Consider the following 57,671-nt stretch of genomic DNA (forward strand, 5'->3'; position numbering starts at 1 on the left):
CTGGAGCGCCTATTTCTTCTTGAGTTTCTATCATTGACTCCCTCGTATCAACGGATTCCGATGCTAAGCATGCTACTCTAAAAATCCTTTCCCATCAATTCCTTATGGATTCAAAAAGTGAGGTGAAATCTCCCATACTATTTTTAAAGAATTTCCTAAAATTTGGGAACTTTTGAGAACGAGGGGAATCGCCGACTCCAAAAGATTTCCCAACACTCCGACGAAAGGTTTCTTCTGATTACCAAGAATCATGGGTCCAGAGTAAAGAATCACAGAATTAACAAGTTTTTCTTTTAATAAAGAGGTATGTAGAGTGGCTCCTCCTTCTACAAGAATCTGTAGTATTTTTTTTTTGGAAAGATAGTCATAGACCATCTGAAGATCGACTCCTGATGGAGTAGATTCTGTTAATAAAACTGGAATATCTAAAGAATCTAAAACTTTTATATAATTTTTAGGACATCGTTCTGTCGTTACATAGAGAGTACGGCTTCTCTTATCAAAGACTTGGGATGTAAGGGGGACCTTCCCAGAACTATCTAAGACAACACGTAAGGGTTGCTGAGGGTAGAGTGCTCCCTGAGGTTGTCGTGCTGTGAGCGATGGATCGTCAAGAAGAACAGTACGAGAACCGATAAGAATGGCTTGAGACTCTGCACGCAACTTTCCCACATCATACCGAGCCTCTGGACAAGTAATCCATTGAGACTTTCCTTGAGAATCGGCAACTTGGCCATCAATACTTGCTGCACTTTTAAGTATTGTCCACGGACGATTATAGGTCCGTTGGTATAAATAAGGCTGTAGCGAGGCGTATGCCTCACTCTCTCCAATACCAACATAGACCTGAATCCCTGCCTGACGTAATAGTGCTACTCCCTGACCCGCAACTTTAGAATCGGGGTCAATGAGAGCAACAAAGACTCTGGCTACCTTATGTTTAATCAGTAAGTGAGTACACGGAGGACGTGATCCAGAGTGAGAGCAGGGCTCGAGAGAAACATACATATCTGATCCACAGATAGGTTGAGAGGCATTTTGTATAGCAACCTCTTCAGCATGACGCCCTCCAGCATAAGCATGGAATCCCTCCCCAATGATGCGATTTCCTTGAACGATAACACACCCTACCCAGGGATTTGGCGGGGCAGTCATTTTACCTTTTTCTCCGATTTCTATAGCACGCCGCATAAAAAAGAGTTGTTGCTCAGAGAAATCTTCCATATACTCTCGCTTTTGCACACTTCTACTTTAATAATGAGACAAGCATGTTGGATATAAAAATTATACGCAAGACTCCCGAAAAATGCGAAACTCGGCTTCGTAAAAAAGATCCAAAAATTTCTTTAGAGCTCATACTCTCTTTGGATAAAGAGGTCCGTCAATTCAAGACCGATTCAGAAACTCTACAAGCACATAGACGAGTGTTGTCTCAAGAGATATATAAAGCCAAAACTCAAGGGATAGACGCCAAGAACTTGATGCAAGAGGTAGAAACCCTCGCTGCTAATCTTGAAAAAATTGAAGAACAGCTCAATAAAAAAAATATGCAATTACATGAATTGCTTTGTCATCTTCCGAATTACCCTGCTGATGACATTCCTGTATCTGAGGATAAATCAGGAAACCAAGTAATCAAAAGTGTTGGAGACCTTCCCGCATTTTCCTTTCCTCCGAAGCATCACTTAGAGCTAAATCAGAAATTAGATATTTTAGACTTTCAAGCAGCAGCAAAAACGACAGGATCAGGATGGCCTGCTTATAAAAATCGTGGTGTTCTTTTGGAATGGGCTCTTCTTACCTATATGCTACAGAAGCAAGCAGCTCATGGATTTCAGCTTTGGCTCCCTCCTTTATTAGTAAAAAAAGAAATTTTATTTGGTTCTGGGCAGATTCCGAAATTTGACGGACAATACTACCGCGTTGAAGATGGAGATCAGTACCTCTATCTCATCCCAACTGCTGAAGTAGTGCTGAACGGTTTTCATTCGCAAGACATCCTAACAGAAAAAGAACTTCCTCTTTACTATGCTGCATTCACTCCGTGCTTCCGCAGAGAAGCGGGTGCTGCAGGAGCTCATGAGAGAGGGCTTGTACGAGTACATCAATTCCATAAGGTAGAAATGTTTGCCTTTACAACACCCGATCAAGATGATATTGCTTATGCAAAAATGCTTACTATTGTTGAAGAAATCCTTACAGAGCTGAAATTGCCTTATCGTCTTTCTTTGCTTTCCACAGGAGATATGTCTTTTACAGCATCCAAGACTATAGATGCTGAGGTCTGGTTGCCAGGACAAAAAGCTTTTTATGAAGTCTCTTCTATTTCTCAGTGTACTGATTTCCAGTCACGGCGATCTGGAACTCGGTATAAAGATAGCCAAGGCAAACTACAGTTTGTTCATACTCTTAACGGCTCAGGCCTGGCAACACCTCGTCTCCTTGTGGCTATTTTAGAAAATAACCAACAACCTGATGGTTCTGTGATCATTCCCGAAGTGCTTCGTCCTTATTTAGGAGGGTTGGAGACTCTTCTACCAAACACGATTGAGAACACACGAGACTGCGGGTAGCATTAACTTCTAAGGAAAATTATGACTAGGGATCCAGATGATCACTTTAAATCACAAACTCCTGACAATCACGTAAAATATGTCAGAGACAAGCATGGAGTGTGTAAAGGAGAACCTCACACAACATTCAAAGGGTTTTTCTATCATTTAGCTAACCATGCTTTATCTACTGGTGTTTTTCTTTTTTTCATTCGGACTTTGTTGTTCTTGGTTCCTACGAGTCGTTCTATTCAAGTAAAATCCTTAATATCTTTGGGCGTTGGCTGGACATTTTACCACGGATGCTTAAAAGCAAGAAAGGTTTGGGCGTATATAGAACTCTCTCACCGCTCCATGCTTGAAGAGAAAAATGAGATTGAAAAGAATTTTGATCAAGAAAGAATAGAGCTGCGGGTTTTATTTGAGAATCAAGGGTTTAAAGACCCTCTCCTCCAAGAGATGGTAGAATATGTCTGTTCCGATTCTACGCTATTACTAGATACGATGATCCGAGAGGAACTTTCTATTCGCAAAGAAGATCTCCCTCATCCTCTGATTCAAGGAGGATCTAGAATCTTAGGGGGCCTTTGCGGTCTTGTGATTTTCCTTCCCCTGGTCTTATGTATCAGTTACACTCTCGCAGGCATCTTTTCTGCTCTCATGGTTCTGATACTTTCCTTTCTCAAAGCTAAAATTCTAGAAAATGATAAAATTTCCGAAATGATTTGGGTATTAGGAATCTTCATCACTTCGGTAAGTATTATCTCATCGTTAATGAAACTATTATAACAGGTTGCTCAGTGTTTTCTCGTTTGTTTTCTACATCATTTTCTGCGGAAATGTTAAATACATTCTTTGAATCAGGAATGACCGAGGATACAAGTCCTCTCTTGTCGGAACAAAATCGTAAATTGAGTCATAATCTTGCTTTAAAATCTGCGTATCTATCTTTAGGGACCTATTTGGTTGCGCTTTTAAGTTACTGGCTGCACGCAGGGAATCTTTCCAACTTATTTGTAGTGTTTACATTTTTTCTTGCTGGTACCCCTGCTCTAATTAAGTCATTGGATAACATATGCCAAAAGATAGTAAACATTGATATTCTGATGACATCAGCAGCCTTTGGTTCTATTTTTATTGGAGGAGCTCTAGAAGGAGCTTTGCTTCTTGTATTGTTTGCGATTTCAGAAGCATTGGGACAAATGGTATCGGGAAAAGCGAAAAGCACTTTAGTCTCTTTGAAGCAACTAGCTCCTACTACAGGCTGGCTTGTCTTAGAAGATGGCAATTTACAAAAAGTCCCTATTAGCAAAGTTGAGGTTGGAAACATTCTACGGATTAAAAGTGGTGAGGTTGTGCCTTTGGACGGAGAAGTTCTCCATGGATCTTCTTCTATCAACCTCATGCATCTTACTGGAGAGAAAGTGCCTAAAGCTTGTTATCCAGGATCTATTGTTCCTGCGGGAGCACATAATATAGAAGGAAGTTTCGATCTTTGTGTATTACGTACGGGATCAGACTCTACCATTGCCCATATTATCAATTTAGTCATTCAAGCACAAAACTCTAAACCTAGATTGCAACAACGCTTAGACAAGTATTCTTCAGTATATGCACTCTCTATTTTTGCAATTGCGATTGCAATTGCGCTCCTTGTTCCTTTATTCACTTCCATTCCGTTTTTAGGACCGCAAAGTGCTTTTTACCGTGCACTTGCATTTCTTATTGCAGCATCTCCTTGTGCTTTGATCATTGCCATTCCTATTGCCTATTTAAGCGCTATCAATGCCTGTGCCAAACATGGGATTCTCCTGAAAGGTGGAGTGATTTTAGATCGCCTAGTTTCTTGTAATTCTATAGTGATGGATAAAACAGGGACGTTAACAACTGGCGAGCTTACCTGTATAGGTTGCGACTACTTCGGTCCTAAAAATGATCACTTTTTCCCATCAGTATTAGCTTTAGAGCAGTCTTCATCTCATCCGATTGCTGAGGCTATTGTCACTTATTTGACGGAACAAAAAGTATCCTCGCTTCCTGCAGATCGGTATCTTACTGTTCCTGGAGAAGGAGTTCGTGGTTATTTCAACGAACAAGAAGCTTTTGTAGGTCGAGTAGAAACAGGACTCGGGAAGGTACCTTCTGAGTATCTTGAAGAGATCGAAGAGAAAATTTATCAAGCTAAGCAACAGGGTGAAATTTGTTCTCTAGCATATGTTGGAAAGAGTTTTGCTTTATTTTATTTCCGAGATATGCCCCGCCCTCGAGCTGCAGAGATCATCCAAGATCTTAAAGATTTAGGATATCCAGTAACCATGCTCACTGGTGATCATAAAGTCAGTGCTGAAAACACGGCGCAAATTTTAAAAATTTCTGAGGTATTTTCCGATCTCACCCCCGATGACAAGTTAAAGAAAATACGAGAGCTTGCGATGCAACGCCAAATTATGATGGTCGGTGACGGGATTAACGATGCTCCTGCTTTAGCACAGGCGACTGTAGGCATTGCCATGGGCGAAGCAGGAAGTGCTACAGCGATAGAAGCCGCAGACATTGTTCTCCTTCATGACTCTCTTTCTTCTCTTCCCTGGATCATTCAAAAAGCAAAGCAAACAAAAAAAGTTGTTTCACAAAATCTTGCACTAGCTCTTGGTATTATTCTTTTAGTCTCCTGGCCAGCATCGTTAGGGATTATTCCTCTATGGCTTGCGGTAATTCTTCATGAGGGAAGTACTGTGATTGTTGGATTAAATGCTCTCCGTTTATTGAAAAGTTAGTACTTAGCAAAACGGCGGCTATAAATACTTTGCAATACACCCAGCGAGGCCATTGTAGAGATTACCGAAGAGCCGCCATAAGAGATCAGGATCAAAGGGACACCTGTGATTGGGAGCAATCCACACATCATACTAATATTAATTAAGACGTGCATAGCCAGGTATACGGTAATGCCAGCAGCAAGTAGTTTTCCAAAGTCATCAATAGCTACTGCAACGGTTCGACAGCCAAAACATATAAGGCAATAGAATAGCCCGAGGGTAAAGAGCAATCCCAGGAGCCCAAATTCCTCTCCCAAAGCAGAAAATACCGAGTCTGTGTAACCATAGGGTAGCCATCCACGACCTGCGAACTCTCCTGTTTTCCATCCACGGCCTTTAATCCCTCCAAGTCCTATAGAAATGAGGGAGGCGCGTTGGTGATGATTTGATGGGCTAAGTCTCTCGTATTGATATTCCTTAATAACTTTCAGAGCATAGGGTTTGATTTTCTCATGTGAGACCATTCCCGAGAAAATCAACAACGAGCCTATAATCCCGATCGCAGCGAGGACTGTACAAAATTTTACTAGTAACGAATGGACATTACTTAAATAGAAAATTGTCAATGTAACAGGGCATAACACTAACGCTGTTCCTAAATCGGGTTCTTTTAAAATTAGAAAAAAGGGAAGTGCTACAACTAAGCAAGTAAGAAATGCTGTTGTTTTCGATGTAATATCTGCTTTTCTAGACTCTAAGATATAGCTAAGCATTATAACAACGATAAGTTTTCCATATTCTGAGGGCTGTACACTCAGATGGATGAAGGGAATGCGATACCATCTATGGACATTTTGGACTGAGGGGACAAAAAAAAGGCCCACAAGAGCACAAATCATCAAAAAGTAGAGTAACCATGCCCATCGTTTAAACAGGTGGTAGTCGAAATAGGCACAGATAAAAAAAACTATCCATCCTAGAGCGAAGTGCCTGAGCTGCATGATACTTTTATTTGTCAAGAGACCTTTAGATGAGGTAACCAACATAGCTGTAGGATCCATCGAAGAGATCACCACGACACTTAATAGCATTAAGGCAAGTACGACAAGAAAAACCCAAGCATTTACATACCGAAAATATTTATGATGTCTCATAATCGTATTACTATTGAGCCGAACTGCAAGTTTCTAGAATATGAAAGTTATTTATTACGAAATAGAAAAAATTCCCTCCACAAACACAATGGCAACATCGTACATGCATTTGTGGAATCCTTATGCATTAACTGTAATTTCCACAAAATGTCAAACTGCTGGGAAAGGAAAGTTTGGCAGGAGTTGGAAGTCTTCAAATGGAGATCTCCTCAACACCTTCTGCTTTTTTATTACAGACTTGGAGATCGATGTTTCTCGTCTCTTTCGCTTAGGGACAGAAGCTGTTGTTGCCTTATGTGAAGAATTAGGAATTACAGAAGCAAAGATAAAATGGCCAAACGATGTACTCATTCGGGAAGAAAAACTCTGTGGAGTTCTTCCAGAAACTCTTCCAGTAGAAGGACTTCTTGGTGTTGTTCTTGGCATCGGCATCAATGCCAACACTACTAAAAAACTTTTAGAAGATGTGGGCCAACCTGCGACATCTCTTCAAGAAGTTCTTGGCCATCCTATAGACCTAGAGGTTGCCAGAGAGCTTCTGATACAGCACGTACTATGTGTTCTGAATCAGAATCTTGCAGATAGTTTAGCTACTAAATTGAATAGAGGGGAGATCTAAAAAGCCGAAGAGCCATGAGACGATTCTCAAAGATATTTGCTGTCGCAACTTGAGATACTTTTCCGCAGCTTCTTCATAAGCAGGGATTTGAAAATCAAATAGATTTTTACTTGCCCAAAAATTTTCAATATAGAAGATGGCTCGATCTTTCTCTACGATATTCTCTATGGACTCCAGGTATACCTTAACTCTTTCAGAAAGAAGCTTCTCCATTTCTTTCAATGTGGGCATAATATCGTAGGCATTTTTAAGGAACGAACGCCAAGACATCCGATCACACTGTGATAGAAAGTCTATTTCCTGTTGAGATTGAGCATCTTCTTCTCCTAAAAGTTGAGCGAGAGCAAGTAAGGCATGACGCTTTTCCAAAGCATGTGCCGTCAATAACTTCCAAGAAAATACAACGCTTTTTACTGAATAGTAGAGTTGGCAATAGGCACCCAAACAGACGCCAAGAAATATACTGCCAGCTATCACATAGAAAACACATCCCATAGGATTTTATCTATTGCAGGTTCGTATATAAAAAAACAAGTTAGGCAGATAATTGCATATAGGTACCAAGTTCAGCATCCGTAAGCTCCCGATACTCACCGTAGCCCAAGCCTCCTAAGACTAGGCTGCCGATACGTATACGCTTTAGCTCTAAAATAGGCAGCCCTACAGCCTCAGCAAACAAACGTATCTCGTGTTTTTTCCCTTCACGGACAACGATCTTTAATGTCCCCCGACGAATTTTGGTGACAGAGACGGGACGAATATGCTTTCCATCTATGACAGTCCCTTCCATGAATTTTTCTAAATCTTTTGCGGAGACATCTCGGCTAACTTTTAAGAGATACTCTTTAGTAATTCCTGAAGAGGGATGAATGATTTTATTTGCAAATTCTCCGTCATTGGTGACTAAGATTAACCCCGAAGTCTCTTTATCCAAACGTCCTACAGTAAACACCCGGTAGGGAAGATGTGCAAAGAGGTCGATCACTAACTTGGTACCTGGGAATTTCTTCTCAGAGGAACAAAGGTACCCTATAGCTTTATGAACCATGAAGTATACTTTCTTAGTAAGATGAACGTGAGTCCCTGAAACCTTGATTGTATCTTGAGGATCTACAAGAACAAAGGGCCCCTCAGCAATACGACCATTTACAGTTACTGATCCAGAAAAAATAATTTCATCACACTTTCTTCGAGAAGCAACTCCTGCAGAAGCTAAAAATTTATTGAGACGAACTTTTGTCATACTTACCCCATACAACGCACCTATTGTGCCTAAGCAAGGCAATACTGGTCTACTGTTCTTTGCATAAAAAAATTTTTATACTTTTATGATTTCTGCTAGACAAAAGTTGTTTTCTGCTTATGCTTAGCCTCTCACTCCATATTCTATAGGAACGTATGACTCTTCTTATTTTATTACGTCATGGACAATCTGTTTGGAATGCAAAAAATTTATTTTCTGGATGGGTAGATATTCCCCTAAGTCAGCAAGGCATCGAAGAAGCCTTTTCTGCAGGAAGAGCTATTCAAAATTTGCCCATAGATTGCATCTTTACATCTACTTTAGTGCGTAGCCTCATGACGGCCCTACTCGCTGTAACAAACCATCACTCTGGGAAAATCCCCTATATTGTTCATGAAGATCCACAAGCAAAAGAGATGTCCAAGATTTACAGTGTGGAAGAAGAGAAAAACATGATTCCTCTGTATCGATCTAGTGCTCTCAATGAAAGAATGTATGGCCAACTGCAAGGAAAAAATAAAAAACAAACAGCAGAACAGTTTGGAGAAGAGCAAGTCAAGCTTTGGAGACGCAGCTATAAAACAGCTCCTCCTCAAGGAGAAAGCCTTTACGATACCAAACAAAGAACTTTGCCCTATTTTGAAGAAAATATCCTGCCTCAACTACAGAATTCAAAAAATGTTTTTGTTTCCGCGCATGGAAATTCCTTACGTTCTTTGATTATGGATATAGAAAAATTAAGTGAAGAAGAGGTACTCTCTTTAGAATTGCCGACGGGAAAACCAGTTGTGTATCAATGGAAAAACCACAAACTCGAAAAACATCCAGAATTTTTTGGTTAAATAACCAATTAGCAATCCCTCCGTCTGAACGAGTCAAAGAAAATTATGCCTTGCACTCAGACCTATTTTCTCTACCCCCTTCCTCAGCTTTAAAATTAATCGAGAAAGCAGAAGAGAGTGTCCGAAAATTGGTAGGATTAAAAGATTCTCATCTTTTTCATTTTGTCCCTCACTTCCCCCATGTTGTGAATATCATTCTTGCAGCCCTTGTAGAAAATCAATCGCTTTTTCAAGGAAGAAATCACCTCATTCTCCCTTCTCATGATCAGCAACTTTTAATCAATGGCCTGTGTCACCACCAAGGACTAGGAACTACGTATGACTGGGCAACAGTAAATCATGAGGGAAGAATTGTAGAGGAACAACTTATAGAAGCCTTAAGTCCTCGCAGTTTATTATTCTCACTATCTGCAGCTCACGGATTGACGGGGGTGATACAATCTTTAGACGCTATACTATCCTTATGCAAAGACCGTAGGATTCTCCTCCACTTGGATATTTCTGATATTTTAGGCAGGGTTGCCTTAACTCCTGAGATACTCGATGCTGATATCATTACTTTCTCTTCAGCAGCTCTTGGAGGAATGGGTTCTATAGGGGGGATCTTCATTCGTAGGTCTCTAGAGAGAATCTTCTCCTCCTGGTTTCCTTCTCACCCTTCAGCGTCTTTATGCTTCAGCTCGGTAGCGGCGATGCAAACTGCTTGTGAAGAACGTCTTTCTGCTCTTCCCCTTTTTACATTTCACACCTCGAATTTACGTAAAAAACTCGTTGAAGAGTTGCAAAAAGTCCTCCCCTCCATCCAATGGCTATTTTCAGAGGTCAATAACCGATTACCTAATGTCGTTGTTGCTGCAATTCCTGATATGCCAGCAGAAAGTATTGTCTTCCACCTCCATCAGCAAGGAATTTATCCAGCCCTAGGATACGAACGTTTCCAACCCTTAGCACAAGTTTTACAAAATTGTGGTATCTCCCCGTTCTTATGTCACAGTGCTTTGCATTTCTCCCTTACAGAAAGAAGTAAAGACCTAGAGTTTCCAATACTTGCTCGTGCATTGCATGACGGCATAAAGCACCTCACCCCTTTAGTTGGGAATCCATCATGACCATACCCTTTGAACCGATTATTTTCTGGTCCACGCTATCAGCAAAAGTTATGAAAAAGTTTCTTACACCACATTGTGCGGGTTCTTTTTCCGAAGAAGATGCTGAGCTTAAAGATGCTCATCTTATCATTGGGAAACAGGGGCACAGACTCATGGGCAACTGTGTCACTTTTTATTGGCTTGTTGACAAACAGAACGGCCTTATCCTCGATGCAAAATTTCAATACTTCGGTCACCCGTATCTCATTCCTCTAGCCGAGACTGTCTGTAATCTTGTTATTGGGAAAAGCTACAGCGAAGCTTATAGGCTTACTCTTGATGATATTGATAAATCCCTACGTACACAAATGCATCAACCCGCGCTTCCTGAAGACGGCCTCTCTTTATATCATTTTGTTATTGATGCGTTAGATACAGCTGTTGAGCAATGTCTTGAAATCCCTTTAGAAGATGGCTCACTTCCTTTGCAAAACACTGCCCTAGATCTTGATTTCGAAGATGCTAACCCCTACAGTCAAAGTGATTGGGAGACTCTAACTCATGAACAAAAACTCTATACTCTTCGCAATACCATACAAGAAAGAATCGGTCCTTATGTTGCTATGGATGGAGGTGAAGTGACTATAGAATCGCTCAAAGAGCTTATTGTAACTATTGCCTATTCTGGAAATTGCTCGGCATGTCCTTCTTCATTAGGATCGACTTTAAATTCAATAGGACAGCTCCTAAGAGCTTATGTTTATCCTGAACTTCAGGTTAGGGTAAATGAATCGTCATTAGATCTTTCTACCCCTCATTACCCCCCAGGATCTCCTTTCGGGGACTAAAAATTCCAAATACATTTCTAAATCAGCATTTATCCTTATAAGAACTCTACTTTAAAGGATTCCTTATCAGAATTTCAAATTTAAGCTCTGACAGCCTGAAATCCTTCGAATGTGGGTATTTTGAATTAAGGATATAAAATTTCCAGGTCCTAAATCCTAAGAGGAGATGCAATTGTCAATAATTCCTACTTTTTGATAGAGAGGAATACGATGGCAACAATGCCATAGGTTTCGTTTATTTTTATGAAGGACTGTTGTGTTTTTTCAAAATTTGGCCAAAAAACTTACTGCTCTAGGGGTTTCTCCCCTAGGATGCCTCTTAGTCATTGGGGCTGTAAGTTGCGCTATTTTATTTGAAAAATCCTCAAAACCGTCCTCCACTCCTACTCCCGCTAAAACAGAAAAAATCTCTGGCAATTGGCTTAAGCTAACACAAATGGGGAACCCCAAGCTCATAGAATCCCTAGCAAAAAAAGAGCAGTTAGAAAAAGATCTTACGTCCTTCCATCCTATTGTTTCTTCAAAAGTTGCAATTGCGCTTCCTACAGAAGATGACGTGATTGCTCCTCTGCATCTCTCGGTAATTCTTACTTTAGGGAAAGAAGAGTCCCTGACTCCTTCGCTACTCTTCTCAATTACAGATTATCTATGCAGCAGTCTTCCTGGGTTAAAAAGAGAGCACATATCTCTATCAGATAACTTAGGCAATCTCTACATGCCAGCATCTATAACTATCAACTCTCTACTAATCCATACATTAGAAAATTATCTTAGCAAAATTTTCCCCAAGGAACACTTCGCTTTTGCCTATCACGGAAAGGAAAATAAGCCAACGTTACAGCTCACTCTAAATGAAAGCTATCTCTCTCATTTAGCTGGAGAAGAATTGAAAAAAATCATTACTCATATTACCCATTACCTACATCAAAACTATGATGATTCCTATGATATTGTCATAGAAACTCTCCCTTTTGCTCGTGTACCGAATAAAAAATCTTTACCATCAAAAGTCCTTATTGGGAGTATGATCCTTGCCATAAGCTTAATGATTGTTTCTTTAGCAAGTTTTTATCTCGCTAGACATGCATACGAGAGAGTCTCCCCCGAGCCCAAGAAAATAAAACGAGGCATAAATATCTCAAAGCTGTTAGAGATTATACAAAAGGAATCTCCAGAAAAAATAGCTTTAATTCTTTCATACTTGGACCCTAAGAAAGCAGAAGCATTGCTAAACAGATTGCCCGAAGATCTCAAACATCAAGTACTGAAATATAAACTTTAAGAATTAGGTATCTCTTGTGACAACACCACAATCTCCTGGTTCTCTTTCTCAATCTCATCTTCCCCATCCAAGTGATCCCTGGGATAAGGAACCTCAAGAAAGTCTTCTCAAAGATCTTAACGATGATAAGGCGAGCCAAGAACTTCTTTCTTTAGTTCATCTCTTTCGTAAACTATCCATCCACCTGCTTGCTGAAATAGAAAAAACGGTTCAACAGCTAAAACCAGACCTGTTAGAACTGGCTCTTCTCATCTGTGAAAAATTTCTATATAAGAAGTTAGAAAATCCTCAAGAATTGGCCCTGTTACTTTCTACCGCGCTCCAAAGACACACGGCATTAAGATCTTTGACTCCCATCAAAATATTTCTTCATCCTGAAGATCTCAAAACACTTACAGAGTGGATCACCACCCACGAGCTCCCAATGATTAAGCATGCTGAGTTTCTTCCCGACACTTCTTGCAAACAATCGGGTTTCAAAATAGAAACTTCAAAGGGGATTCTTAGACAAGAAATCAGCGAAGAATTAGACCACTTACTTTCTGTTTTGACAGCATGAATCATCTAAATAAAGAAAAAATACACATTCATAATTGGCAACCGTATCGTTCTTGTGGTTTATTATCCAAGGTCTCTGGAAATCTTATTGAGGTCGATGGGCTCTCTGCATGCCTGGGTGAACTCTGCAAAATTTCCTCAACAACAGATCCTCGTCTTCTTGCCGAAGTCATTGGTTTTCACAATCAAACGACACTTCTAATGTCCCTATCCCCGCTACACTCTGTAGCTCTTGGGACGGAAGTTCTTCCTTTACGTCGCCCCCCTTCTCTACACCTGTCAGACCATCTTTTAGGGAGAGTTTTAGATGCTTTCGGTACTCCCATCGACAACAAAGAAGACCTTCCTAAGACACATAGAAAACCTCTTCTTTCTATACCACCATCTCCTATGGTGAGACAACCTATCAATCAGATCTTTCCTACTGGAATTAAAGCTATTGATGCTTTTCTCACCGTAGGGAAAGGACAGCGTATTGGAGTTTTTTCTGAACCAGGAAGTGGGAAATCTTCTCTGCTTTCAGCAATTGCTTTGGGATCGAAATCTACAATCAATGTCATTGCTTTAATTGGAGAGAGAGGACGAGAAGTTCGAGAATACATAGAAAAGCATAGCAACGCCTTGAAAGAACATCGTACAATCATCGTTGCAGCAGCTGCCCATGAGACTGCGCCAGCAAAGGTGATCGCAGGGCGCGCGGCTATGACTATAGCAGAATATTTTCGGGAGCAGGGTCATGAAGTCTTATTTATTATGGACTCTTTATCGCGATGGATCGCTGCACTACAAGAAGTTGCTTTAGCTCGAGGAGAGACACTCTCCGCTCACCAGTATGCGGCGTCTGTCTTTCACCATGTCTCTGAATTTACAGAGCGTGCAGGAAACAATGACAAAGGATCTATAACTGCCCTTTATGCGATTTTATACTATCCCAAGCATCCTGATATCTTTACCGACTATTTAAAATCACTGCTAGATGGACATTTTTTTTTGACAAGCCAAGGAAAAGCTTTGGCCTCCCCTCCTATCGACATTTTATCAAGTCTTTCTCGATCAGCACAACCCCTAGCACTTCCTCATCATTATGCGGCTGCAGAAAAACTTCGTTCGCTACTTAAGGTCTATAATGAAGCTTTAGATATTATTCATCTTGGAGCTTATACTCCAGGTCAAGATGAAGAGTTAGATAAAGCAATCAAACTTCTTCCCAGCATTAAAGCCTTCCTAGCACAACCCTTGTCTAGCTACTGCTACTTGGATAATACATTGAAAGAGCTCGAGGCATTAGCAGAATCATGACGAATCGACTGTATGGCTTATCTTTGATCTTAAAAGTAAAAATCCATAAATCTTTAGGTACTCTCCGCAATCAAGAGAGCTCGGTTTTAGCAGTATCACGAAAGATTCAAACTACAAACAGAAGTATTGCGGATTTGCGCCTGAAACGTTATGAGCATTTTATCTCTCGAGATAACATAGAACATTATGATATACTCTTAGAACACTTGAAAACATTACAATCATCTCTTTATAAACAACAGGGCGAATCCCTTCGATTTCTTCAAATCCGTCGTCAGCAACTACTGGGATTAGTAAACCACAGAAAAATCATCGAAAAGATCAAGAACAATAAGTATTCTAAGGATCAAGAGATAGGAACGTAAGGCTAACTGTAATGACTGAATCGGTATACTCGCTCTCTGCTATGCATGTAAATTCTTTAGCAGATAAGCTTAAAGCCATAAATCAAGAACATCTATTAGATATCTGGCCATCTCTTTCTCTAAAACAACAGCAAAGGCTTTTCCACCAGCTTGCCTCCGTAGACATTGATTTCTTTCATAAGCAACAGCAACTGATCTCCTCACCTACAGCTATCCTTAAAGATTTTCATCCTATAACCTCATTTGCTTCTTCAGGAGAAGATCCAGAAAGAGCCCACACAGGCACCTCTCTACTTAAAGAGAAAAAAGTTGCCTGTGTAGTCCTTGCAGGAGGACAGGGCTCAAGATTGAAATGTGATGGCCCTAAAGGCTTATTTCCTGTTTCTCCTATTAAAAAAAAGCCATTGTTTCAGTTAGTAGCAGAAAAGGTATGTGCGGCAAGTAAACTTGCAGGTCAGCCTCTTCCTCTAGCATTTATGACCTCCCCTCTAAATAATCGACAAACACGCTCTTATTTTGAATCTAATGACTACTTCCACCTTGATCCGAATCAGGTGGATTTTTTCTGCCAACCTCTCTGGCCCCTCCTAACCTTATCAGGAGACCTATTCCTTGAAGATATGGATACTCTAGCCCTCGGCCCTAATGGCAATGGTTGTATAGCTACGCTTCTCTATACTTCAGGAGTATGGGAAAAATGGAAAAATGCTGGCATAGAAATGATCAGTGTTATCCCCATTGACAATCCTTTGGCTCTTCCTTTTGATGTGGAGCTTTGTGGATTCCATGCTATGTCCAACAACGAGGTCTCGATAAAAGCAGCTCTACGTCAAACTGCAGTTGAGGATGTAGGTATTCTCGTAAAATCTCATAATTCTGGGAAAACCTCTGTTATCGAATATTCTGAAATTCCCCAAAACGAGAGATTCGCTCTTAATGAAGACGGTAAATTAAAATACTGTCTTGCAAATATTGGTCTGTACTGTCTCTCTATGGACTTCATCCGACATGCTGCCTACCAACAGCTTCCCCTTTATAAAGTACATAAGCATGCGAAGCAACTAGGCCTCACCTCTCTAAGTGAAAAAAATGCTTGGAAATTTGAAGAGTTTATTTTTGATCTATTTTGTTATAGCGAGCGTTGCCAAACTCTTGTCTATCCTAGGCAAGAATGCTTTGCTCCCCTAAAAAATCTGGAAGGGAACCACAGCCCAGATACGGTAAGACAGGCCCTCTCTGATAGAGAACGCCAGCTCTTTCACAAAGTCACAGGCAAAAAGCTCTCTCCTAACACAACATTTGAATTAGAAGCCGATTTTTATTATCCTTCAACATCTACCTCCCTACATTGGGAAAACAAAGCATTTTTCGAGGAACCATTTTTTGAGGCCTCATGAAAAGACACATCGGCTATTTAGGCATGGGAATCTGGGGGTTTTGTTTAGCCTCCCTACTTGCAAATAAGGGATATCAAGTTGTTGCATGGTCCCGCAATCCCGACCTTATCAAGCAATTACAAACAGAACGACGTCATCCTTTAGCTCCTGATGTTGTCATTTCTCCGAATCTTTCTTTCACTACAGATATGGAAAAAGCAATTCACAATGCTTTCATGATTGTAGAAGGGGTCACCTCTGCGGGCATCCGTCCTGTAGCAGAACAACTCAAGCAAATCACGAACCTATCTGTCCCCTTTGTAATCACATCCAAAGGAATCGAGCAAAATACAGGACTATTACTCAGTGAAATCATGCTCGAAGTTCTTGGAGATTCCGCAACTCCCTATTTAGGGTATCTTAGTGGTCCTTCCATTGCTAAAGAAGTCCTACAAGGCTATCCCTGTTCCGTGGTAGTCAGCGCTTATGATTCGCAAACTCTCAAGCAAATACACGAAGCTTTTTCAATCTCAACCTTCCGTGTGTACCCTAATACCGATATCAAAGGTGCGGCTCTTGGAGGAGCTTTGAAAAATGTCATTGCGATTTCCTGTGGAATCGCGGAAGGGCTATCCTTCGGGAATAATGCAAAAGCAGGCCTTGTTACCCGGGGATTGCATGAAATGCGTAAACTAGCTGCTATCATGGATTGCAGGCCAGAAACTCTCAATGGCCTTGCAGGCCTTGGTGATCTTTGTGTGACCTGCTTCTCAGAATCGAGTAGAAATTTACAATTCGGGAAACTCCTTGCTCAAGGTCTTACTTTTGAACAGGCAAAAGCAAAAATTGGTATGGTAGTAGAAGGAGCCTATACAGCACTTTCTGCCTACCAAGTGGCCAAGCATCATAAAATCGATATGCCCATCACTACAGGGATCTACCGTGTTCTCTATGAACATCTTGATCTCAAAGAAGGCATTGCTCTCCTTTTACAGAGAAATACTAAAGAAGAATTCCTATAATCCTGCAAAAATTTAGAGAAACTCAGGAGAAAAAAACCTCGAGACCTATAACATTCCAAGATCCTACTGCTCCCTTTTCTTTTCATTTGTACATTTTTATACCATCTGGTAAAGAAGACTTAATCATTAAAAGCAAATAAGGCCCCCTTTACATGAATAGCAAGATGCTAAAACATTTACGTTTAGCAACCCTTTCCTTCTCTATGTTTTTGGGGATTGCATCTTCTCCCTCGTTATATGCTCTAGCAGCTGGGAATCCTGCAAATCCTGTGTTGCCAGGCATCAACCCTGAGCAAAAAGGATGGTGTGCCTTCCAGCTTTGTAATAGCTATGATCTTTTTACTACACTTGCAGGAAGCTTCAAAATTGGGTTTTATGGAGATTATATCTTCTCAGAAAGTGCCCATATTACCGATGTACCTGTCGTTACTTCCGTCACTACTTCAGGCACTGGAACAAATCCTACTATTACTTCGACAACTAAAAACTTCGACTTTGATATTAACAATAGTTCGATCAACTCAAGTTGCGTTTTTGCAACCATAGCTCTACAGGAAACATCGCCTGCCGCGATTCCTCTTCTAGATATTGCCTTTACAGCACGTGTGGGAGGACTCAAGCAGTACTACCGCCTTCCTCTTAATGCTTACAGAGATTTCACTTCAAATCCCTTAAATGCAGAATCTGAAGTTACAGATGGTCTCATTGAAGTCCAGTCAGACTACGGGATTGTCTGGGATCTGAGTTTACAAAAAGTATTGTGGAAAGACGGGGTTTCCTTTGTAGGGATTAGCGCTGACTACCGTCACGGCTCAAGTCCTATCAACTACATCATTGTTTATAACAAAGCCAACCCAGAAATTTATTTCGATGCTACTGATGGAAACTTAAGCTATAAGGAATGGTCCGCAAGCATAGGGATTTCTACCTATCTTAATGACTATGTGATTCCCTATGCATCAGTATCGGTAGGAAATACTTCAAGAAAGGCTCCTTCGGATAGCTTCACAGAACTTGAAAAACAATTTACGAATTTTAAGTTTAAAATTCGTAAAATCACAAACTTCGATAGAATTAACTTCTGCTTCGGAACTACCTGCTGCATCTCAGATAATTTCTATTATAGTGTAGAAGGTCGTTGGGGCTATCAACGTGCTATCAATATTACTTCGGGATTACAGTTTTAGCTTCTAAATCCAGAAATTACTGTGGAGTACATTCCATTCAATAATTTCAAAGATGCAGATACTAAGCTCCATTGTTGTTGCATCGCCTTAAGCTCCAAGTCCAACATAAGCTGTTGCGTCTGAGCTAAGTCTCCATAGTTCTGTACATCAGTAAGGACTGTAGTAAAGAAACTAATTAACCCTCCTTCAGTAGTTGCATTCGCGACATTAATCTTACCATCTACAAGCACCTTCTCTCTATCCTGCAATGCTATGATGGATATATCCCCACCAACAATACGATACGAAGGATCATACTTATCTAAACCTGGAACAAAGGTAATTGCTGCCAAATTTGCCATCACATCGGTTAATTGTGTGTTTATTAGATCTAAAGATTTATTATAGCCGCTAATTATATCCTGAATTTGTGTTTTCTGTGCATCAGTAAGACTCGCATTTGCTTTAACAGACGTAGACATGTTACCTAAAGCAGCTTTTGCTTTTGCTGTATTTACCATGTCTATTCGACATTGAGTAACCTCATTATTATATCGCGTTAGGATCATCTCATAACCATAAGCGAAGTTCGCAGTTTCACTAGTTTGAGAAATATAAGATCCCAAGTTATAGTGGATAGGAGCAGAGTTAAAACTCTTGATGATTTCTAAAAGAGGACTAAATAAATTTTGCGCATATCCTGACAAGTTTAGCTCCTTTCCAAGAGCATAAAGAGCCTCCTCTTGGGAAGGAATATACTTATCAAGAAGGACGTAGGCAAATGCAGATTGTAAGGGCATTTTATCAGAAATAGGATCGACAGCGGATGGAACTCCCGAAGTTGATGTTGACGCCTGAGGCAATGCCTTGCCCAAGTGCTGGTGGAAGATCTTCTCTTCCTTTTTGCGAGTCTCACGACTACTCTGATCTGCAAGGGTTGCTTGCATAATTGCTAGTTCTGTACCTGTATTTACAAAGCCCTGCTTCATAGATGTGAGGAACGTTCTCCCTAAATCTAAATTTCGGGCTTCTTTAATCACATCTTTTAATAATCTAAGATGACGGGAAAGTGCAGTTACATCTACGTAACCTACTGTTACAGCTGCAGAAGGACTGCGAGGTCCTTCAAATGAAGGAGATACTACCGTAAGCTGAGGGCAGTTTCTTTTTTCTATTCTCGGATTCATAATATTATATTTCCTCAGTATTAAGATTTAATCCTTCTAGCGATCTTTGAAACCAATTGATTTAATAAAGCAAGGGCAGCACTTACAAGAGTCCATTCTTGTTGCATGGCTGAAGATTCTAATTGTAGAGCAAGTTGTTGGTTCTGGTTAAACGTCGAAAAATCCTGTTGCGAAGACTCCATAGCCTGTAAAAGCTGCTGCTCTCCACCAGGAGTAATGCCGTTTTGCCCACCTTGAATCACAAAACTCTCAAACGTGGCTAACTGCCGTTTCCAATTGGCAAAAGGCTCGTTGAAGGCTTTTGTGGTAAATGCCTCATACGTATCATCAGGGTTGCTTACAGCTTCAAGGGTGATCCCTGATAAGTAACAAAGTAAACAAGATAAATTGCGAATCAGATCATCACTCTGAGACTTGAACGTTGTTAAAGTATCCACAAGTTCCCGGATCTGAGACTTCGATAAATCTGCATCCGCCTTAATCTTAACGAGCATCTCATCAATAGCAGCTTTTACCTTCTTGCAACGTGCCACATCTGCTGTCGCTCGTTCTTTTTCCTTACTCAAAGCTCCAATGGCTTTACCAATAGGGTCTGCTATCGCTTGCAAGTTCATCTGTTTCAAATATATAGACAAGGAATAGTAGATGTCCGCAGTCTGAAAAGCTGTGATCTCTTTGATAAGTTCGTTAAGATACTTAGCAGCCTTATTCGAATAGGTCATCTGTACCCCTAAGGATGTAATCACGTTCTGCTGAGTAGGCAAATACTTATCTAACATCAATGAAGCGTACACCATCTGCAAAGGAGCTGTATCTACAAAAGTCTTTTTGTTTGTCTTCATTGTTTCGAAATACTTCAGTTGAGAAGGATCTACAGCATTTTTTTGCATTTGGAAAGTGGTTATCTGTGTATTCCAACCAGAAATTAACCCTTCTAAAGCTGTAATGGTCCTATTAGCAGCATCCTCTATTCCCTGATACGCATCGCGTCCTATCAAAGAATAAGGATTCCGTAACAAAGCAACGGTTGCACTTAAGAAAGTAGGATTAATCTGATTTACTTGACCATTCTGGAAAATCTTGATGTTTTTATAGCCAGTATTGCTATTTACATCATTCACGAATCCTTCAAACACACCACCACTAGTTACATCAAATCCGTGTCCTCGTGCTGTCCAGTAACTTTTTTCTTGATTGAGTGTATTAATGTAGTCTTGCTTACTCAGAACCTTACTCCCGTAGTTCGTGCCAAAAAGATTTGCACAACACTGATATACATAGGCTATACCAAGGAGAGTATCGAGTCTTATATTTCCTGAAGAGCTCTGCGAAATGACTTGAGCTCCCAAACTATTTTGAAAGTTAATGATCTGATTGATAATCTCTTGAGGAAGACTTGTATCTGTATTGGGGAGCATATTCTCAGTAAGCATGCGATAGTTCCCGCTTAAGTTTAATAAGCTTTGAATCACCCCAGCATCACGAGCATTGTACTCCGCACCTGATGGATACGAACCAAGGTTTGGATCTGTCCATCCTGGATTCAAAATGTCCTTTAGTATGCTATAAAAATTCCTTAGATACTGTTGGATCTTCTGAGCAGCGGTAATATTAAGAACAAGATCTGCAACCTGTACATTAAGGTAATCAGCAACAGGATAAGAAAGTACCTGCATGTTATTGTAAATTGTCATTATATCCTGCCAAAAAGCATGGATCTTGTTTTTAGGAGGGGCATCTGGTGCTTTTAAAGCTTCTATTTCCTTCACAAAATCAGCTGGCAAAGCGTAGAGAGCGGCATAATCACTGTCTGTCGGTGTCCCACCCGTAACAAATTTAGGCTTAAGGTCACGTAATAGACTTTGGTATTTAGTTATAATAGTCCTCTCTGGATCAGAGGGATCTACATTCGTTACAGACTTTAAATAATTCTCGAATACTTTCTCTAAATCATCAACGAAAATTTTAGAAGTCGCAAGATTCGGATTTTGGAGGATAGCCTTCACCTCATCAGGGGTATAGATTGGCATCGTTCTATCTACGAATGCAGTAGAAACCCCTTCACTAAACGATCCTTCTGGCAACGGATATGAAATGGGAGTTTCGATTTGACTGAGAGTAAACGTCTCTGCATTTAGCTCTTGAACTAAACCCAAGGCGTGTTTTAATGCCCGAGCTTTATCTTGCAATTCTTGGAAAAATAAAGCACTACAAGTAAGTTCGACAGCTGATGTATCAATCTTACCACCAGTTAAAGTGGTAGTCACATTGCGGGTAAAATTAATGTAGCTCGGTTGTAGCGTCACGGTATTTATTAGATAATAATTAATTATTCCTAATTTTATTTAAAAAATAATTTATAAAAAACGAGAAATAATTGTTATTAAAACTAACTTATAAATAACTAATGACTTTGATTTTTTATTTTTCTTCTATTTCTGATTTAATCCGCAACAATTCATCCGTAATTTGCTGCGGACAATCGGAACCAAAGATCTTCAAATACTCACGAATATTCTCAACTTCAGCAAGCCAACCCTCCCGATCTAAAGAGAAAAGGTCATGCAAAGCTTGTGGCGCAAGATTCAAGCCATTTAAATTGAATTTCTGAACGTCAGGAAGATAACCAATAGGAGTGCGTTGCGCGATACCTTCTAGACCATCTGTTCTTTGGAATATCCATTCTAGAACACGCAAGTTTTCACTAAACCCAGGCCAAAGAAACTCGCCTTGATCATTCTTACGAAACCAATTGACTCCAAAAATTTTAGGAAGCTTAAGATTGGGATTCTCAGCAAAAGAAAGCCAATGTTGGAAGTAATATGCCATATTATATCCACAGAAAGGAAGCATGGCAAAAGGATCATGTCGAAGTTTTCCTAACTGTCCAACAATTGCGGCTGTTGTGGTCGATGACATCCCCGCCCCTATAGTGACTCCGTGTTCCCAACTTAAGGCTTCATAAACTAAAGGAATTGTTTCAGAACGACGCCCGCCAAAAATAATCGCATCTAAGGGGACACCTCGAGGGCTGTTCCACTCAGCATCTAAAGAAGGACACTGACGTAAAGGGGCAGTAAATCGAGAATTGGGATGTGCAGCAGGACTGCTTCCAGGCTTCCAAGGCTTTCCAAGCCAATCTATTAAAGACTCTGGCGGTTGACTCGTCAATCCCTCCCACCAAACATCCCCGTCAGGAGTCAATGCAACATTAGTAAAAATAGAATTGGACCTACAAGTTGCTAAAGCATTGGGATTTGTATCCTCAGAAGTTCCTGGAGCAACACCAAAAAATCCATATTCTGGATTTACAGCGTACAGCCTACCGTCATTACCTGGACGAATCCAAGCAATATCATCTCCAATACATTCTATCTTCCAACCAGGAAGCTTAGGCATCAACATGGCTAAATTAGTCTTACCACAGGCACTCGGGAAGGAAGCTGACAAGTACTTTTTCTTCCCTTCAGGATTGGTAATCCCAATAATCAACATATGCTCAGCAAGCCAGCCCTGAGATTTTGCCATATAAGAAGCTAAGCGAAGAGCGACGCACTTCTTTCCAAGTAAAGCGTTGCCTCCATAACCACTTCCAAAAGACATCACACTACTATCATCTTGGAAATGTACAATCCGCATAGCTTTCGGATTACAAGGCCAGGGAACATCGTGCTCTCCTGTAGATAAAGGCTTACCCACACTATGCAAACACTTTAAAAACTTCCCTGAAGTCCCCAAAGAACGTAAAACATGATCACCCATACGAGTCATAATCTTCATAGAACAAACTACATAGGGAGAATCTGTTAACTCAACACCTATAATAGAAAAGGGAGAGTCTAAAGGGCCCATACAAAAAGGAACTATATAAAGTGTGCGCCCCTGCATACATCCACGAAAAAGTTGCTGCAACTCCTCACGCATCTCTTGGGGATCTTTCCAATTATTTGTAGGACCAGCCTCTCTTTCTGTGGGAGTACAAATAAAAGTAAACTGTTCTACCCGAGCCACATCATCAGGAGAAGAACGGACCAAAAAACTATTGGGGTGAAACTCAGGATTCAAACGGATCATGGTCCCTGTACTTTCCATAAGAGTGCAGAGCTCAGCATACTCGGTATCGGAACCATTACAAAGATGTATTTTCTCTGGATTGGTTAACTGAGCAATAGCATTAATCCAAGATTTCAGACCTTCATGCTTGATCTCTGTGCTTGATACCATGACTATACCAAATTCCCTTTGCGTTTCTTAAACTGATCTAAATGCTCTAAAGCCTTCCCTGTTCCTAAGCAAACTGCAAGCAAGGGATGCGGTGCTGTAATCACAGAAAGACCTGTATTCTTACTCAAAGCTTTATCTAGTCCCTTAATTAGAGCTCCGCCGCCTGCTAAAACCATACCACGCTCTACTAAATCAGCAGAAAGTTCTGGAGGACACTTCTCTAAAGTCAGGCGTACACATTCTATAATCTGCTGAATAGGTTCAGCTAGACACTCTCTAATTTCTACAGAATTAATCCGCTTGGTAATAGGCAAGCCTGCAACCTGATCACGACCTCGAACTTCCATCTCCAACTCTTGATCGCCTAAAGGATACGCCGAGCCAATGGTAATCTTTATTTCCTCGGCAGTACGAGGGCCGATCATTAAATTATATGTACGACGCATATAGTTAATGATGCACTCATCAAATTCATCCCCAGCAATACGCAAAGAACGGGACTCAACAATTCCTCCTAAAGAAATAATCGCAATCTCCGTAGTCCCCCCTCCAATATCTATAATCATACTCGCTGCTGGTTCATGAACAGGAAGATCTACACCTATTGCAGCAGCCATAGGCTCTTCAATTAAAATCACTTCCTGAGCTCCAGCATGCAATGCAGAATCTTCAACAGCACGCTTTTCCACTCCCGTGATTCCAGAAGGAACTGCAATTAAAATTCTTGGACGAAAAACACTACGAGAGGGAGTCACACGTTTAATTAAAGCCTTTAACATGCCTTCGGCTATCTCGAAATCAGCAATGACCCCATCTTTCATAGGACGCACTGCCATAATCTTCCTAGGAGTCTTACCCAACATCGCTTTAGCCTTATGCCCGACAGCAAGTACTGCATGAGTCTGTGCATCAACAGCAACTACCGAAGGCTCACTCAGAACTATGCCCCTGCCGCGGACATAAACCAGCGTATTTGCAGTTCCTAAATCAATTCCAACATTACCAGAAAAAAAATTAAAGACCTTGTCGAAACGGCCCAAAGCCCTGTTATAAAGGCGATTGGAAAAATTTTTAAGTTTAAACAGATTGCGATGTGAACTCATAAAATCATATCTGCAGCAATTCCAATACTTCTTCCCAAGTTAACTTGGAGACAACCTCATCATCAGAGTTAATCACTTTCTTTACAAGGCTCTTTTTCCTGCTCTGCAAAGTAAGAATTTTTTCTTCAATGGTATTCAACGTCACTAATTTATAAGAAGAGACAGAACGGCTCTGGCCAATACGATGGACTCGGTCGGTAGCTTGATTCTCTACAGCAGGATTCCACCACATGTCGTAATGAATCACTGTATCAGCACCCACAAGATTCAAGCCTGTTCCTCCAGCTTTTAAGGAAATCAAGAAAATTAGCAAACTAGAATCTTCGTTAAACTGATTCACCAAGTCTAATCTGTTCTTGGTGGAACCATCTAAATAGACAAAAGGAATCCCTCGAGACTCTAAATCTTTCTTAATAATGCCTAGCATCTTTGTATACTGACTAAAGACCACAGTCTTATGGCCAGAATCCACAAGAGAAGAAAGTAAATCCATCAACATATCATACTTTGCTGAATCCCCAGGTTCTGGAGCATCCTTAGCAAAAATAGCAGGATGACAGCAAATTTGCTTTAGCCGGGTCAAAGTCGCCAAAACATGAATATGGATACGCTCAAAGCCCTCTTGTTTGACCAAACGGGAAAGTTCCTGCTTCGCAGAAGCTGCATACGATTGATAAAGTTCCTTCTGAGATTCTGTAAGATGGCAGTGATATAAAATCTCGGACACTGGAGGAAGGTCTTTTAATACATCTTCTTTCATACGACGAAGGATAAACGGAGAGACCTTTTTCTTAAGCGCAACCATATTGTCAGTTTTATTTCCCATGTAGTTCCCTGTACGTATGTATTTTCCAACAAAACGATCATAACTACTCAATAAACCTGGCATTAAGAAATCAAACAAGCTCCATAATTCTTCCAAAGAATTTTCTATCGGCGTTCCAGTTAATATAAGCCGATGATCAGACTGAATCATCTTAACCGATTTTGCATTCCTGGTTGTACGATTCTTAATATGGTGAGCTTCATCTAAAACAACGTAGTCAAAACGAAAGTTCTTATATAACTCTACGTCTTTCTGTAATAAATTATATGAGGTAATCGCTACGTCTTGATTAGACAAAGAGGCTAGCTGCTTCCGTCTTTGAGAAGGAACTCCATCAATCACCAGAGTCTTAAATTCAGGATTAAATTTACGGAACTCTTCCTTCCAGTTATAAACTAAAGAAGTAGGACAAACAATTAAAGAACAGCCCTCACCCTTCTCTAACTTGCTCTGTGTAACGGCAATGATGGCCTGTAACGTTTTCCCAAGCCCCATATCATCAGCTAAAATCCCATTGAGATGCATTTTTCTCAGACGTTCTAACCAATGCACCCCTTCAGTTTGATAGCTACGCAAAGTTGCCTGAATTTGTTGAGGAACATCTTGGAAATCAAACTCTATCTCACCACGAATTTGCTTTTGAATTTCTATAAGCCTATCAGACATAGAAAAGTTCACAGGAAGTCTCTCAAACTGATCTACCGAAATTCCAGTTAAACTCCATAGAGGACATTTTTGGACTAAGTCATCTAAAACCTTAAATCCTATTTCATTAAAAATTTGCACCACAGGAGCAATTTTTTCTAAATCTAAGACTAAAATACAAGGCAGCTTACCTGCATTCACCTTGCTACGACGATTCCCCTTAGACTGCTGACCCGCTTTAGGAAGCTCTAAAAAGCGTTTTTTAGCACTAATGCAGTCCCATAATAAATCTAAAGCAACTCCTTTCAATAAACCATGGACCTTAAGTTCTGCCTCATAATAATTAATGTCACTCCCTTCTCGGAAGGATAACTCAAAGATGGTCTCGTCATAAACGAACTGATCAGAAAGATTTTCTGGACAGTTAAAAGTAATGCGATGTTGATTCGCTGGTATGGTTTCGGTCATAAATTCGACGATCTTCTTCTCACTTTTAACATGAAAAGCACCATCGCGTTCATCATAAATAAAGCCTGCGAAGACCTCTTCCAACATCTTACGCTCTTCAACCAAGTTTCTGGCTAAGATTCCTTCGTTACTAATAAATGCACGAACATCTTGATATTGCAAAGCTAGTGATGCTGCGGGAACCCGTAAAGAGCCGTACAGAAAATATAATTTTGCCTCTAATTCCCCATCCAAGTAACTCATATCACAAATGGCTCGAACCTCTTCTACGTAAGGAAGAGTAACAAAAGAATTCAAAAGATGGACGTTCGCAATCTCAGCATATTCCTGAAATACAGGAAGAGCATTCTCACGGAATGAACCAAACAGAGCTTCTGGAATCGCTATGTCTCGCAAACGACTAAAGGAACGTAAATGCGCACGTTTGATCTGAGGAGCAAAACGATGATAAACAAAATGATGGATAATCCCTGGAGCATCCGACTCTAATAACATAGTCTGCTCAGGCTGAATTTCGTCATCATCAACAAGAATCACAGGCGTCATTAACAAAGCTTTATAGGGCATGTCAAAGAAATCTAAGTTAAATTTCATCTTAGCTGGAGTTAATGACCAACAAAGAGGTTCTTCAAGATTCCCACAAAATAACCCTGAAAAACTTTCTTTCTCCCCTAAACTTCCTCCGCCACGATCTGCCAGCTGATGTTCAAACATCTTTGCAAGGATCACTCCTAAAGCAGGAGGCATCAAATATGCAGATTTTAATAACTTCTCTTCCGTTGTATGATTGGGATAACGAACATAGCGAATCAATAAATCAATTAGCTTACGATCTGAAGCATTAAAAGATTGCATCGTAAAGAAAAAACGACGCCCATTCAATACGATCGGCTCTTGATACAATACCCCTTCCAAAAAGGTACGAATATTAGAGATATAAAAAGGCTTGGAACGAAAGGGTAAACGAAGTATTAATTGAAACTCTATAGGCTGATTGTTAGGAGCAAATGTCTCTTCGTTAACAGAAACAAAAAGTACAGCAAGCTCAGCGGAATCCTTTTCTAAATATTCTAAGGGAAGGAAAAAAGGATTCGCACTTAAAGCATTTGCAGCATGAACATACTCTCTTAAAATCTCTTTTTGATGCTCTCGATCTTTACGCTCTTCTTCTTTTGTGGCAGCAACCACAAAAGTCTCCTGAAGCTCTTTTTTAACTTCCTCGTTGATCTCATGATCTGTTTCTAAGTTAGCACTACGAGCATACGCCACTACCATCTCGTTAAAATATTGCTCTAAATAGAATAATAAGGCGACAATGTGCTGGCAGTCGTAATTGTATGAACAATCGCAGTTAGAATCTATAGTATCTGATTCCGACCGATCAACTTCGATCTCACATTCATAGATGTTTTCATACAAGCCTCGAATCTGAGCACTGATACAGACAGTCTCTCCATTCATCGAAAGAATTTTCGCATCAATCACTGCCCCCTGCTCAAAAAGTTCCTTACCATCTTGTAAAAGATTGGCTGAAAAGTCCCGGCGTAACTTGCGAAAATTAAGCATTTCTCCTCTAAAATAAGAGTGGATAATATAATCTGCTTACTTGTACCTGTTTGCCCACGCTAAATCAATGAAAAATTTTATCAAAGCCGTTCTCAGAAGTAAGAGACTCCAATTTCTATGACACTAAAGACTCTAGCCATTGATAAAAACTCTCCAAAAATCTAAACTGTCCATTTCTTTGCGGGTGTAGCTCAGTGGTAGAGCGCCACGTTGCCAACGTGAAGGTCGTGAGTTCAAGCCTCATCACCCGCTTTTCCTTGCAAGTCTAATAAAAAGGATCGTCCTGTGTCACGCAGTCTCTCCAATCAGCAGTTCTCCATAAATTTAGAAGAATCTCCTGGTTGTATTGTCTCAGCTTTAGTAACAGTCTCTCCAGAAGTACTAAACAAGCTAAACAAGCAAGCTCTTAAAAAGATTAAAAAAGAAGTTACACTTCCTGGATTCCGTAAAGGCAAAGCTCCAGATGACGTCATTGCATCCCGATATCCTACTCATTTAAGAAAAGAGCTAGGTGAACTGTTAACTCAAGATGCCTATCATGCTTTATCTACAGTCGGAGATCGTCGGCCCCTGTCTCCTAAAGCTATCCGCTCTACCTCAGTGACGCAACTTGATCTTCAAGAAGGAGGAAAAGTAGAGTTCTCTTACGAAGCGTTTCCTGTCATTTCAGATCTTCCCTGGGAAAACCTTTCTTTACCTCAAGAGGAACCTGCGATTGAGATTTCAGATAGTGATATCAAAAAAGGACTCGCGAATATTGCTATGTTCTTTGCGACAAAAACACCAGTAGAACGCCCTTCTCAAGAAGGTGATTTTATTTCTATTTCCTTGCACGTCACTAACAACAATAAGGATGTTTCCCCTGCCGCAATTTTTGAAAACAAATATTTTAAGCTTTCTAAAGAAGAAATGACCGATGCTTTTAAAGAAAAGTTCTTGGGAATTTTTCCTGGCGATCGTGTTGTCGAAACAATTACTTCTCCCGAAATCCAATCCTTCTTAAGAGGAGATACCTTAACATTTACAGTAAACTCTGTAATCGAGGTCTCAATTCCCGAGATAGATGACGAAAAAGCCCGTCAACTTCAAGCAGAATCTCTAGATGATTTAAAAACCAAATTACGCCTGCAGCTAGAGAAGCAAGCTAAAGATAAACAACTGCAAAAACGCTTTTCTGAAGCTGAAGATGCTCTTGCCATGCTCGTAGATTTTGAACTCCCTAGCAGCCTTCTTAAAGAGCGTATTTCCTCACTCACAAGAGAAAAGCTTCTTAATGCTCGTCTAATCCAATATTGTTCTGATGAAGAACTTGAAAGACAGAAACCAGAACTTATAAAAGAAGCTGAAGAAGATGCTAAAAAGGCATTAAAGTTACTTTTTTTGACTCATAAAATTTTTTCTGATGCAAAACTCACCATTAGCCGCGAAGAACTACAATACATGATGGATGTATGTTCAAGAGAGCGCTTCGGAGGACCGCCTCCTAAAGATATTTCCAATGACACCCTGCAAGAACTCGTAATGTCAGCTCGAGATCGATTGACTTATAGCAAAGCTATCGAACACGTTCTTCGCAAAGCAGAACCGTTGACTACAACTCCTTCTGCATAAATTTTAGTTAGAGGAAAATGCTTGACCCAAGAAAGTCTTAAACATAGAATTCGAGATTTTAATGTCTAAGCTTGTTGTTGACGTAGACAGCCTAAAAAGTCTTAGCTGCGTTGCTAGAGTCATTTCATCAGCTGGAACGTATGGACAAAACTGAAAATTATTTGATGAGGAAACGCAAATGACACTGGTACCCTATGTTGTCGAGGATACGGGCCGTGGTGAAAGGGCCATGGATATTTACTCCCGTCTCCTGAAAGATCGTATTGTAATGATCGGTCAGGAAATCACGGAGCCCCTTGCAAACACAGTAATTGCCCAACTCCTTTTTCTCATGTCTGAAGATCCTAAAAAAGATATTCAAATTTTTATTAATTCCCCAGGCGGTTATATCACAGCAGGACTAGCAATCTATGATACCATTCGCTTTTTAGGTTGTGATGTAAATACCTATTGTATTGGTCAAGCTGCTTCCATGGGGGCTCTTTTATTATCCGCAGGAACTAAAGGTAAGCGTCATGCCCTTCCACACAGCCGTATGATGATTCACCAACCTTCGGGAGGTATTATCGGGACATCTGCTGATATTCAACTACAGGCCGCTGAAATTCTAACACTAAAAAAACACCTCGCGAATATCCTCTCCGAATGCACAGGCCAACCTGTAGAGAAAATTATAGAGGACTCAGAACGAGACTTCTTCATGGGAGCCGAAGAAGCCATCTCCTACGGACTTATTGATAAAGTGGTAACTTCTGCAAAAGAAACTAATAAGGATACAAGTAGCACTTAAAGAGAAAATATGAATAAAAAAAATCTGACTATTTGTTCATTTTGTGGTCGGTCTGAAAAAGACGTAGAGAAGCTAATTGCGGGGCCTTCGGTATACATTTGTGACTATTGCATCAAATTATGCTCTGGAATTTTAGATAAGAAACCCTCCTCTACAGTATCTTCAGCTCCAGTTTCGGAAGCACCTTCGCAACCTTCTGATCTAAAAGTACTCACCCCTAAAGAGATCAAAAAACATATTGATGAATATGTCATTGGTCAAGAAAGAGCTAAAAAAACAATAGCTGTTGCCGTTTATAATCATTATAAACGTATACGAGCTCTACTACATCACAAACAGGTAAGCTACGGGAAATCTAATGTTCTTCTCCTAGGCCCCACAGGATCTGGAAAAACATTAATTGCAAAAACCTTAGCAAAAATTTTAGATGTTCCCTTCACAATTGCCGATGCTACCACTCTAACCGAAGCAGGTTATGTTGGTGAGGATGTGGAGAACATAGTTTTGCGTTTATTACAAGCTGCTGATTACGACGTGGCTCGTGCAGAACGAGGCATTATCTATATCGATGAAATCGATAAAATTGGCAGGACAACTGCCAATGTCTCCATTACTAGAGATGTTTCAGGAGAAGGAGTCCAACAAGCATTGTTAAAAATCGTTGAAGGAACTATAGCAAACGTTCCTCCTAAAGGAGGCCGTAAGCATCCCAACCAAGAGTACATCCGAGTCAATACAGAAAATATCTTATTTATCGTAGGTGGCGCATTCGTCAACCTAGACAAGATTATTGCGAAACGATTAGGGAAAACTACAATAGGGTTTTCTGATGATCAAGCAGACCTTTCTCAAAAAAACCGAGATCATCTACTTGCTAAAGTCGAAACCGAGGACCTGATTGCCTTTGGAATGATCCCTGAATTTGTCGGAAGATTCAACTGCATTGTAAACTGTGAGGAACTCTCTTTGGACGAACTTGTTGCCATCCTTACAGAACCTACAAATGCTGTCGTTAAACAATATGTAGAGCTATTTGCAGAAGAAAACGTCAAGTTAGTTTTCAAAAAAGAAGCTCTATATGCTATAGCAAAAAAAGCAAAGCAAGCAAAAACTGGAGCTCGTGCTCTAGGAATGATTTTAGAAAATCTTCTTAGAGACCTTATGTTCGAAATTCCTTCAGATCCTACAGTAGAAGCTATTCATATCCAAGAAGACACTATCGCAGAAAATAAAGCGCCAATAATTATCAGAAGGACCCCAGAAGCTATAGCTTAACTCTCTTTAGTTCCTTATTTTAGAGGTGTGATGACAACAATCGCCATAGAAGCTGCAAAAAAAGTTCTTATAAAACTACGTAATGCAGGATATCAGGCGTATTTTGTCGGTGGTTGTGTTAGAGATATGTTGATGCATAGGCCTCTTGAGGACATCGATATAGCTACCAATGCCTCTCCAACTATTGTATCTACGATCTTCCCTGATGTGATTACTATCGGTGTTGCCTTTGGTATCATCGTAGTAAAACAGGACGGACGCCTATTTGAAGTTGCTACCTTCCGCTCTGATGGAGAATACAAAGATGGACGACATCCTGATCGCATTATATTTTCTTCTATGCGAGAAGATGCCCTCCGAAGAGATTTCACCGTCAACGGTATGTACTACGATCCTTTTGAAGACAAGGTCTTTGACTTTGTCGAAGGAACCCGTGATATTGAAAAGAAAGTCATTCGCGCTATAGGCCACCCACGCTTAAGATTCTCAGAAGATAAACTTCGTATCCTACGTGCCATACGCTTTTCTTCTACCCTTGGCTTCACGCTAGATCCAACGACAGAACGCGCCATTATCAAAGAAGCTCCAACATTAGTAAATTCCGTATCACCAGAGAGAATTTGGCAAGAGCTAAAAAAAATGCTTTCAAGACAGCCTTATGCAGCCCTCTCTCTCCTACTTAAACTTAAAGTTTTAATCTTTATTTTCCCTGAGCTAAAAGAGATTCCCTACAGTCTTTTAAGAACAACTATAGAATTTGCCCGTCAGTTCAACCCAACATATTTCCCCGAGCTTCTCTTTTTACTGCCTCTATTCCAAGGGATAAGTGAAGAAGCTGCAACAGTAGCTTTTGGAAGATTACGAATTTCTAATAAAGAATTGAAATTAATAGAATCCTGGTACCAAGCACTCCCCCATTTTCAAAACCAATCCAGCAACCGTGTATTTTGGGCTCACTTCCTAGCTTCTCCAACAGCACCCTTATTTCTTGAACTCTTCTCAGCTTTACAAAAAGACCCTAGCAGACAACAACACTTTATCTCTCGAGTACAAGAACTGGAATCACGCTTAGAGGAATTCATACTAAGAATAAAAACATCTTCCCCTGTCGTCTCAGCTCCCGACCTGATGGCTAAGGGCATTGCCCCTGGGAGACTTCTTGGAGATCTACTCAGGGAAGCGGAGATTCTATCTATAGAAAACGAATGCCTCGACAAAGAAAAAATTTTATTGCTTTTACAAGAAAAAGGCTTTTGGAAGTAACTTAGTTTAAATAGGGCCTTTCCTTTACAACCCTTAGAAATTTATCTCTTTGGGTTTAATTTTTTAACTCCTATTATTTTCTCCTTAATTACCGAAGAAAATAAATCAAGAGACGATTATGCTAAGAATAGCCATTTTAGGAAGACCGAATGTAGGGAAATCATCACTTTTCAATCGTCTATGTAAACGCTCTTTAGCAATTGTAAATTCTCAAGAAGGGACAACCCGGGATCGCCTATACGGAGAAACACATGCTCTCGGCATTCCTGCTCAAGTGATTGATACTGGAGGTGTCGATCACAATTCTGAAGATTACTTCCAAAAGCATATCTACAAGCAGGCCCTAGCTGGCGCTAAGGAAGCTGATATCCTGTTACTAGTCATCGATATCCGCTGCGGTATTACCGAAGAAGATGCTCACTTAGCCAAACAACTCCTGCCCCTAAAGAAACCCCTAATCCTGATCGCCAATAAAGCAGATAGTCGTCAGGACGAATTACAAATTCATGAAACCTATAAATTAGGAATTCCCTTCATTGTAGCGACCTCAACAGCACATGATAAACACATCGACACCCTTCTTCAAAAAATTAAGTCAGTAGCCAACATCCCAGAACCTCTCAATGAGCAGGAAGAAAAGCAAGACAATGAGGAGCTTTTTGCCGATGAACAAGAAAACCTTTCGGCTACAACTCCCACAAAAATGTTGCCCGATTTTTCAGAAGTATTTACCGAGGACTTCTCTTTTGAAGAACCATTTGTTGCCCCAGATTCTTATCAACAACCTTCTAAAATATTAAAAATAGCACTAATCGGGCGCCCTAATGTAGGAAAATCTTCCATTATTAATGGTCTCCTTAATGAAGAGCGTTGTATTATTGATAATACTCCTGGGACTACACGTGATAATATCGATATTCTATATTCTCATAAGGACCGTCAGTATCTCTTTATTGATACCGCAGGTCTCAGGAAAATGAAAAGCGTGAAGAATTCCATAGAATGGATCTCTTCATCGCGAACTGAAAAAGCAATTTCTCGTGCTGATATCTGTCTTCTTGTTATTGATGCTACACAAAAACTTTCTTCATATGAAAAGCGCATTCTTTCTTTAATTTCCAAACGAAAAAAACCGCATATCATATTAATCAACAAGTGGGACTTACTTGAGGGTGTGCGCATGGAGCATTACTGCAAAGATCTACGATCTACTGATCCCTATTTAGGACAGGCTAAGATGCTTTGTATCTCTGCTGCTACTAAACGTAATCTTACAAATATCTTCTCTGCCATTGATGAACTGTATCACGTAGTATCAAATAAAGTTCCCACACCAATAGTAAATAAAACTCTGGCTTCTGCTTTACATAGAAATCATCCTCAAGTGGTGCAGGGACGCAGATTGAGGATTTATTATGCAATTCAGAAAACCACAACACCCCTTCAATTTTTATTATTTATAAACGCAAAATCGTTATTAACGAAGCATTATGAATATTATTTAAAAAATACATTAAAATCTTCGTTTAATTTATATGGAATACCATTTGATTTAGAATTTAAAGAAAAACCAAAAAGAAAGAATTAATTTGTTAAAAAATAATAAAAGATATTATTAAAATAAAATAAAAACAAATCAATTATTTCTTGGAGATTTATAGTCATGAACTATGACCAATACGATACGCCAAACCCAGAGCACAATCAGATTTTCGAAGACTTACTTTATAACTCTGAGGAAGCAATTTCATTAGATAAATATCAAGAAACTGGAGTGTATGTTGAAGAAAATACAGATCAGGGAGACCTTCTTATTGTCCTTGGTAAATCCGTATTCAAAAACACTATACATCAATTCTATTTAAGCGAAGATAACTATGCCTATACAAGATATTGTATTAAAAACAGCTGGAAGCCCTGGTCTAGTACTGCACTAACGACAATTTCAGAATCTGAGTATGACTGTGATCAACTCATAGAAACACAGTCTCTCCTCATTACAAATGTAAATACCCTACTCAATGCTCCTACAGATTTCCTCCTTGACTCTGAGAACCAGAACCACATTCTTTTATGTATAACAAGCGATAAAGGAAGTCACCGTGTCCAGTTCCTCATTGCCAACAATCGCAGGAAATTCTGGATTCGTTATTATGATGACCAGGCTTGGTCAGAATGGACGCAATTTATTTAAAAGAAATCAAGAAAAAAAGAAATACTTTGGAACAAATACACCTAGAGGAGAGAGCCTCTAGGTTATCTTAATCTTGATCTTCAGAATCTGTAACTACAGTCAACTCTAAGGGACCATAATTAACATTACTATGGAAAGATGTGGCTACACTAGGAATCACATTGTCTATGCGGTTATTCGACTCTATGGTTAATTCAAGACGGAAAAGATGCCGCGCAATCGTAATACGAATATCGCGAATCAAACTCTCAAACAGTAGGAAAGATTCGTGTTTAAATTCTAATAAAGGATCTTTCTGCCCTACAGTACGTAAACCAACTTCACTACGTAGCAAGTCCATATCTACAAGATGAACACGCCACTCCTCATCAATATGCATGACCATTACAGAGCGAATGACATCTTCACAAATAGCCAATGCATCCAATTCTTTGCTCCCAGCTTTCGAAAGCCCTTCAATCATATGCTCAAAGCGTACCTGGAACTCCTGAATAAGCTCCGCAGCGATCTTTTCAGCAACAGAATCTACATCTTTAAGCTGTCTAAGTTCCTCTATATTTAAGACAATAGGGAAAGAAGAGTTCATCCATTCCTGAAGATTTGCCAACGTCCACCCTTTGAACTGACGATCGCTGATAACCAAGGATGCTACCATCAGAGAAACATGACATAGGATTTCTTTTGCAAGATCAAAGACATGCTCAGCATGTAAGACATCATGACGAAAAGCATATATCGCCTGTCTTTGCTTATTCATCACATCATCATACTCTAGGGTATGCTTACGGATAGTATAGTTTCTCCCCTCTACACGCTTCTGCGCTGTTTCTATGAGCTTATTAAACATAGGATCCGACATAGCTTCTCCTTCTGGAGGACGGAAATGACGAATCAGGGCATTCAATTTAGGAGAGGCGAAAAGTCGCATTAGACGATCTTCAAAAGATAAAAAGAATTTTGCAGATCCAGGATCTCCTAAACGAGCACAACGCCCACGTAACTGCCTATCAATCCGACGCGATTGATGCCGCGTGGTACCAATCACATGTAGACCACCAACGATTACAGCTTCATTATCCAATTTGATATCTGTTCCTCGGCCTGCCATATTTGTAGCTACAGTCACAGCACCTAATTTACCTGCGCCTGCTATAATTTCTGCTTCTTGAGCATGATTCTTAGCATTCAATACAGTATGGTCTATGCGATTCTGCCGCAAAATTCGAGAAAGTTTTTCAGAAACCTCTACAGATTCTGTACCTACAAGAATAGGATTCCCTTTCCCATGGGTAGTCGCAATCTCATTAACAATAGCGTGGTACTTTTCACGCTCTGTCATATAAAATTCGTCATTGTGATCTATACGTAAACAAGGCTTGAATGTGGGCACTTGGAGTACATAAAGATTATAAATTTCTTTAAACTCTCGCGACTCCGTAATAGCTGTGCCTGTCATGCCTGCAAGCTTCTCATATAGACGGAAGAAATTTTGGAGAGTAACAGTAGCAAGTGTCTGAGATTCCTTACGGATAGTGACGTGTTCTTTAGCTTCGATAGCTTGATGTAATCCTTCAGAAAAACGTCGTCCAGGTTGAGGACGTCCTGTATGTTCATCGATAATTACAATCTGATCTTCACGGACAATATAGTCTACATCACGTTCCATCAGAAGCTGAGCCCGTAATAATTGTCGTAACCCATGGGCACGAGACTTTCTTAAAGTATCTTCTTCAGAAACTGCAATTTTTTTATTGATCTTATCCGTAGGTGATAGAGTCTCATCGCTTTCTATAAGAGCGTATTCATGCCCCATATCCATCATCACAAAGTCTTCGGTAGAGCCTCCAGCATATTCAACCCACTGCTGCATGCCTTTATCTGTGAGCTCAAAATCATTGTTATGCTCATCAACAATAATGTAGAGCTCTGAAAGACGCTCTAAGCTCTCTTCTTTATTCTGCTCAGCATGATAATAAACATCCCACTTATCGATCATAGCACGAAGATCAGGGTGCTCACGTACACGACGTAAAACACGATTCAAAGGCATTCCCTTGCTTACTAACCAGAGGCTACGGCAAAATTCAGAAATGCCTTCAAGAACTTTTTTGTCTTTAGGAAGAACATCAGCATCCAAAAAGCTGTCCAAACCTCGACGAGCTTCCAAAGCAATACGACTACAAAGCTCTTTTTGCAAATAAACAAGATTCGCGACTTTTTCTTTGAGCTCAAAATAGACAGGGTTATGTCTCTCTCCAGGACCCGAGATAATTAAGGGTGTTCTAGCTTCATCTATCAATATCGAGTCAACCTCATCAATGATAGCAAAGTAATGTTCTCTACCTACCTGCTCTTCAATACGAGTAGCTATAGAATTATCTCTCAAATAATCAAAACCAAACTCAGATGCTGTACCATAGACAACATCACATTGATAAATTTGCTTGCGCTTTTCTAAAAGAGTTCCTGACACCAAAACCCCAGTGGTAAGTCCTAGCCAACGCAATACCGATCCTACCCATTCACAATCTCGCTGGGCAAGGTAGTCGTTAACAGTAACTAAATGTACTGGCCTACCTGTCAAAGCATTTAAATACAGGGGCATAACTGCAGTAAGAGTTTTCCCTTCTCCCGTCTGCATCTCTGTAATAAATCCTTTGTGCATAGCAATGGCCCCTAAAATCTGAACATCATAAGGAACCATATCCCATCTTTGATGATATCCTGAGACTTCGACTGGGGTGCCAGTTAAACGTCGACAGACGTTTTTCACGACACCATAAGCTTCAGGAAGCATGTGATCAAGAGACTCTCCATCACGATACCGCTGCTTTAATTCTGCAGTCTTATTACGCAATTCATCATCAGATAAGGGTGTGAGCATTTCATCATAAATGTTCACCTTATCCACAAGTTTTTGAAATTTTTTTAAAGTACGCTCTTGAGAGGAGCCAAAGAAGCGCTTAAGAAAACCTAACATATGTCGTTTAATTCACTGTAATTACTAGAATACCATCTTTTACGAGAACGTTTCCCAACACCATACTTGATTTTACTTAATAAAACGAATAAAAGTTCCCAAGAAGCTGATTTCTGCTTCTTCTTATCTTCGAGCAACCATGACTTTGTCGCCCATAGAATAAAAAATTTGAAAAATCCAGAGTTACGCGGCAAGCAGAGCATCCACTTCCACAATATGATGATCATTGAGAGGTAGTTTTTTACGTAAAATTCGCAAAATCTGTGAGCGTCGTTGCTTCTCTTGCAAAGAGATATCTCGAGAAGAAAGAAAAGATTGAATTTCATAAGCGGCATCAAAATTGCCACAACGCGCTTCACATGCACTTAACAACTCTAAAGTTGCACAATTATGATCGATTTCCACGGCCTTTTTTGCGTACATCAACCCTTCTTCTGAAGAAAGTATGGTTGCATATCCAACTCCACAAAGCCAAGCCAAAGCCTTGTAAGCAGTCAAACATTCAGGGAAATTTTGAATCACATTGCAATATACACGTTCTGCATCTCCATATTTACGTAATCGACACAAGCTAAAACCATAGCCTAGCCCGCATTTGTAATCTTTAGCAAATGTGGAACAGCGTAAAGCCAACTCCCAGCAGCGCTCTGCTAATGGATAATCTCGTTGCTCCATAGCTGCCAAAGCTGCATATTTCATCAGTAAAGCATCCCCATGAGACCAAAGATTGCTGCTTTGATAGATGAGTAAAGCTTTTCCTGGTCTCCCCAGTTTTTGTTCACAAAGCCCGATATTAAATAAAGCTTCTTCTTTGTAGAGAGCATGTGACAAGAGTTTACGGAATAATTTGCCTGCTTGCGCATAGTTTGAGGTAATCCGATACGCTTGTGCTAGATTATAGGTCACCTCAACAGGACAGGTTCCCAAAGCATTGGCGCGATTATAAAAATCTATAGCGTCTTGATAACGCTTGGAAGTGAAATAAATATGCCCCATAGTCACAAAAGTCTCTTGGTGAGACAGGGGGGAAATCCATGGCTCAATCAAACTACAGGCAGCGTCTAAATAACCTAAGTGTACAAGAGCTGAAGCATATTTTGCAGCATCCTCTTCCTCGAATAAGTCTTTAGGAACGGCAGCAAAGGCTTGCGAACATTCTTTAAAAGCCCCAAATCTGTAGGCTTTATAAGCAATTTCTAAGAAAAAGTGTGGCCCGTTTAATCCTAATTTCTGCGCTTCAGCAAGCAACTTTTCGGATTCCTCAAAACGTTGCATCTTGCGTAGAATACGCATATACTCAAATAAACACTGCCTTCGATAGGATCGTTTTTTTAAAATGGGCAAAAGTTGTTGTTCGGCAAGCGCCCATTCTTTGAGCTCCATACTTAGGCGTACCTCTCGTATAACTTGCGCAGCATAACGACGAAAATGAACAAAGCGATAATAACCTTTAGCAACTAGCGCTATTGTTAAACTTGCAGCTAGTGCCCACAAGATGACCAACCACATAATTCGCCATTTTTGACTTTTATCTCTCTTTGCAATACCAAAAAAAGTCTTTAAAGTCTCTAACTTTCTTCTCTCTGAGACCTGCCTAACGACTGTCCCATAAGACAGCGGGTTTCAAAACCCATACGGGAATTCTTCAAAAGATCATTATCGAATCGTATAGCGTTAGGCAAAAAGAGCAAGATTACTGTAGAGCCACCAAAAGCAAAAAAGCCCTTCTCTGACCCTTTAGCATAGGTTTTGTTTGGAGAGAATGTTTGTACAATGGAGCCTACATTAAGAGCTCCAACTTCTAAATAGAGAATGTTGCCGAACCGCTCTGTTTCAAGAACAGTAACAGTGCGTTTATTTTCACAAAATAAAATGAAATTGTCTTTAACAGCTAAAGGATGAACTGAGAAAAGCGCTCCATTCACATAACGAGTCTTTTGAGGGATGCAATCACAGGGAAAATGGAATCGATGATAATCAAAGGGAGCAAGGCGAGCAAAAATAATACTGCCATGAGCATATAACTTTGTTAATTCATGATCTCCTAAAAGCTTAGGTAATGAAAAGGATTTTGATTTAACAATAAATTCATCGAATTCCGAAGCATTACGATAGACAAGGTAACGTCCATCGACAGGGGTGATGCACACCTCATTCCCGTCAACAATGGGGCGAGCTTTGGATTTCAACTTCCGGGTAAAAAAATCGTTGAAGGAGGTGAATTCGCAAACAGGTTTTGTTAATTCTTTTTCAGAAATTTTATATCGGGTCATGAAGGGGCGAATTTGTCGACGTGTCCACGAGCACCTTTGAAGCCAGCCATAAATTCGAGAAAATATAGGGTGTGTTGATAGAAATACTGAGAGTTTTTTGCCTAATTTAGAGTTGTATAGGAACAACATTGTTTTTTCATAAAATATAGGTTCTATTACTTTTTTTTTGGTAAGTCTATCAATATATTGGGGCTTCTGCACAAGACCTCTAGAAACGGTAAAAAGAAATTATAAAAAGATTAATGAAAATATGCCAATTGAATTAGCCTTCATATTCATCAAAACACCTTTCACCTCTTTAATCTAAAACTTGGTATTCTATCCCAAAGTTTCTTTAACCTTTCTATTTTTATGCTAAAGCACGATACTATTGCTGCCATTGCCACGCCTCCAGGAGAAGGAAGTATTGCTGTTGTACGGCTTTCTGGCTCACAAGCGATTGTTATTGCCGATCGTATTTTTTCTGGATCCGTGCCTGATTTTGCTTCTCATACCCTACATCTTGGACAAGTGATTTTTGAAGGAATCTTAATCGATCAAGCCCTTCTCCTCCTTATGCGTGCTCCTCGATCTTTCACTGGAGAAGATGTGGTCGAATTTCAGTGTCATGGAGGGTTTTTTGCCTGTTCCCAAATTTTAGACGCTTTAATTGCTTCGGGCGCCCGTCCCGCGCTACCTGGAGAATTCTCTCAACGAGCTTTTCTAAATGGAAAAATCGATCTCGTTCAAGCAGAGGCTATTCAAAATCTCATTGTTGCGGAAAATGTAGATGCGTTTCGGATTGCTCAGAGTCATTTTCAAGGAAATTTTTCTAAAAAAATTCAAGAAGTGCACACGTTGATTATCGAAGCACTAGCTTTTCTGGAAGTCTTGGGCGACTTTCCTGAAGAAGCACAGCCAGAACTCATTGTCCCTCAGGAAAAGATTCAAAGTGCTCTGAATATTGTCGTGGATTTCATTTCCAGTTTTGATGAGGGACAAAGACTCGCTCAAGGCACAAGTTTGATTCTCGCAGGCGAACCTAACGTAGGGAAATCCTCTCTACTCAATGCATTCCTTCAAAAAAATCGTGCTATCGTGAATCATATTCCTGGAACCACACGTGATATCTTAGAGGAACAGTGGCTTTTGCAAGGCAAGCGCATCTGGCTGATGGATACAGCAGGGCAAAGAACAACACACAACGATATCGAAAGAGAGGGCATTGAAAGAGCTCTTTCTGCTATGGAAGAAGCAGAAGGGATCCTTTGGGTATTAGATGCTACTCGGCCTCCAGCAGAGCTTCCTAAAATTCTTTTTGCCAAGCCTTCGTTCCTTTTATGGAATAAAGCCGATCTCAATCCCCCTCGATTCCTAGACACCTCGCTCCCTCAATTTGCAGTCTCAGCAAAAACTGGAGAAGGGCTTGCTGAAGTTAAACAAGCTTTAGGCCAATGGATGCAAAAACAAGAGGCAGGGAAAACCTCTAAAGTTTTCTTAGTTGCTTCTCGCCATCACACTATTTTACAAGAAGTTGCTCAATATCTGGGAGAAGCGCAGAAAAACCTACATCTCCAACCTCCAGAAATCACTGCTTTAGATTTAAGGCAGGCCCTTCAATCTATCGGGACTCTTTCAGGGAAAGAAGTTACTGAAACTATTTTAGGGGAAATTTTTAGTAAATTTTGTATTGGAAAATAGTTCCCCATGAAAAAATTTATTCTCACGACACTAAACTCGCTATTTCCCAACCCAAAACCATCTCTAAAAGGATGGTCTACGCCTTTCCAACTCCTGATTGCTATTCTCTTATCTGGAAATTCTACGGACAAAGCGGTAAATTCTGTCACTCCTCAACTCTTTTCAGAAGCTCCAGACGCACAATCTATTTTAAATTTGCCTCCAGAAAGGCTTTACAAGCTAATTGCCCCTTGCGGTCTTGGAGAGAGAAAAGCCGCCTATATTTATGAATTGTCTCAATTTTTAGTGAACGATTTTTATGGAGAACCTCCTAATGAGATGGCTCTTCTCACACAACTTCCAGGAGTCGGCAGAAAAACAGCTTCGGTTTTTCTTGGCATCGCCTACGGAAAATCTACATTCCCTGTGGACACTCACATTTTGCGTTTAGCGCAGCGATGGAAAATTTCTGATAAGAAAAGCCCTTCGGCTGCCGAAAAAGATCTGGTTCGCTTTTTTGGGAACGATAATTCACCAAAACTGCATCTGCAACTCATCTACTATGCACGACAATATTGTCCTGCTTTAAACCATAAAATTCACAATTGCCCTATATGTTCGTTTCTTGCAAAAAGAGGCGCTTAGCACTCGTACGTAGAAAACCGCTTTGTTATAAAAAATTATATAAATTTAGAGTTGCAAACTTCTTAAGAGGTCCTAACTTTCCCTTTTGTCTCGCAGTATAATAAAAACTGACTGCCACTCAAAATCGTTTGATTTCTAAGATAATAATTCTTTAAACTAATTCACTCAGCACTTTACTATCACGACTTTATTTAAAAAATGAAAAAAAACACACCTGATAAAACCAATAATAAAAAAAATTTGTCCATTTGGTCTATTGGAGGATCTATTTTCGCTATGTTCTTTGGAGCTGGCAATATTGTCTTTCCCCTAGCCCTCGGATTCCACTATAATGCTCATCCCTGGTTTGCCTATTTTGGCATGATGCTTACCGCTGTATGCGTTCCTCTTCTAGGTTTGGTCAGCATGTTGTTCTATTCTGGGGACTATCAGAAATTCTTTTTCTCTATAGGAAGAATTCCTGGAATGATTTTTATTGTAGCCATTCTACTTCTGATTGGTCCCTTTGGGGGAATTCCGCGAGCCATTGCGGTATCTCATGCTACATTGATTTCACTATCTGAGTCTAAGAGCGCACTCATTCCTTCTCTGCCTATTTTTAGTGGGATTTGCTGTGTACTTATCTATCTCTTTTCATGCAAGCTAAGCCGCTTAATTCAGTGGCTGGGCTCTGTATTTTTCCCTGTTATGTTGGTTACCTTACTTTGGGTGATCATCCGTAGTTTTATTATTCCCGAACACCCCATGATTCAAGAGTTTAGTCCAGACAGATCTCAAGCTTGGTTTGCAGGATTCATTGAAGGTTTCAATACTATGGATTTACTTGCAGCGTTTTTCTTCTGCTCCATCGTTTTGATCTCTTTACGTCAGCTTATGGCTGAAGAGAAGCATCCTACAGCTGAAGAAGTCCCTCTCAATTTCCAAGGGATTAGTAAAAAAAATAAACGTTCCTTAGTTTTAGGGTTCTTGCTTGCTGCCATCTTATTAGGATGCACCTATCTTGGATTTGTTTTATCTGCCGCACGTCATGCCAGCTTACTTGTGAATGTAAGTAAAGGTCATATTCTTGGAAGGATCTCCGCTATTGCACTGGGGCCAAATAGCATTCTTACAGGAGTAAGTGTCTTTATTGCGTGTCTAACAACAGAAATTGCTTTAGTAGGTATTGTTGCCGACTTTCTAGCTCGCGTAGTTTCCTTTAAGAAATTAAACTACGCCACAGCCGTAATTTGCACTCTAATCCCTACATATTTCATTTCTATTTTAAATTTTGAAACCATAAGCCACCTGCTCTTGCCTTTGCTACAACTTAGCTATCCAGCTTTAATTGCATTGGCTTGTGGCAACATTGCCTACAAGTTATGGAACTTCCGTTACTCCGCAGTCTTGTTTTATTTAACCCTCTCTCTTACAATTGTTCTAAAATTAGTAAATTAAAACAGTAAAGGGTTGTTAGCATAATATTATGGTGTTAGAAGCATTAGCCATCTTTCGACAGGATGCAATGCAGTATCTCCTTAAGCACCGTCAGGAGATTATTGTAGACTTTTCTGAGGATAATTACACGATACGTATTCCTGATGAAGATGCTCCAGAGGGCTATTGGTTAAGCACTTTAAAGCTTCAAGACATTGATAGGTTAACGTTTGCTTCTTGTAGTTGTCCTGATGGTGAGTGTTGTTCGCACCTTATGACAGCATATTTTGCCGTCTACGACGCTTTAGGATTACGCCCCTTACACCACAAATTCCGTCATTCGTTTTGGTATGCAGTCTTTTCTCACTTTTTTCTAGAGTCCATTTCATTACAGGCTCAAGGAAAGATGGTCTATACTCTCGAATGTCCTCATATTACCTTAGAAATAGGATGTCTTTCGGAAGAGGTGTTCCAAGAGTGGCTCCGTATCATTCATGCTTCTGAAGAACCTACGGTATTTACAAAGAAAACTTTCTCACAGTCCAATCTCTATCGCGCTGCGAAAAAACTCTTTTTCTTAAATGAAGAAGGAGCTGAGCTTACAGTAGGAGAAAATTCTCAGGGCTTCCCTTCTCATTTTTCTCTCCAATGGAAAGGTCTTGTTTTTAAAGCAGAAATTCTAGATTTTCCTACATTAGAAGCAATATTTCCTAAGCTTGAACTGGCCCGTACATCTTTAAAAAACGTACATCACAACATTAGCATCACAAACGTCACGGTCTCCCCAGAGGAAGCTAAAGTCAATTTCATATTACATCCTCTAATCAGTAAAAAAGACTCTACAGATCATCCTATTACTAAAATAGGTTCTGTAGGATATGTTGCAAGAACACACGAACTGGTAGCAGCCCCTCAAGAAATTGCTCTCCCCATTTATGCCATTCCTTTGCTCAATCCTGAAGTTAAAAATCAGCTACTTCCCCTGCTCTGTTACAATTCCGTAGAACACCCCTTACACTATGATATCCACCTTCTACGCGATGCCTCATTCACATTTTCCGCTTATCTCACAAATCCTGGAGATTTAGACAACGGAAGTCTGATTTACCCAAACTATTGTTACAGCCCTACCAAAGGTTTGATGCAAGTCTCGGGTATGCTATCTCCAAAACAGTCGTTTATAATTAAGTCTGAACAAGTTGAAGACTTCCTCTATGAAATGGGGCATCTAATTCAAGAGCCTGGATTCCAAACATTTATACATGAACGCCCGCAAGGTCATCTTATTTATAATGTTACAGAACAAGGGGTTTTATTATTTCACTATGATGTCGGCGATCCCTCCTCTACAGAAATACGTTTCGGCACATGGACCTACTACACAAATCAAGGTTTCTTTCTGCAGAAGAAAAACGATTTGCCTATTCAAGATGGACTCATTGTAGAACCCCAAGATATCCCCGCCTTCATTATAAAGAATGATGCAGCACTACGACGTCTCCCAAATTTTTTTTCATCTTCCCCGAATTTAAAAGACCTTCTTATCGAAGTTCACAGGCAATCTCGTGGAAAAGGACTCGATCTCAAGCCGATTCTTGTTGGTATAGAGGAAAGCCATTGTCGGCTTTTTGGTGTATTCCTATATCGTGAAAATATAGGATTCTCTTTGATTCCTACGCCTCTACAAGGGCTATGTTCTCTACCTAGAGTAGTCCCACCTGAAAATGTTCCGCAGTTTCTTGCACAATATGCGCAGCATGATCGCATTTTATTTCCAGATCCGCAGACACGTCCCCCAGAAAGTTATGAATTAATTATTCAGTCTATTCACCGGCCCCACCCCGCCTCTCCTCTCCATTTGCAATTGGATCTGAAGACAAACCTTGGATCTATTCCGATAGGAATTGCTTTACAAGGCTTGAAAAGCAAACATACCTACCTATTTACACAAGCTGGCTTTTTAGATCTGAAACAAAACCTGTTTCAATTTTTACAACAATTCCTATCTGCACAGAAATGTGTGATCGCTGAGAGCATTATCATAGCGAATATTACCGACATCTTCAAATTAGATGCTCTAGCTCCACTATCAGTAACCGATGATACTTTAGCGAGTCCTGAAGATTTGCAATTTTTCTCACAGTTAAAAGCAGCATGTTTACCTCCGATTCCACAAAATCTCTTTTCTTCAGACCATCAACTCCGCCCCTATCAAAACAGTGGCTTACTCTGGCTATGGTTCTTATACAATCACAGACTCTCAGGGCTTCTCTGTGACGAAATGGGATTAGGGAAGACACATCAAGCTACAGCTTTACTCGATATCGTATTTCAGTCATCACAACCCTCGGCTCGCCCTAAATTTTTAATTGTATGCCCAACAAGTGTATTGCCACATTGGGAGCATATTCTAAGTAATCATCTTCCTGGCGTGAGCATTTTTGCCTTTCACGGGCCAAACAAACCGAATTTCCTACCTCCTGCGGACATTTTGCTAACTTCTTACGGAACGCTAAGACAAAATTACGATAAGTTTTACAAAATAGCGTTCACCATTGTCGTCTTCGATGAGATCCACATGGCTAAAAACAAGAGTAGCCAAATTCATAAAATTCTCTGTCGGATAGACGCTCAGATGAAGCTAGGCCTTACAGGAACTCCAATAGAGAATAATCTACTCGAGTTTAAAGGACTTTTGGACATTATCTTACCAAACTATCTTCCCTCTGATACTTTATTCAAAAAGCTATTTACTAAACGATGTTCTTCTGAAGAGTTGGAAGAGATTATCCCTTCCCAAGATCTTTTATTAAAGCTCACGCGCCCTTTTATCCTTAGACGGACAAAAAAACTGGTACTTCCTGAGCTTCCTGATAAAGTGGAATCTATCATTGCTTGTTCGTTATCTCCAGATCAAGAAAAGTTATACATGGCGACCTTGCAAAGAGAAAAAAGTCATATTCAACAGCTTGAAGTCCCTGAAGAACCCCCTACGAATTTTCTACATATTTTTGCTCTCCTAAACCATCTTAAGCAGATTTGTGATCACCCCGCAGTCTTTTTCAAAGAACCAGATCAATATAAAAACTATGAATCCGGAAAATGGAATGCTTTCATCAAACTCCTTAAAGAATCTTTAAATGCTGGATACAAAGTTGTGGTCTTCTCACAATATATCCATATGATTCGCATCATTACCCTCTATCTTGAAGAAATTGGTGTGAAGTACGCTTCGATTCAAGGAAAATCTCTGAATCGGAAGGAAGAAATTGAAACATTTACTACAGATCCTAAGTGTCAAGTGTTTGTTGGGTCGCTACTTGCGGCAGGAACAGGAATTAACCTGACTGCGGGCAATGTGGTGATTATGTATGATCGCTGGTGGAATCCTGCCAAAGAAAACCAAGCCCTAGACCGTGTGCACCGGATTGGCCAGAAAAATACCGTCTTTATCTATAAGCTTATTACTGAAGACACACTCGAAGAACGAATCCATTATTTAATTGAGAAAAAAATTCGCCTATTGGACAAAGTAATCGCCTCTCAAGATTCTAATATCCTACACATGTTGAATCGAGAAGATCTCCTAACAATACTATCTTATAAAGACGAGCGCGGAACTACAGACGAAGATCCTCTCTCAGAAGATGAAACTCCTAATTCGATACCTATTGAGGATTCTTAACTAGAGGCTACATGTTTAGTTGTGATTAAGGAGAAAGCTTACGATACCCACGATAGGTGACTAAAGCACCCACTATACCGTAAGCATAGGCTCGATTTTTAGGCCAAGTTAAAACCAGTCCGCTATCTGTAGAAAAAAGAAGAATAAGAAAGGCAAATGCCAATAAACCTATACCTAAAAATAAGGCTGCAATAGGCCAAGACTGTAGCCATGTCCAATCGGAAATTGCTTGTTTATTAGTTTCCTGGGCATGATTCTGATCACCAAGAACAGCTTCCCAATCTTCTGAAGAGACCGCGAATAAATCTTCGGCTTCTTCTTTAGAGGCTCCTTCTGGGAAGGAAATATGGCAAGAAGAAAACCCTCCTGAAGATACTGGGGGATCTTGAAGAAAGGCACTGCAATAGGGGCACTGAGGCACGTGCATAGATACACTCCCCTCACACTTCCAACACGTCCGCTGCATTTCTGTCTCTTTAGCAAATGGCATAGGCATCTTTCACTTTCTTCATGATCATGAGGGAAAATACATTCTTCCTCATCAATTGCTATCAACTATGCCCTCTGTGGGGTTAAGTTATGGCATTCTGCCCATAAACTTGTGCATTTAAAGAGCCTGTTCTAAAATGAAGACGTTCTCATCAATTATGAATCACGACTCCTTTGTCGCTAAAATGCCATTACCGCAAGTATACTTCTGGATATTAAAAAAGAAAACAATATTTACTAAGTTCATTTTAGCTTTTTCTGGATATAGGTCCAGGGTTCAACGTAGAACCAGCGCAGAAAAAAGCAATGCTGAAAATTAATCTTTAAGTCTAAAATAAGGATAAGTTCCTCTTCTTAATAAGATGCATGCATTTATGAAGGTGGTTCTTTTTGGAATCCTGAATAAAGTGAGAATGAAACTATGACCCAAGAGTTTGACTGTGTTGTTATTGGTGCGGGACCTGGAGGCTATGTTGCCGCAATCACTGCTGCACAATCAGGACTGCGGACTACTCTTATTGAAGAAAACCAAGCTGGAGGAACCTGCTTAAATCGCGGATGCATTCCTTCAAAAGCACTCATTGCTGGAGCAAATGTTGTTTCTCAAATTAAGCATGCAGAACAGTTCGGCATCCATATCGATGGTTATACAATCAACTATCCCGCTATGACAAAAAGAAAAAATACTGTCATCCAAGGGATCCGCCAAGGCTTAGAAGGATTAATCCAGAGTAACAAGATCACTGTCTTAAAAGGAAGAGGATCTCTAGCATCGTCCACAGAAGTTAAAGTTGTTGGCCAAGACACTACCCTAGTCAAAACTAAACAGATTATCCTAGCTACAGGATCGGAACCACGTCCTTTCCCAGGGGTTCCCTTCTCATCTAGAATTTTAAGTTCCACAGGGATCTTAGATCTTGCGACTCTCCCCAAAAAGCTTGCCATTATTGGTGGTGGCGTTATCGGCTGTGAATTTGCTTCTCTATTCCACACTTTAGAAGTTGAGATTACTATCATAGAAGCTCTGGATCATATTCTGGAAGTTAACAATACAGAAGTTTCTAAAGCTGTAACCGATAAATTTACCAAACAAGGAATTAGGATTCTTACAAAAGCCTCTATCTCTCTAATGGAGGAAACTCAAAATCACGTTCATATTACTGTCAATGGTCAAGTGGAAGCGTTTGATTACGTCTTGGTGGCTATTGGTCGACAATTTAATACGGCGAGTATAGGCCTTGATAATGCTGGAGTTATCCGGGATGATCGTGGTGTGATTCCTGTTGATGAAACGATGCGCACCAATGTTCCAAATATCTATGCTATTGGGGACATCACAGGAAAGTGGTTACTCGCTCATGTAGCTTCCCACCAAGGCATGATTGCTGGGAAAAATGCTTCTGGATATAACGAAATCATGGATTATTCGGCCGTACCTTCTGTAATCTTTACCCAGCCAGAAGTTGCTATGGTAGGTCTATCTTTACAAGCAGCCAAACAACAAAATCTCCCCGCAAAGCTAACGAAATTTCCTTTTAAAGCAATTGGAAAAGCTGTTGCTTTGGGAGAAGCTGATGGTTTTGCTGCCATTGTGAGTCATGAAAATACCCAGCAGATACTCGGAGCTTATGTCATAGGACCCCATGCCTCATCATTAATTGGAGAGATGACCTTAGCAATCCGCAACGAGCTCACTTTACCTTGCGTATATGAAACAATTCATGCCCATCCAACACTCTCTGAAGTTTGGGCCGAAGGCGCTTTACTTGCTACAAACCACCCTTTACACCTTCCTCCTAAGTCATGAAATCTAGGACAAATTCAAATACAGACGAAACTGTCGTTCGAAAAAAACTCCCCGAGCGCTTTCCTAAATGGTTACAAAGACCTTTGCCACAAGGTTCTGTATTTCACTCTACGGATGCTACAATAAAACGATCAGGAATGCCGACAGTATGCGAAGAAGCCCTCTGCCCTAATAGAGCCGAATGTTGGTCTCGTAAAACCGCCACATACCTAGCTCTTGGCGATACCTGTACCCGGCGCTGCGGTTTTTGTAATATTGGGTATTCTAAATGCCCCCCATCCTTAGATCCTACAGAACCCGAGCGTATTGCTTCTTCAGCTAAAGAGATGAATTTGAAACATATTGTGATCACGATGGTAGCTCGCGACGACCTTAAAGATGGGGGTGCACAGGGTTTAGTCAACATCATTCAAAAGTTACACGAAGAACTTCCTCAAGCTTCTATAGAAGTTCTTGCTTCTGATTTTCAAGGTAATGTTTCTGCTCTGCACACCCTTTTGAATTCTAATATTACTATTTATAATCACAATGTCGAAACTATAGAGAGGCTCTCGCCTCTAGTAAGGCATAAAGCCACTTACACCAGGTCTATGTTCATGTTAGAACAGGCCGCAAACTACCTCCCTAATCTTAAAATTAAATCTGGTATCATGGTAGGATTAGGCGAAACTGAAGGAGAAGTCAAGCAGACTCTCAAAGATCTAGCGTCAGTAGGAGTTCGTATTGTTACTATAGGCCAATACTTACGTCCTTCCCGTAGGCATATCCCCGTCAAAAGTTACGTGACTCCAGAGACTTTTGATTATTACCGCCGAATCGGAGAAGCTATGGGTCTTTTTGTCTATGCAGGACCTTTTGTACGATCTAGTTTTAATGCTGATATGGTGTTAACTTCTATACAAGAGAAAGCATCAGCTTAGAAAAGCACGGTAGTGCTCACAAAAGCTCATCTTTATACGATTCATATATCTAAGAACCAGTTACCAAACCAACTATCTTCGATGATTTGTCATATTTTGATCAGATGAGATGCTGTTCTCTATACAAGCAGCAGGCACAACCCAAAAGTTAGAAATGGCATCAAAAGAGACGGTATCTGAATTCTTAAGGCTGCTATAACAATTCCCAAACTAAGAACTTTAAAAACCTATGAACGTATGGGAAATTTTGCAGTGCAGCCGATCCTACGCATGTTTCAAACCATATAGCCAGCAGCCAACCGAAACCATGAAAAATACTTAAATAAGAAGGCTCGATAAACAGGACGGAACCATGGATGCCAAAACCGAGAGAGGGTTTCCTCGTCCCGACCTTATTAAAGAGAAGTCTGAATAACACAAGATCAAATCACCTCTATCTTCCTGTATTCAAAGCTAGTCTAATCAAAAGAAAAGTTCGCAAACAATTTTGATCTCCTCATTTCGATAAGGCGACAAGAACAACGGCCCCCTCTTTAAAAATAGCGACTTGCTTGTGCAGCTTTAAACCCCTTTCTGTTAAGGAACGGGGACGGTGGCTGGAGTACTTGATCGATTCGCAGCAAAACGTTGACAGCAAAAGATTATCGGAAAGAGAAAAAGACTAACAAGAATTCTTAAAGCTAGCATAATGATTCCTAAACCAAGAACTTTAAAAACCTATGAACGTATGCGAAATTTTGCAGTGCAGCGGATCCTACGCATGTTTCAAACCATATAGCCAGCAGCCACAACTGAAACCATGAAAAATACCTAAATAGGAAGGCTCGATAAACAGGAAGGAACCATGGATGCCAAAACCCGAGAGGGGGTTTCCTCGTGTCCCGACCTTATTAAAGAGAAGTCTGAATAACACAAAATCAAACCGCCTCTATCTTCCTGTATTCAAAGCTAGTCTAATCAAAAGAAAGGTTCGCAAACAATTTTGATCTCCTCATTTCGATAAGGCGACAAGAACAAGGGCCCCCTCTTTAAAAATAGCGACTTGCTTGTGCAGCTTTAAACGCCTTTCTATTAAGGAAAGACGGCGTTGTTGGCAATAATACCTTCGTTGAAAGTATCATTGTTGAAAGTATCATCCTCAAGTTGATCTGGAGCAAAACGTAGCCAGCAAAAGATTATCGGAAGGGTAAACACAGTAAAAAGAATTCTTAAAATTAGCGTAATGATCCCTAAACCAAGAATTTGTAAAGCGGCAACAAATGTATGATAGATTTTCGTAAAGGTAGAGCCTGGGAAACCTTTGACGCACCACACAGCACAAAGTCGTCCTATACCGTAAAATGCAGCTACAATGGGGATACTCTCTATTACACGAGTAATGATCGTAAAAGCTGTTGCTTTGAGAGGTGAACACGAGACGTCTTCGGGTACCGAAAGGATCACAAGAGATAAGTCAAAACTTGGTAATACACAAATAGAGCCTTCACGCGATCGAACAAATTGATACCCGCACTGTATTGAGGGGAAATTTGCAGTTGCATCAAAAAATTCGTCAGCCGTTTCATATCTTTTTATAAGCATACTTTTCCTCATTTTTAATAAAATGTAATGAAAATTATATCCTTTATAATGTTTTTATTAATAAAAATCAACTATTGATATTTAATAGATAACACCTCCTGCTTCCTTAAAGCTGAACTCCCCTACATGTAGAGGAACTGATTCTGGAGATGCGAGCTTATTTTTAAGAGTCACAGCAAGATGAGTGATTCGCTATAGAGGAAGGCAGCCAAAAAAATCTCAGTCTTTACAAAATCTTTGCATTCCTGTAAAGCTACTTCACTAAAGTCTTTGTGGGAAAAGTATGATTTTCTATCTTGGAGAAAGACTCAGAAAAAAAGCTAAAACGATAATCTTTGCTATCTACAACATTTAATGTTGAGGTGACTTTTTATAAACATACAGCCAAGGAAGAGCAAGGTAAGCAAGGTAACAAGAATTCTTAAAGCTAGGATAATGATGCCTAAACCAAGAATTTCTAAAACGCCAACAAATGTATGATAGATTTTGGTAAAGGCAGAGCCTGAGCAACCTTTGACGAACCATACAGCACAAAGTCGTCCTATACCGTAAAACACACTTACAAGGGGGATAGTCTTTAGTATTCCATCACAGATATAGGCAATTGTTATTTTGCAAGGGGAATTTGTACCGTCTTTGTTAAACCAGACAAGAAGTGCGTCACTAAGTGGACTCGCATACTCCTCTTCTGCCAAACTAGTGGAATCTTCAGTAGAAGCATACAGTCGAGTAGATTGAAAGGCGTCCACTATGAGTGGGAAATATTTATTTGCCTCCAAAAAATCAAATCGTGTTTCGTACATTTTCATAAGCCACCTTGTTTTAAGGCAGATAATTATATCCGCAACAATGCTTTATTTCTAATAAAAAATGTTTTTAACTAGCTATCTTAATAACTTCTGCTTTTCTAATACTTAAAACTAGTGTCAAAGATTTTCATTAAGAATTAAAAAAGAGGGAATCCGAGAACCCCATACTCATCGCACCTCAAGTTGATAACTTCATAAAAACTCGGGAACAAAACTCTGAAAAATATCATACAAAATAGAGAGTCCCCATCCTGTTTTCAAAAAAATAACCCTTTGATAATTCGAACACGTTGCTGAGAGATGTGTATGAAATCATTTTTTAATATCGCAACTTGAAGAAAAAGAGGACAAAGATTATCATTTTACGTTCGCGATTGGCACTAATCCCCCCTTTTGTTATGGTGAATAAAAAGGTGTGCGTGGATTATGGTTCGTCGATCTATTTCTTTTTGCTTTTTCTTTCTAATGACGTTGTTCTGTTGCACGAGCTGCAACAGTAGGTCTTTGATTGTACATGGTCTCCCTGGCAGAGAAGCCAATGAGATTGTAGTACTTTTGGTAAGCAAAGGGGTAGCTGCACAAAAATTACCCCAAGCTGCAGCGGCTACAGCTGGAGCAGCTTCCGAGCAAATGTGGGATATTGCTGTTCCCTCAGCACAAATCACAGAGGCCCTTGCAATTTTAAATCAAGCAGGTCTTCCCCGTATGAAGGGGACAAGCCTGTTAGATCTTTTTGCAAAACAAGGCCTTGTTCCTTCAGAACTTCAGGAGAAAATCCGTTATCAAGAAGGCCTATCAGAACAAATGGCCTCTACGATTAGAAAAATGGACGGCATTGTCGATGCCTCAGTACAGATTTCCTTTACTACAGAAAACGAGGAGCATCTTCCTTTAACAGCCTCTGTTTATATTAAGCATCGGGGGGTTTTAGACAATCCGAACAGCATCATGGTCTCCAAAATTAAGCGGCTTGTAGCAAGCGCAGTTCCAGGACTTGTCCCAGAAAATGTCTCCGTAGTGAGTGACCGTGCGGCTTATAGTGATATAACAATTAATGGTCCTTGGGGGTTAACAGAAGAAATCGATTACGTCTCCGTTTGGGGAATCATTCTTGCTAAGTCTTCGCTCACTAAATTCCGTCTCGTTTTTTATTGTTTGATTCTCATTCTATTTATCATCTCTTGTGGTCTCCTTTGGGTAATTTGGAAAACTCATACTCTCATCATGACTATGGGAGGCACGAAAGCATTCTTCAATCCTACCCCCTATGCTAAGACTGCTTTAGAAGCAAAGAAAGCTGAGGGAACAGCTGCTGACAAAGATAAAAAAGAGGAGTCAGATCAACCTAGTGAAAGCAAAAATGCTGAAGCTAATGATAAAGATGCTCCAGAAGGAAGCAACGAAATTGAGGACGCCTAGTGACTGCCAACACTTTTGGAACTCTAGACATCTTGATGAAGCACTCCAAGGAAGATGACCTCTCTCGGTTTCTTCCTAAAAATCTTCTTGTTGAATCTCCTCATCCTCAGGAGATTCCCTTAAAGTCTTTATCTTATACTATGAGCTGGTTACCCACGATTCATCCTTCTTGGATTGCCATTGCTATGAAAGATTTCCCTTCTGAAGTACAGGGTCAGTTATTAGCGTGGTTACCAGATTCTTTGGTTCAGGAAATTCTACCCCTACTCTCAAGAATCTCTGTAGCAACACGCCGCTGTGCACCTTTCGGAGCCTTCTATCTCCTAGATATGCTAAGTAAAAAGATTCGTCCTTGTGGAATTACAGAGGAGATTTTTCTTCCAGCTTCCTCAACAAACGCCATACTTTACTATACGGGTCCTGTAAAGATCACTTTAATCAACTGTCTAGGTCTGTACTCTATTGCTAAAGAGTTGAAACACATTCTAGATAAGGTTGTGATTGAACAAGTGAGAAGTGCTCTTACTCCTACAGAGAAATTATTTCTTACCTACTGCCAATCTCATCCTATGAAACATTTAGAAACTACGAATTTTCTTTCTTCTTGGACTACCGATACAGAATTGCGACAATTCATTCATAAGCAAGGATTAGAGTTTTTAGGTAAAGCATTAACAAAAGAAAACGCTTCTTTTCTATGGTATCTTCTACGTAGGTTAGATGTCGGTCGAGCATATATTATCGAGCAGACTTTAAAAGCATGGTATGATCATCCCTACGTGGATTATTTTAAGTCCCGCCTAGAACAATGCATGAAAGTCTTAGTAAAATAAAAGCTGAATTAAGTCTGAATAAATAAAGATTTAGCTTTATACAAAGTATAGAAAAATAAAACGACAATAAAAAGGAGCGGCGTTTTCTCTTCTGAGATGAATAGCTCTCAAAGATGCTACGCCATGATAAAGATGAAGTTTTTTAGCTTAATTTTTAAAGATGATGATGTCTCCCCAAATAAGAAGGTTTTGTCTCCTGAAGCTTTCTCCGCTTTTCTTGACGCCAAAGAGCTACTAGAAAAAACAAAAACCGATAGCGAGGCCTATGTAGCGGAGACCAAAGAGCAGTGTGTACATATTCGTCAAGAAGCCAAAGACCTAGGATTTAAAGAGGGCTCGGAATCTTGGAGCAAGCAAATTGCTTTCTTGCAAGAAGAAACTAAAAATTTACGCACAAGAGTACGAGAAGCATTGGTTCCTCTGGCAATTGCCAGCGTAAGGAAAATCATTGGGAAGGAACTCGAAATGCATCCCGAAACGATTGTCTCTATTATTTCTCAAGCATTGAAAGAGCTCACGCAAAATAAAAATATCATTATCTATGTCAATCCCAAAGATTTACCTCTTGTTGAGAAAAGTCGTCCTGAACTTAAGAAAATCGTAGAGTATGCAGACACCTTGATTCTGACAGCAAAACCAGATGTGACTCCTGGAGGTTGCATTATCGAGACAGAAGCAGGAATCGTCAATGCCCAGCTTGATATACAATTAGATGCCTTAGAAAAAGCTTTCTCGACTATACTAAAGCTGAACAACCCTGTAGATGAACAACCTGAGACTTCATCATCCACAGATGCTGCCTCTCCCTCTAATGATCAGGATAAGAAAGAATAAGGGTATTCACTATTATGCGATCCATGTTTCGAGTTTTCCTTTATTTTTTTACACTTAGCGCATCATGCTGTTTCGCCGATGCCAGTCTATATGAAAACTCCTGTCCTTCGCGTTGCCAGCCTACTCCTACCCCCGCGAATCCTAATCCTGTACGTGTAGTACAACAACCTGTTGTATCACCAGCCCCCTCGTACACACCCCCAGTGGCTGCTGATGACGTTCTCCCAAGAGATCATCTTTCAGATGGAAGTTTTTCGGATACTTATCCAGACATTACAACGCAAGCTATCATCTTAATTTTCTTGGCCCTTTCGCCCTTCTTAGTGATGTTACTCACTTCGTATCTAAAGATTATTATTACTCTAGTCCTTTTGCGTAACGCCTTAGGAGTGCAACAAACACCTCCCAGTCAAGTCCTCAATGGTATTGCACTCATCCTTTCTATTTATGTCATGTTCCCAACTGGCGTGGCTATGTATAAAGATGCTCGCAGGGAAATCGAAGCCAATACGATTCCTCAAAGTCTCTTCACTGCACAGGGTGCTGAAACAGTTTTTGTAGCTTTAAATAAATCTAAAGAACCCTTGCGTTCTTTCCTAATTCGCAATACTCCAAAAGCACAAATCCAAAGTTTTTATAAGATTTCACAAAAAACATTCCCTACAGAAATTCGAGAGCACCTTACCGCATCTGATTTCGTAATCATTATTCCTGCTTTTATTATGGGGCAGATAAAAAATGCTTTTGAAATTGGTGTTTTGATCTATCTACCTTTCTTTGTTATTGATTTAGTGACTGCTAATGTTCTTGTAGCGATGCAGATGATGATGTTATCCCCTCTCTCGATTTCGTTGCCTTTAAAGTTACTTCTAATAGTCATGGTAGACGGATGGACATTACTGCTCCAAGGACTTATGATCAGCTTTAAATAAGGACACGTGCCGTGTTAGCTTTCTTCGCAACTAGTTTCAAATCTGTTCTTTTTGAGTACTCTTA

At 40.1% G+C, this 57,671-nt stretch carries 47 protein-coding genes and 1 tRNA gene (2 of these 48 only partly in view); 32 read left to right on the forward strand and 16 right to left on the reverse strand.

All coding sequences use genetic code 11. The features are described 5' to 3' along the window. A protein-coding gene (locus CMV32_RS02020) for a bifunctional 3,4-dihydroxy-2-butanone-4-phosphate synthase/GTP cyclohydrolase II (RefSeq protein WP_100934255.1) crosses the window boundary here: on the reverse strand, positions 1 to 34 show its 5' end (the start). 1,223 nt of this gene lie to the left of the window's left edge; the window shows 34 of its 1,257 coding nt (coding positions 1–34); it begins with the start codon at positions 32 to 34; its stop codon lies off the left edge, out of view. A 68-nt stretch (positions 35 to 102) separates the two neighbouring features. Further along, on the reverse strand, positions 103 to 1,224 hold the full coding sequence (gene ribD, locus CMV32_RS02025; protein ID WP_100934256.1) for a bifunctional diaminohydroxyphosphoribosylaminopyrimidine deaminase/5-amino-6-(5-phosphoribosylamino)uracil reductase RibD: 1,122 nt from the start codon (positions 1,222 to 1,224) through the stop codon (positions 103 to 105). 44 nt (positions 1,225 to 1,268) lie between these two features. On the opposite strand from ribD, the gene serS reads away from it, so the two are divergent. The 3 genes from serS to CMV32_RS02040 are packed head-to-tail and all read left to right on the forward strand — an operon-like array spanning position 1,269 to position 5,329. Then, positions 1,269 to 2,573 carry a serine--tRNA ligase gene (gene serS, locus CMV32_RS02030; protein WP_100934257.1) on the forward strand — a complete coding sequence of 435 codons (1,305 nt, stop codon included), beginning with the start codon at positions 1,269 to 1,271 and terminating at the stop codon, positions 2,571 to 2,573. Positions 2,574 to 2,594: 21 nt separating this feature from the next. Then, on the forward strand, positions 2,595 to 3,341 hold the full coding sequence (locus CMV32_RS02035) for a VIT1/CCC1 transporter family protein (protein ID WP_100934258.1): 747 nt from the start codon (positions 2,595 to 2,597) through the stop codon (positions 3,339 to 3,341). 11 nt (positions 3,342 to 3,352) lie between these two features. After that, positions 3,353 to 5,329 (forward strand): cation-translocating P-type ATPase, encoded by a 1,977-nt coding sequence (locus CMV32_RS02040; protein WP_100934259.1) that lies wholly within the window; start codon positions 3,353 to 3,355, stop codon positions 5,327 to 5,329. Here CMV32_RS02040 and CMV32_RS02045 read toward each other — a convergent pair. Next, positions 5,326 to 6,465 (reverse strand): FtsW/RodA/SpoVE family cell cycle protein, encoded by a 1,140-nt coding sequence (locus tag CMV32_RS02045; RefSeq protein ID WP_100934260.1) that lies wholly within the window; start codon positions 6,463 to 6,465, stop codon positions 5,326 to 5,328. The two genes, CMV32_RS02040 and CMV32_RS02045, sit on opposite strands and share 4 nt — an antisense overlap. A 40-nt stretch (positions 6,466 to 6,505) precedes the next feature. Between CMV32_RS02045 and CMV32_RS02050 the strand changes: the two genes are divergently transcribed. After that, the gene (locus CMV32_RS02050; RefSeq protein WP_100934261.1) at positions 6,506 to 7,084 is read left to right on the forward strand and encodes a biotin--[acetyl-CoA-carboxylase] ligase; all 579 of its coding nucleotides are present in this window, start codon (positions 6,506 to 6,508) and stop codon (positions 7,082 to 7,084) included. Here CMV32_RS02050 and CMV32_RS02055 read toward each other — a convergent pair. Next, a complete protein-coding gene (locus CMV32_RS02055; protein WP_100934262.1) occupies positions 7,052 to 7,579 on the reverse strand; it encodes a hypothetical protein in 528 nt (175 codons plus the stop codon). The two genes, CMV32_RS02050 and CMV32_RS02055, sit on opposite strands and share 33 nt — an antisense overlap. A gap of 40 nt (positions 7,580 to 7,619) precedes the next feature. Continuing rightward, positions 7,620 to 8,327 carry a pseudouridine synthase gene (locus CMV32_RS02060; RefSeq protein WP_100934263.1) on the reverse strand — a complete coding sequence of 236 codons (708 nt, stop codon included), beginning with the start codon at positions 8,325 to 8,327 and terminating at the stop codon, positions 7,620 to 7,622. A 155-nt stretch (positions 8,328 to 8,482) separates the two neighbouring features. Here CMV32_RS02060 and CMV32_RS02065 point away from each other — a divergent pair, with 155 nt between their 5' ends. From CMV32_RS02065 to CMV32_RS02110, 10 genes are all read left to right on the forward strand, one after another. Further along, entirely contained in the window at positions 8,483 to 9,169 is a 687-nt protein-coding gene (locus CMV32_RS02065) for a 2,3-bisphosphoglycerate-dependent phosphoglycerate mutase (protein WP_100934264.1), read from the forward strand. Beyond that, the gene (locus CMV32_RS02070) at positions 9,124 to 10,278 is read left to right on the forward strand and encodes an aminotransferase class V-fold PLP-dependent enzyme (RefSeq protein ID WP_100934265.1); all 1,155 of its coding nucleotides are present in this window, start codon (positions 9,124 to 9,126) and stop codon (positions 10,276 to 10,278) included. Before CMV32_RS02065 ends, CMV32_RS02070 begins: the two co-directional genes overlap by 46 nt. After that, positions 10,275 to 11,105, forward strand: coding sequence for a NifU family protein (locus CMV32_RS02075; RefSeq protein ID WP_100934266.1), 831 nt, complete (start codon positions 10,275 to 10,277; stop codon positions 11,103 to 11,105). Before CMV32_RS02070 ends, CMV32_RS02075 begins: the two co-directional genes overlap by 4 nt. Positions 11,106 to 11,361: 256 nt before the next feature. Continuing rightward, positions 11,362 to 12,387 (forward strand): type III secretion system protein, encoded by a 1,026-nt coding sequence (locus tag CMV32_RS02080; RefSeq protein ID WP_100934267.1) that lies wholly within the window; start codon positions 11,362 to 11,364, stop codon positions 12,385 to 12,387. Positions 12,388 to 12,403: 16 nt separating this feature from the next. Continuing rightward, on the forward strand, positions 12,404 to 12,946 hold the full coding sequence (locus CMV32_RS02085; protein ID WP_100934268.1) for a FliH/SctL family protein: 543 nt from the start codon (positions 12,404 to 12,406) through the stop codon (positions 12,944 to 12,946). Then, positions 12,943 to 14,244, forward strand: a complete 1,302-nt coding sequence (locus CMV32_RS02090) for a FliI/YscN family ATPase (protein WP_100934269.1) — start codon at positions 12,943 to 12,945, stop codon at positions 14,242 to 14,244. The genes CMV32_RS02085 and CMV32_RS02090 overlap by 4 nt, the downstream gene beginning before the upstream one ends. Next, positions 14,241 to 14,609 carry a hypothetical protein gene (locus tag CMV32_RS02095; protein WP_100934270.1) on the forward strand — a complete coding sequence of 123 codons (369 nt, stop codon included), beginning with the start codon at positions 14,241 to 14,243 and terminating at the stop codon, positions 14,607 to 14,609. Before CMV32_RS02090 ends, CMV32_RS02095 begins: the two co-directional genes overlap by 4 nt. Positions 14,610 to 14,620: 11 nt before the next feature. Continuing rightward, positions 14,621 to 16,006: a UTP--glucose-1-phosphate uridylyltransferase gene (locus CMV32_RS02100; RefSeq protein WP_100934271.1), complete on the forward strand. Its 1,386-nt coding sequence runs from the start codon at positions 14,621 to 14,623 to the stop codon at positions 16,004 to 16,006. Then, positions 16,003 to 17,007, forward strand: a complete 1,005-nt coding sequence (locus tag CMV32_RS02105) for an NAD(P)H-dependent glycerol-3-phosphate dehydrogenase (protein WP_100934272.1) — start codon at positions 16,003 to 16,005, stop codon at positions 17,005 to 17,007. Before CMV32_RS02100 ends, CMV32_RS02105 begins: the two co-directional genes overlap by 4 nt. Positions 17,008 to 17,159: 152 nt before the next feature. Further along, entirely contained in the window at positions 17,160 to 18,194 is a 1,035-nt protein-coding gene (locus CMV32_RS02110; protein ID WP_100934273.1) for a hypothetical protein, read from the forward strand. Here CMV32_RS02110 and CMV32_RS02115 read toward each other — a convergent pair. The 5 genes from CMV32_RS02115 to CMV32_RS02135 form a co-directional block, all read right to left on the reverse strand. Next, positions 18,191 to 19,360, reverse strand: a complete 1,170-nt coding sequence (locus CMV32_RS02115; RefSeq protein ID WP_100934274.1) for a CT620/CT621 family type III secretion system effector — start codon at positions 19,358 to 19,360, stop codon at positions 18,191 to 18,193. The two genes, CMV32_RS02110 and CMV32_RS02115, sit on opposite strands and share 4 nt — an antisense overlap. A gap of 20 nt (positions 19,361 to 19,380) precedes the next feature. Beyond that, a complete protein-coding gene (locus CMV32_RS02120; protein ID WP_100934275.1) occupies positions 19,381 to 21,666 on the reverse strand; it encodes a CT620/CT621 family type III secretion system effector in 2,286 nt (761 codons plus the stop codon). Between the two features lie 115 nt (positions 21,667 to 21,781). Further along, positions 21,782 to 23,584, reverse strand: coding sequence for a phosphoenolpyruvate carboxykinase (GTP) (locus CMV32_RS02125; RefSeq protein WP_100934276.1), 1,803 nt, complete (start codon positions 23,582 to 23,584; stop codon positions 21,782 to 21,784). 2 nt (positions 23,585 to 23,586) lie between these two features. Continuing rightward, positions 23,587 to 24,687: a rod shape-determining protein gene (locus CMV32_RS02130; RefSeq protein ID WP_100934277.1), complete on the reverse strand. Its 1,101-nt coding sequence runs from the start codon at positions 24,685 to 24,687 to the stop codon at positions 23,587 to 23,589. 4 nt (positions 24,688 to 24,691) lie between these two features. Continuing rightward, complete coding sequence (locus CMV32_RS02135) at positions 24,692 to 28,192, reverse strand: DEAD/DEAH box helicase (RefSeq protein WP_100934278.1); 3,501 nt, start codon at positions 28,190 to 28,192, stop codon at positions 24,692 to 24,694. 180 nt (positions 28,193 to 28,372) lie between these two features. Here CMV32_RS02135 and CMV32_RS02140 point away from each other — a divergent pair. The 7 genes from CMV32_RS02140 (at position 28,373) to CMV32_RS02170 (ending at position 35,325) form a co-directional block, all read left to right on the forward strand. Next, a tRNA-Gly gene (locus CMV32_RS02140) sits at positions 28,373 to 28,444 on the forward strand. A gap of 33 nt (positions 28,445 to 28,477) precedes the next feature. Next, a complete protein-coding gene (gene tig / locus CMV32_RS02145; RefSeq protein ID WP_100934279.1) occupies positions 28,478 to 29,803 on the forward strand; it encodes a trigger factor in 1,326 nt (441 codons plus the stop codon). A gap of 178 nt (positions 29,804 to 29,981) precedes the next feature. After that, entirely contained in the window at positions 29,982 to 30,593 is a 612-nt protein-coding gene (locus tag CMV32_RS02150; protein ID WP_010883482.1) for an ATP-dependent Clp protease proteolytic subunit, read from the forward strand. Positions 30,594 to 30,602: 9 nt separating this feature from the next. Beyond that, on the forward strand, positions 30,603 to 31,868 hold the full coding sequence (clpX, locus tag CMV32_RS02155; RefSeq protein ID WP_100934280.1) for an ATP-dependent Clp protease ATP-binding subunit ClpX: 1,266 nt from the start codon (positions 30,603 to 30,605) through the stop codon (positions 31,866 to 31,868). Positions 31,869 to 31,898: 30 nt separating this feature from the next. Then, the gene (locus CMV32_RS02160; protein ID WP_100934281.1) at positions 31,899 to 33,131 is read left to right on the forward strand and encodes a CCA tRNA nucleotidyltransferase; all 1,233 of its coding nucleotides are present in this window, start codon (positions 31,899 to 31,901) and stop codon (positions 33,129 to 33,131) included. A 118-nt stretch (positions 33,132 to 33,249) separates the two neighbouring features. Next, on the forward strand, positions 33,250 to 34,719 hold the full coding sequence (gene der, locus CMV32_RS02165; protein WP_100934282.1) for a ribosome biogenesis GTPase Der: 1,470 nt from the start codon (positions 33,250 to 33,252) through the stop codon (positions 34,717 to 34,719). A gap of 75 nt (positions 34,720 to 34,794) precedes the next feature. Continuing rightward, complete coding sequence (locus CMV32_RS02170; RefSeq protein ID WP_100934283.1) at positions 34,795 to 35,325, forward strand: hypothetical protein; 531 nt, start codon at positions 34,795 to 34,797, stop codon at positions 35,323 to 35,325. 67 nt (positions 35,326 to 35,392) lie between these two features. On the opposite strand, the gene secA is transcribed toward CMV32_RS02170, so the two are convergent. The 3 genes from secA to CMV32_RS02185 all read right to left on the reverse strand — a co-directional run bounded on the left by secA (position 35,393) and on the right by CMV32_RS02185 (position 40,779). After that, positions 35,393 to 38,305 carry a preprotein translocase subunit SecA gene (gene secA, locus CMV32_RS02175; RefSeq protein WP_100934284.1) on the reverse strand — a complete coding sequence of 971 codons (2,913 nt, stop codon included), beginning with the start codon at positions 38,303 to 38,305 and terminating at the stop codon, positions 35,393 to 35,395. Positions 38,306 to 38,488: 183 nt separating this feature from the next. Continuing rightward, positions 38,489 to 39,814 (reverse strand): tetratricopeptide repeat protein, encoded by a 1,326-nt coding sequence (locus CMV32_RS02180; RefSeq protein WP_100934285.1) that lies wholly within the window; start codon positions 39,812 to 39,814, stop codon positions 38,489 to 38,491. Between the two features lie 59 nt (positions 39,815 to 39,873). After that, positions 39,874 to 40,779, reverse strand: a complete 906-nt coding sequence (locus tag CMV32_RS02185) for a phosphatidylserine decarboxylase (RefSeq protein WP_100934286.1) — start codon at positions 40,777 to 40,779, stop codon at positions 39,874 to 39,876. A 150-nt stretch (positions 40,780 to 40,929) separates the two neighbouring features. Here CMV32_RS02185 and mnmE point away from each other — a divergent pair, with 150 nt between their 5' ends. The 4 genes from mnmE (at position 40,930) to CMV32_RS02205 (ending at position 47,983) form a co-directional block, all read left to right on the forward strand. Beyond that, entirely contained in the window at positions 40,930 to 42,258 is a 1,329-nt protein-coding gene (mnmE, locus tag CMV32_RS02190; protein ID WP_100934287.1) for a tRNA uridine-5-carboxymethylaminomethyl(34) synthesis GTPase MnmE, read from the forward strand. Between the two features lie 6 nt (positions 42,259 to 42,264). After that, positions 42,265 to 42,882: an endonuclease III domain-containing protein gene (locus CMV32_RS02195; protein ID WP_100934288.1), complete on the forward strand. Its 618-nt coding sequence runs from the start codon at positions 42,265 to 42,267 to the stop codon at positions 42,880 to 42,882. 198 nt (positions 42,883 to 43,080) lie between these two features. Next, the gene (gene brnQ, locus CMV32_RS02200) at positions 43,081 to 44,319 is read left to right on the forward strand and encodes a branched-chain amino acid transport system II carrier protein (RefSeq protein ID WP_100934289.1); all 1,239 of its coding nucleotides are present in this window, start codon (positions 43,081 to 43,083) and stop codon (positions 44,317 to 44,319) included. A gap of 28 nt (positions 44,320 to 44,347) precedes the next feature. Beyond that, positions 44,348 to 47,983 carry a DEAD/DEAH box helicase gene (locus tag CMV32_RS02205; RefSeq protein WP_100934290.1) on the forward strand — a complete coding sequence of 1,212 codons (3,636 nt, stop codon included), beginning with the start codon at positions 44,348 to 44,350 and terminating at the stop codon, positions 47,981 to 47,983. 25 nt (positions 47,984 to 48,008) lie between these two features. Here CMV32_RS02205 and CMV32_RS02210 read toward each other — a convergent pair whose 3' ends face one another. Continuing rightward, entirely contained in the window at positions 48,009 to 48,473 is a 465-nt protein-coding gene (locus CMV32_RS02210; RefSeq protein ID WP_100934354.1) for a hypothetical protein, read from the reverse strand. A gap of 420 nt (positions 48,474 to 48,893) precedes the next feature. On the opposite strand from CMV32_RS02210, the gene lpdA reads away from it, so the two are divergent. Continuing rightward, positions 48,894 to 50,279, forward strand: coding sequence for a dihydrolipoyl dehydrogenase (gene lpdA / locus CMV32_RS02215; RefSeq protein ID WP_100934291.1), 1,386 nt, complete (start codon positions 48,894 to 48,896; stop codon positions 50,277 to 50,279). Further along, positions 50,276 to 51,199, forward strand: coding sequence for a lipoyl synthase (gene lipA, locus CMV32_RS02220; protein WP_100934292.1), 924 nt, complete (start codon positions 50,276 to 50,278; stop codon positions 51,197 to 51,199). The genes lpdA and lipA overlap by 4 nt, the downstream gene beginning before the upstream one ends. Before the next feature lie 1,071 nt (positions 51,200 to 52,270). Here lipA and CMV32_RS02225 read toward each other — a convergent pair. Together CMV32_RS02225 and CMV32_RS02230 are read right to left on the reverse strand one after the other, a co-directional pair. Further along, positions 52,271 to 52,780 (reverse strand): hypothetical protein, encoded by a 510-nt coding sequence (locus CMV32_RS02225; RefSeq protein ID WP_100934293.1) that lies wholly within the window; start codon positions 52,778 to 52,780, stop codon positions 52,271 to 52,273. Between the two features lie 338 nt (positions 52,781 to 53,118). Next, positions 53,119 to 53,589, reverse strand: a complete 471-nt coding sequence (locus CMV32_RS02230) for a hypothetical protein (RefSeq protein ID WP_100934294.1) — start codon at positions 53,587 to 53,589, stop codon at positions 53,119 to 53,121. A 426-nt stretch (positions 53,590 to 54,015) separates the two neighbouring features. On the opposite strand from CMV32_RS02230, the gene sctJ reads away from it, so the two are divergent. The 5 genes from sctJ to sctS all read left to right on the forward strand — a co-directional run. Further along, on the forward strand, positions 54,016 to 55,008 hold the full coding sequence (sctJ, locus tag CMV32_RS02235; RefSeq protein WP_100934295.1) for a type III secretion system inner membrane ring lipoprotein SctJ: 993 nt from the start codon (positions 54,016 to 54,018) through the stop codon (positions 55,006 to 55,008). Continuing rightward, positions 55,008 to 55,841, forward strand: coding sequence for a PI-PLC domain-containing protein (locus CMV32_RS02240; protein WP_100934296.1), 834 nt, complete (start codon positions 55,008 to 55,010; stop codon positions 55,839 to 55,841). Before sctJ ends, CMV32_RS02240 begins: the two co-directional genes overlap by 1 nt. A 132-nt stretch (positions 55,842 to 55,973) precedes the next feature. Next, positions 55,974 to 56,675 carry an HrpE/YscL family type III secretion apparatus protein gene (locus tag CMV32_RS02245; RefSeq protein ID WP_100934355.1) on the forward strand — a complete coding sequence of 234 codons (702 nt, stop codon included), beginning with the start codon at positions 55,974 to 55,976 and terminating at the stop codon, positions 56,673 to 56,675. A 14-nt stretch (positions 56,676 to 56,689) separates the two neighbouring features. Further along, a complete protein-coding gene (gene sctR / locus CMV32_RS02250) occupies positions 56,690 to 57,607 on the forward strand; it encodes a type III secretion system export apparatus subunit SctR (protein ID WP_100934297.1) in 918 nt (305 codons plus the stop codon). Positions 57,608 to 57,618: 11 nt separating this feature from the next. Further along, positions 57,619 to 57,671, forward strand: the start of a protein-coding gene (sctS, locus tag CMV32_RS02255) for a type III secretion system export apparatus subunit SctS (RefSeq protein ID WP_010883461.1). The gene runs 235 nt beyond the window's last position; 53 of the gene's 288 nt are visible here — the first part of the coding sequence; it begins with the start codon at positions 57,619 to 57,621; the stop codon falls past the right edge of the window.

It is taken from the genome of Candidatus Chlamydia corallus (assembly GCF_002817655.1).
Taxonomy (GTDB): domain Bacteria; phylum Chlamydiota; class Chlamydiia; order Chlamydiales; family Chlamydiaceae; genus Chlamydia; species Chlamydia corallus.

What these genes read in the sequence shown, in the direction of transcription:
- ribD (WP_100934256.1), bottom strand. Translation starts at nt 1,224, where the DNA reads ATGGAAGATTTCTCTGAGCAACAACTCTTTTTTATGCGGCGTGCTATA.
- serS (WP_100934257.1), top strand. Translation starts at nt 1,269, where the DNA reads ATGTTGGATATAAAAATTATACGCAAGACTCCCGAAAAATGCGAAACT.
- CMV32_RS02035 (WP_100934258.1), top strand. Translation starts at nt 2,595, where the DNA reads ATGACTAGGGATCCAGATGATCACTTTAAATCACAAACTCCTGACAAT.
- CMV32_RS02045 (WP_100934260.1), bottom strand. Translation starts at nt 6,465, where the DNA reads ATGAGACATCATAAATATTTTCGGTATGTAAATGCTTGGGTTTTTCTT.
- CMV32_RS02050 (WP_100934261.1), top strand. Translation starts at nt 6,506, where the DNA reads ATGAAAGTTATTTATTACGAAATAGAAAAAATTCCCTCCACAAACACA.
- CMV32_RS02055 (WP_100934262.1), bottom strand. Translation starts at nt 7,579, where the DNA reads ATGGGATGTGTTTTCTATGTGATAGCTGGCAGTATATTTCTTGGCGTC.
- CMV32_RS02060 (WP_100934263.1), bottom strand. Translation starts at nt 8,327, where the DNA reads ATGACAAAAGTTCGTCTCAATAAATTTTTAGCTTCTGCAGGAGTTGCT.
- CMV32_RS02065 (WP_100934264.1), top strand. Translation starts at nt 8,483, where the DNA reads ATGACTCTTCTTATTTTATTACGTCATGGACAATCTGTTTGGAATGCA.
- CMV32_RS02070 (WP_100934265.1), top strand. Translation starts at nt 9,124, where the DNA reads ATGGAAAAACCACAAACTCGAAAAACATCCAGAATTTTTTGGTTAAAT.
- CMV32_RS02075 (WP_100934266.1), top strand. Translation starts at nt 10,275, where the DNA reads ATGACCATACCCTTTGAACCGATTATTTTCTGGTCCACGCTATCAGCA.
- CMV32_RS02090 (WP_100934269.1), top strand. Translation starts at nt 12,943, where the DNA reads ATGAATCATCTAAATAAAGAAAAAATACACATTCATAATTGGCAACCG.
- CMV32_RS02095 (WP_100934270.1), top strand. Translation starts at nt 14,241, where the DNA reads ATGACGAATCGACTGTATGGCTTATCTTTGATCTTAAAAGTAAAAATC.
- CMV32_RS02100 (WP_100934271.1), top strand. Translation starts at nt 14,621, where the DNA reads ATGACTGAATCGGTATACTCGCTCTCTGCTATGCATGTAAATTCTTTA.
- CMV32_RS02105 (WP_100934272.1), top strand. Translation starts at nt 16,003, where the DNA reads ATGAAAAGACACATCGGCTATTTAGGCATGGGAATCTGGGGGTTTTGT.
- CMV32_RS02110 (WP_100934273.1), top strand. Translation starts at nt 17,160, where the DNA reads ATGAATAGCAAGATGCTAAAACATTTACGTTTAGCAACCCTTTCCTTC.
- CMV32_RS02115 (WP_100934274.1), bottom strand. Translation starts at nt 19,360, where the DNA reads ATGAATCCGAGAATAGAAAAAAGAAACTGCCCTCAGCTTACGGTAGTA.
- CMV32_RS02125 (WP_100934276.1), bottom strand. Translation starts at nt 23,584, where the DNA reads ATGGTATCAAGCACAGAGATCAAGCATGAAGGTCTGAAATCTTGGATT.
- CMV32_RS02130 (WP_100934277.1), bottom strand. Translation starts at nt 24,687, where the DNA reads ATGAGTTCACATCGCAATCTGTTTAAACTTAAAAATTTTTCCAATCGC.
- CMV32_RS02135 (WP_100934278.1), bottom strand. Translation starts at nt 28,192, where the DNA reads ATGCTTAATTTTCGCAAGTTACGCCGGGACTTTTCAGCCAATCTTTTA.
- CMV32_RS02150 (WP_010883482.1), top strand. Translation starts at nt 29,982, where the DNA reads ATGACACTGGTACCCTATGTTGTCGAGGATACGGGCCGTGGTGAAAGG.
- clpX (WP_100934280.1), top strand. Translation starts at nt 30,603, where the DNA reads ATGAATAAAAAAAATCTGACTATTTGTTCATTTTGTGGTCGGTCTGAA.
- CMV32_RS02160 (WP_100934281.1), top strand. Translation starts at nt 31,899, where the DNA reads ATGACAACAATCGCCATAGAAGCTGCAAAAAAAGTTCTTATAAAACTA.
- der (WP_100934282.1), top strand. Translation starts at nt 33,250, where the DNA reads ATGCTAAGAATAGCCATTTTAGGAAGACCGAATGTAGGGAAATCATCA.
- CMV32_RS02170 (WP_100934283.1), top strand. Translation starts at nt 34,795, where the DNA reads ATGAACTATGACCAATACGATACGCCAAACCCAGAGCACAATCAGATT.
- secA (WP_100934284.1), bottom strand. Translation starts at nt 38,305, where the DNA reads ATGTTAGGTTTTCTTAAGCGCTTCTTTGGCTCCTCTCAAGAGCGTACT.
- CMV32_RS02180 (WP_100934285.1), bottom strand. Translation starts at nt 39,814, where the DNA reads ATGTGGTTGGTCATCTTGTGGGCACTAGCTGCAAGTTTAACAATAGCG.
- mnmE (WP_100934287.1), top strand. Translation starts at nt 40,930, where the DNA reads ATGCTAAAGCACGATACTATTGCTGCCATTGCCACGCCTCCAGGAGAA.
- CMV32_RS02195 (WP_100934288.1), top strand. Translation starts at nt 42,265, where the DNA reads ATGAAAAAATTTATTCTCACGACACTAAACTCGCTATTTCCCAACCCA.
- brnQ (WP_100934289.1), top strand. Translation starts at nt 43,081, where the DNA reads ATGAAAAAAAACACACCTGATAAAACCAATAATAAAAAAAATTTGTCC.
- CMV32_RS02205 (WP_100934290.1), top strand. Translation starts at nt 44,348, where the DNA reads ATGGTGTTAGAAGCATTAGCCATCTTTCGACAGGATGCAATGCAGTAT.
- CMV32_RS02210 (WP_100934354.1), bottom strand. Translation starts at nt 48,473, where the DNA reads ATGCCATTTGCTAAAGAGACAGAAATGCAGCGGACGTGTTGGAAGTGT.
- lpdA (WP_100934291.1), top strand. Translation starts at nt 48,894, where the DNA reads ATGACCCAAGAGTTTGACTGTGTTGTTATTGGTGCGGGACCTGGAGGC.
- lipA (WP_100934292.1), top strand. Translation starts at nt 50,276, where the DNA reads ATGAAATCTAGGACAAATTCAAATACAGACGAAACTGTCGTTCGAAAA.
- CMV32_RS02225 (WP_100934293.1), bottom strand. Translation starts at nt 52,780, where the DNA reads ATGCTTATAAAAAGATATGAAACGGCTGACGAATTTTTTGATGCAACT.
- CMV32_RS02230 (WP_100934294.1), bottom strand. Translation starts at nt 53,589, where the DNA reads ATGAAAATGTACGAAACACGATTTGATTTTTTGGAGGCAAATAAATAT.
- sctJ (WP_100934295.1), top strand. Translation starts at nt 54,016, where the DNA reads ATGGTTCGTCGATCTATTTCTTTTTGCTTTTTCTTTCTAATGACGTTG.
- CMV32_RS02245 (WP_100934355.1), top strand. Translation starts at nt 55,974, where the DNA reads ATGAAGTTTTTTAGCTTAATTTTTAAAGATGATGATGTCTCCCCAAAT.
- sctR (WP_100934297.1), top strand. Translation starts at nt 56,690, where the DNA reads ATGCGATCCATGTTTCGAGTTTTCCTTTATTTTTTTACACTTAGCGCA.